The 57,671-nt window shown below is 39.3% G+C and carries 53 protein-coding genes, 3 tRNA genes and 1 other annotated feature (1 of these 57 running past the window's edge); of the genes, 43 read left to right on the forward strand and 13 right to left on the reverse strand.

What is annotated here, in order from left to right:
- Positions 1-2: 2 nt before the first annotated feature.
- Together ACH0AK_RS12835 and ACH0AK_RS12840 are read left to right on the forward strand one after the other, a co-directional pair.
- Positions 3-76 (forward strand) — tRNA-Asn (locus tag ACH0AK_RS12835).
- Between the two features lie 545 nt (positions 77-621).
- Positions 622-1,008 (forward strand): ricin-type beta-trefoil lectin domain protein, encoded by a 387-nt coding sequence (locus ACH0AK_RS12840; protein WP_023519250.1) that lies wholly within the window; start codon positions 622-624, stop codon positions 1,006-1,008.
- 462 nt (positions 1,009-1,470) lie between these two features.
- On the opposite strand, the gene ACH0AK_RS12845 is transcribed toward ACH0AK_RS12840, so the two are convergent.
- A tRNA-Thr gene (locus tag ACH0AK_RS12845) sits at positions 1,471-1,543 on the reverse strand.
- A gap of 199 nt (positions 1,544-1,742) precedes the next feature.
- On the opposite strand from ACH0AK_RS12845, the gene ACH0AK_RS12850 reads away from it, so the two are divergent.
- From ACH0AK_RS12850 to ACH0AK_RS12865, 4 genes are all read left to right on the forward strand, one after another.
- Positions 1,743-1,816, forward strand: a tRNA-Asn gene (locus tag ACH0AK_RS12850).
- Positions 1,817-1,980: 164 nt separating this feature from the next.
- Positions 1,981-3,309, forward strand: coding sequence for a C1 family peptidase (locus ACH0AK_RS12855; protein ID WP_023519252.1), 1,329 nt, complete (start codon positions 1,981-1,983; stop codon positions 3,307-3,309).
- Positions 3,310-3,490: 181 nt separating this feature from the next.
- Positions 3,491-4,324, forward strand: coding sequence for a fructosamine kinase family protein (locus tag ACH0AK_RS12860; protein ID WP_023519253.1), 834 nt, complete (start codon positions 3,491-3,493; stop codon positions 4,322-4,324).
- 14 nt (positions 4,325-4,338) lie between these two features.
- Complete coding sequence (locus tag ACH0AK_RS12865; protein WP_499796949.1) at positions 4,339-5,088, forward strand: acyl-ACP thioesterase domain-containing protein; 750 nt, start codon at positions 4,339-4,341, stop codon at positions 5,086-5,088.
- Between the two features lie 204 nt (positions 5,089-5,292).
- Here the strand turns inward: ACH0AK_RS12865 and ACH0AK_RS12870 are convergent, their stop codons facing one another.
- Positions 5,293-6,261 carry an asparaginase gene (locus ACH0AK_RS12870; RefSeq protein WP_010736088.1) on the reverse strand — a complete coding sequence of 323 codons (969 nt, stop codon included), beginning with the start codon at positions 6,259-6,261 and terminating at the stop codon, positions 5,293-5,295.
- A 143-nt stretch (positions 6,262-6,404) separates the two neighbouring features.
- Between ACH0AK_RS12870 and ACH0AK_RS12875 the strand changes: the two genes are divergently transcribed.
- The 12 genes from ACH0AK_RS12875 (at position 6,405) to ACH0AK_RS12930 (ending at position 20,387) form a co-directional block, all read left to right on the forward strand.
- Positions 6,405-7,238, forward strand: a complete 834-nt coding sequence (locus tag ACH0AK_RS12875; protein ID WP_023519255.1) for a DUF72 domain-containing protein — start codon at positions 6,405-6,407, stop codon at positions 7,236-7,238.
- 120 nt (positions 7,239-7,358) lie between these two features.
- Entirely contained in the window at positions 7,359-8,198 is an 840-nt protein-coding gene (locus tag ACH0AK_RS12880) for a Cof-type HAD-IIB family hydrolase (RefSeq protein ID WP_010736086.1), read from the forward strand.
- 31 nt (positions 8,199-8,229) lie between these two features.
- On the forward strand, positions 8,230-8,784 hold the full coding sequence (locus ACH0AK_RS12885; RefSeq protein ID WP_023519256.1) for a pyrophosphohydrolase domain-containing protein: 555 nt from the start codon (positions 8,230-8,232) through the stop codon (positions 8,782-8,784).
- A 203-nt stretch (positions 8,785-8,987) separates the two neighbouring features.
- Positions 8,988-10,709 carry a septation ring formation regulator EzrA gene (locus ACH0AK_RS12890; protein WP_023519257.1) on the forward strand — a complete coding sequence of 574 codons (1,722 nt, stop codon included), beginning with the start codon at positions 8,988-8,990 and terminating at the stop codon, positions 10,707-10,709.
- 198 nt (positions 10,710-10,907) lie between these two features.
- Positions 10,908-12,050 carry a cysteine desulfurase family protein gene (locus ACH0AK_RS12895; RefSeq protein ID WP_010736083.1) on the forward strand — a complete coding sequence of 381 codons (1,143 nt, stop codon included), beginning with the start codon at positions 10,908-10,910 and terminating at the stop codon, positions 12,048-12,050.
- A 19-nt stretch (positions 12,051-12,069) separates the two neighbouring features.
- Positions 12,070-13,281 (forward strand): tRNA uracil 4-sulfurtransferase ThiI, encoded by a 1,212-nt coding sequence (thiI, locus tag ACH0AK_RS12900; protein WP_010736082.1) that lies wholly within the window; start codon positions 12,070-12,072, stop codon positions 13,279-13,281.
- Positions 13,282-13,540: 259 nt separating this feature from the next.
- Positions 13,541-14,194 carry a redox-sensing transcriptional repressor Rex gene (locus tag ACH0AK_RS12905; protein WP_010736081.1) on the forward strand — a complete coding sequence of 218 codons (654 nt, stop codon included), beginning with the start codon at positions 13,541-13,543 and terminating at the stop codon, positions 14,192-14,194.
- A 103-nt stretch (positions 14,195-14,297) separates the two neighbouring features.
- Positions 14,298-14,510, forward strand: a binding site (T-box leader).
- A gap of 47 nt (positions 14,511-14,557) precedes the next feature.
- Positions 14,558-17,203, forward strand: a complete 2,646-nt coding sequence (locus tag ACH0AK_RS12910) for a valine--tRNA ligase (protein ID WP_499796951.1) — start codon at positions 14,558-14,560, stop codon at positions 17,201-17,203.
- Positions 17,204-17,324: 121 nt separating this feature from the next.
- Complete coding sequence (locus ACH0AK_RS12915; protein ID WP_010736079.1) at positions 17,325-18,638, forward strand: bifunctional folylpolyglutamate synthase/dihydrofolate synthase; 1,314 nt, start codon at positions 17,325-17,327, stop codon at positions 18,636-18,638.
- Positions 18,628-19,281 (forward strand): HAD family hydrolase, encoded by a 654-nt coding sequence (locus ACH0AK_RS12920; protein ID WP_010736078.1) that lies wholly within the window; start codon positions 18,628-18,630, stop codon positions 19,279-19,281. The genes ACH0AK_RS12915 and ACH0AK_RS12920 overlap by 11 nt, the downstream gene beginning before the upstream one ends.
- A 63-nt stretch (positions 19,282-19,344) precedes the next feature.
- Entirely contained in the window at positions 19,345-20,037 is a 693-nt protein-coding gene (gene radC / locus ACH0AK_RS12925) for a RadC family protein (protein ID WP_010736077.1), read from the forward strand.
- Between the two features lie 149 nt (positions 20,038-20,186).
- Entirely contained in the window at positions 20,187-20,387 is a 201-nt protein-coding gene (locus tag ACH0AK_RS12930; RefSeq protein ID WP_010736076.1) for a cold-shock protein, read from the forward strand.
- A gap of 331 nt (positions 20,388-20,718) precedes the next feature.
- On the opposite strand, the gene rnjA is transcribed toward ACH0AK_RS12930, so the two are convergent.
- Positions 20,719-22,398, reverse strand: a complete 1,680-nt coding sequence (gene rnjA, locus ACH0AK_RS12935) for a ribonuclease J1 (protein WP_010736075.1) — start codon at positions 22,396-22,398, stop codon at positions 20,719-20,721.
- Position 22,399: 1 nt separating this feature from the next.
- A complete protein-coding gene (locus tag ACH0AK_RS12940) occupies positions 22,400-22,612 on the reverse strand; it encodes a DNA-directed RNA polymerase subunit epsilon (RefSeq protein ID WP_010736074.1) in 213 nt (70 codons plus the stop codon).
- 384 nt (positions 22,613-22,996) lie between these two features.
- Here ACH0AK_RS12940 and efrA point away from each other — a divergent pair, with 384 nt between their 5' ends.
- The 3 genes from efrA (at position 22,997) to ACH0AK_RS12955 (ending at position 27,045) form a co-directional block, all read left to right on the forward strand.
- Positions 22,997-24,727, forward strand: coding sequence for a multidrug efflux ABC transporter subunit EfrA (efrA, locus tag ACH0AK_RS12945; RefSeq protein WP_010736073.1), 1,731 nt, complete (start codon positions 22,997-22,999; stop codon positions 24,725-24,727).
- Positions 24,724-26,484 (forward strand): multidrug efflux ABC transporter subunit EfrB, encoded by a 1,761-nt coding sequence (efrB, locus tag ACH0AK_RS12950; RefSeq protein WP_062805557.1) that lies wholly within the window; start codon positions 24,724-24,726, stop codon positions 26,482-26,484. The genes efrA and efrB overlap by 4 nt, the downstream gene beginning before the upstream one ends.
- 72 nt (positions 26,485-26,556) lie before the next feature.
- Complete coding sequence (locus tag ACH0AK_RS12955) at positions 26,557-27,045, forward strand: gamma carbonic anhydrase family protein (protein ID WP_010736071.1); 489 nt, start codon at positions 26,557-26,559, stop codon at positions 27,043-27,045.
- A gap of 82 nt (positions 27,046-27,127) precedes the next feature.
- Here ACH0AK_RS12955 and clpP read toward each other — a convergent pair whose 3' ends face one another.
- Complete coding sequence (gene clpP, locus ACH0AK_RS12960; RefSeq protein ID WP_010736070.1) at positions 27,128-27,721, reverse strand: ATP-dependent Clp endopeptidase proteolytic subunit ClpP; 594 nt, start codon at positions 27,719-27,721, stop codon at positions 27,128-27,130.
- Between the two features lie 243 nt (positions 27,722-27,964).
- Between clpP and ACH0AK_RS12965 the strand changes: the two genes are divergently transcribed.
- The 12 genes from ACH0AK_RS12965 (at position 27,965) to ACH0AK_RS13020 (ending at position 42,804) form a co-directional block, all read left to right on the forward strand.
- Positions 27,965-28,429, forward strand: a complete 465-nt coding sequence (locus tag ACH0AK_RS12965) for a hypothetical protein (RefSeq protein WP_371740687.1) — start codon at positions 27,965-27,967, stop codon at positions 28,427-28,429.
- Between the two features lie 134 nt (positions 28,430-28,563).
- Positions 28,564-29,298: a glycerophosphodiester phosphodiesterase gene (locus ACH0AK_RS12970; protein ID WP_010736068.1), complete on the forward strand. Its 735-nt coding sequence runs from the start codon at positions 28,564-28,566 to the stop codon at positions 29,296-29,298.
- Positions 29,299-29,305: 7 nt separating this feature from the next.
- On the forward strand, positions 29,306-30,229 hold the full coding sequence (miaA, locus tag ACH0AK_RS12975) for a tRNA (adenosine(37)-N6)-dimethylallyltransferase MiaA (RefSeq protein WP_010736067.1): 924 nt from the start codon (positions 29,306-29,308) through the stop codon (positions 30,227-30,229).
- Positions 30,226-31,470 (forward strand): GTPase HflX, encoded by a 1,245-nt coding sequence (gene hflX / locus ACH0AK_RS12980; protein ID WP_226077138.1) that lies wholly within the window; start codon positions 30,226-30,228, stop codon positions 31,468-31,470. The genes miaA and hflX overlap by 4 nt, the downstream gene beginning before the upstream one ends.
- A 169-nt stretch (positions 31,471-31,639) precedes the next feature.
- Positions 31,640-32,035 carry a MerR family transcriptional regulator gene (locus tag ACH0AK_RS12985; RefSeq protein ID WP_010736065.1) on the forward strand — a complete coding sequence of 132 codons (396 nt, stop codon included), beginning with the start codon at positions 31,640-31,642 and terminating at the stop codon, positions 32,033-32,035.
- A gap of 29 nt (positions 32,036-32,064) precedes the next feature.
- Positions 32,065-33,405, forward strand: coding sequence for a type I glutamate--ammonia ligase (gene glnA / locus ACH0AK_RS12990; protein WP_010736064.1), 1,341 nt, complete (start codon positions 32,065-32,067; stop codon positions 33,403-33,405).
- Positions 33,406-34,051: 646 nt separating this feature from the next.
- Positions 34,052-35,662: a CTP synthase gene (gene pyrG / locus ACH0AK_RS12995; RefSeq protein WP_226077128.1), complete on the forward strand. Its 1,611-nt coding sequence runs from the start codon at positions 34,052-34,054 to the stop codon at positions 35,660-35,662.
- A gap of 262 nt (positions 35,663-35,924) precedes the next feature.
- The gene (locus tag ACH0AK_RS13000; protein ID WP_010736062.1) at positions 35,925-36,794 is read left to right on the forward strand and encodes a class II fructose-bisphosphate aldolase; all 870 of its coding nucleotides are present in this window, start codon (positions 35,925-35,927) and stop codon (positions 36,792-36,794) included.
- Between the two features lie 173 nt (positions 36,795-36,967).
- Positions 36,968-38,239, forward strand: coding sequence for a UDP-N-acetylglucosamine 1-carboxyvinyltransferase (gene murA, locus ACH0AK_RS13005; RefSeq protein ID WP_137072045.1), 1,272 nt, complete (start codon positions 36,968-36,970; stop codon positions 38,237-38,239).
- Positions 38,236-39,531: a transcription termination factor Rho gene (gene rho / locus ACH0AK_RS13010; RefSeq protein ID WP_010736060.1), complete on the forward strand. Its 1,296-nt coding sequence runs from the start codon at positions 38,236-38,238 to the stop codon at positions 39,529-39,531. Before murA ends, rho begins: the two co-directional genes overlap by 4 nt.
- A 96-nt stretch (positions 39,532-39,627) precedes the next feature.
- A complete protein-coding gene (locus ACH0AK_RS13015; protein ID WP_010736059.1) occupies positions 39,628-39,891 on the forward strand; it encodes a type B 50S ribosomal protein L31 in 264 nt (87 codons plus the stop codon).
- Positions 39,892-40,584: 693 nt separating this feature from the next.
- Positions 40,585-42,804: a M60 family metallopeptidase gene (locus ACH0AK_RS13020; protein WP_023519263.1), complete on the forward strand. Its 2,220-nt coding sequence runs from the start codon at positions 40,585-40,587 to the stop codon at positions 42,802-42,804.
- Between the two features lie 157 nt (positions 42,805-42,961).
- Here ACH0AK_RS13020 and ACH0AK_RS13025 read toward each other — a convergent pair whose 3' ends face one another.
- The 5 genes from ACH0AK_RS13025 to ACH0AK_RS13045 form a co-directional block, all read right to left on the reverse strand.
- Positions 42,962-44,266 carry a PTS sugar transporter subunit IIC gene (locus tag ACH0AK_RS13025; RefSeq protein ID WP_023519264.1) on the reverse strand — a complete coding sequence of 435 codons (1,305 nt, stop codon included), beginning with the start codon at positions 44,264-44,266 and terminating at the stop codon, positions 42,962-42,964.
- Positions 44,267-44,294: 28 nt separating this feature from the next.
- A complete protein-coding gene (locus ACH0AK_RS13030) occupies positions 44,295-44,600 on the reverse strand; it encodes a hypothetical protein (RefSeq protein WP_010736056.1) in 306 nt (101 codons plus the stop codon).
- A gap of 225 nt (positions 44,601-44,825) precedes the next feature.
- The gene (locus ACH0AK_RS13035; protein ID WP_023519265.1) at positions 44,826-45,629 is read right to left on the reverse strand and encodes a TPM domain-containing protein; all 804 of its coding nucleotides are present in this window, start codon (positions 45,627-45,629) and stop codon (positions 44,826-44,828) included.
- A complete protein-coding gene (locus tag ACH0AK_RS13040; protein ID WP_023519266.1) occupies positions 45,626-46,819 on the reverse strand; it encodes a TFIIB-type zinc ribbon-containing protein in 1,194 nt (397 codons plus the stop codon). The genes ACH0AK_RS13035 and ACH0AK_RS13040 overlap by 4 nt, the downstream gene beginning before the upstream one ends.
- 17 nt (positions 46,820-46,836) lie before the next feature.
- A complete protein-coding gene (locus tag ACH0AK_RS13045; RefSeq protein WP_010736053.1) occupies positions 46,837-48,084 on the reverse strand; it encodes an SPFH domain-containing protein in 1,248 nt (415 codons plus the stop codon).
- A gap of 464 nt (positions 48,085-48,548) precedes the next feature.
- On the opposite strand from ACH0AK_RS13045, the gene dnaX reads away from it, so the two are divergent.
- From dnaX to rsmI, 9 genes are all read left to right on the forward strand, one after another.
- A complete protein-coding gene (dnaX, locus tag ACH0AK_RS13050) occupies positions 48,549-50,285 on the forward strand; it encodes a DNA polymerase III subunit gamma/tau (RefSeq protein WP_499796952.1) in 1,737 nt (578 codons plus the stop codon).
- A gap of 18 nt (positions 50,286-50,303) precedes the next feature.
- Positions 50,304-50,615, forward strand: a complete 312-nt coding sequence (locus ACH0AK_RS13055; protein ID WP_499796953.1) for a YbaB/EbfC family nucleoid-associated protein — start codon at positions 50,304-50,306, stop codon at positions 50,613-50,615.
- Between the two features lie 23 nt (positions 50,616-50,638).
- Complete coding sequence (recR, locus tag ACH0AK_RS13060; RefSeq protein ID WP_019722633.1) at positions 50,639-51,235, forward strand: recombination mediator RecR; 597 nt, start codon at positions 50,639-50,641, stop codon at positions 51,233-51,235.
- Between the two features lie 89 nt (positions 51,236-51,324).
- Positions 51,325-51,987 (forward strand): dTMP kinase, encoded by a 663-nt coding sequence (gene tmk, locus ACH0AK_RS13065; protein WP_010736049.1) that lies wholly within the window; start codon positions 51,325-51,327, stop codon positions 51,985-51,987.
- The gene (gene darA / locus ACH0AK_RS13070) at positions 51,984-52,313 is read left to right on the forward strand and encodes a cyclic di-AMP receptor DarA (RefSeq protein WP_010736048.1); all 330 of its coding nucleotides are present in this window, start codon (positions 51,984-51,986) and stop codon (positions 52,311-52,313) included. Before tmk ends, darA begins: the two co-directional genes overlap by 4 nt.
- Positions 52,314-52,321: 8 nt before the next feature.
- Entirely contained in the window at positions 52,322-53,260 is a 939-nt protein-coding gene (holB, locus tag ACH0AK_RS13075) for a DNA polymerase III subunit delta' (protein ID WP_010736047.1), read from the forward strand.
- Positions 53,261-53,299: 39 nt separating this feature from the next.
- Positions 53,300-54,124: a PSP1 domain-containing protein gene (locus ACH0AK_RS13080; protein ID WP_010736046.1), complete on the forward strand. Its 825-nt coding sequence runs from the start codon at positions 53,300-53,302 to the stop codon at positions 54,122-54,124.
- Complete coding sequence (locus tag ACH0AK_RS13085; RefSeq protein WP_010736045.1) at positions 54,117-54,464, forward strand: DNA replication initiation control protein YabA; 348 nt, start codon at positions 54,117-54,119, stop codon at positions 54,462-54,464. Before ACH0AK_RS13080 ends, ACH0AK_RS13085 begins: the two co-directional genes overlap by 8 nt.
- A 139-nt stretch (positions 54,465-54,603) precedes the next feature.
- Positions 54,604-55,473, forward strand: coding sequence for a 16S rRNA (cytidine(1402)-2'-O)-methyltransferase (rsmI, locus tag ACH0AK_RS13090; RefSeq protein WP_010736044.1), 870 nt, complete (start codon positions 54,604-54,606; stop codon positions 55,471-55,473).
- Positions 55,474-55,734: 261 nt separating this feature from the next.
- On the opposite strand, the gene ACH0AK_RS13095 is transcribed toward rsmI, so the two are convergent.
- Genes ACH0AK_RS13095 through ACH0AK_RS13105 form a run of 3 tightly spaced genes read right to left on the reverse strand, consistent with a single transcriptional unit; the run spans position 55,735 to position 56,717 of the window.
- Positions 55,735-56,040: a hypothetical protein gene (locus ACH0AK_RS13095; RefSeq protein WP_438846437.1), complete on the reverse strand. Its 306-nt coding sequence runs from the start codon at positions 56,038-56,040 to the stop codon at positions 55,735-55,737.
- Positions 55,985-56,329: a hypothetical protein gene (locus ACH0AK_RS13100; protein WP_438846438.1), complete on the reverse strand. Its 345-nt coding sequence runs from the start codon at positions 56,327-56,329 to the stop codon at positions 55,985-55,987. Before ACH0AK_RS13100 ends, ACH0AK_RS13095 begins: the two co-directional genes overlap by 56 nt.
- 28 nt (positions 56,330-56,357) lie before the next feature.
- Entirely contained in the window at positions 56,358-56,717 is a 360-nt protein-coding gene (locus ACH0AK_RS13105; protein ID WP_034691329.1) for a hypothetical protein, read from the reverse strand.
- Positions 56,718-57,191: 474 nt separating this feature from the next.
- On the opposite strand from ACH0AK_RS13105, the gene dinB reads away from it, so the two are divergent.
- Positions 57,192-57,671, forward strand: the beginning of a protein-coding gene (dinB, locus tag ACH0AK_RS13110; RefSeq protein ID WP_175401357.1) for a DNA polymerase IV. 657 nt of this gene lie beyond the right edge of the window; only the first 480 of its 1,137 coding nucleotides appear in the window; the start codon lies at positions 57,192-57,194; the stop codon falls past the right edge of the window.

Raw genomic sequence — 57,671 nt, forward strand, 5'->3', positions numbered from 1 at the left:
ATTCCGGCATAGCTCAGTTGGTAGTAGCGCATGACTGTTAATCATGATGTCGTAGGTTCGAGTCCTACTGCCGGAGTACTTGAAACACAACAAAATTTGTTGTGTTTTTTTTGTCGTTTTTACATAAAAAATGGCTCTTTGTCAAGTAGTTTGGTGAATTCAAAATTGAGAGAATTTCATCGTGAATCAATCGAAGCAGTATGAAGCTTAGATTGATTCTTTTTTATTCCGGATTAATCTTGGAAGACTGGTTCTTTGTCAATAAGAACTGATGAGTTCAATAAAGTGAAGGAGGTTGCTTCTGTTCCAGCTGTTTATTCAGTTTTTGATTGTGCGAGATGACTTTTGTCCCGAACTCTTTATTTTGAATGGATTGATTCATCAAAAAGGTCCCACATATCCTCAAATGATTGAAAGCCATAGGAAGCTCGTTTGAGTATGTGGATGGATGTGTTCAGATAAATATGAGTATAAAATTGTTCTTACTTATTTATTAAAATTAAATTAATTTAAAATTTGTTTTCGAAGTATTTTTTTGTTGCAATACTAATTTAAATGTAATTTTAGATAAAAAAAATGAGATACTATATTTAAGCAAATCGGAATAAAGGAGACTAAGTTATGAAAAAAATTACTAAACTGATTTTCGGAATTTTTGTTTGTACGATATTTAGTGCAATAATTAGTGGAAGTACTGTAAGTGCGAATGAAAATACCGCAGAGCCTCAAATTATAAATCGAGCTACTAACGTAGGAAATATCTACCATCACAGAATTGTATCAATTCAGATGTTAGAAAATCCGAGAAATGTTGTAGAGTGGAATATGTTCACTACCAGTCGTGTATTTATGCGCCAAGACCAGGGCCTTCCAAATCAAAGATGGGTCATGTTCTATAACAATGAAGATGATACTTATCAAATTGTAAGAGGTCCTCTTAATGCTGGAGGGGGATATAGGACTGCTAATCTTTCAGCAATAGAGAATCGTGGGTTCTTTAGTAGATAATCGCAGGAATATTAATAGTGACAAATGGCTGATTTATAGAGTCGGGATATATTCTTTAGGAAACACAGTTTCCATTGAAAATACAATTATAATTATGGTTAACCAAACTGTAACGCCATTTAATCCACGAGCTACCATTAAGCTAGGGCAACCTAATAGGATTAATCGAGTTTCAAATCAAAGATTCATTGCACATTATTTTGGAAATGCCTAAAATATTAAAGAAAACGATTTGCTTAAAATCAGTAGATAGTGTCTTTTTAAGGAGATACTATCTCTTTTTTTTAGTGCATGATACAAAAATAAAGTCCATTTTTGATTCTGTCCTTAAAACCGAATAAAAGGTGTTCCAGAAGTAACTCCTTCAGAAATAAGCAGAGAACCCAAAAAATTTAATGGATAATTTTTTTGGGTTCTCTGCTTATTTCTCGGAGTTGGACACTTCTGTCACAACCTCTACAAAGCCACTTGACGGGCTTGAACCGTCGACCTCTTCCTTACCATGGAAGCGCTCTACCAGCTGAGCTAAAGCGGCATTTTTACTACCTAAATAGGATAACTAATTTATAGTCATTTGTCAATAACTTTTCTCTATGAACAGACGACCTTTAAAAGAAATTGAGTTGTTTTTCACAAATATAAAATAACGATGGTTAATTAGTGATTATTTGAAAAATTGAAAAAAAGTATTGCGTTATATGTTGAAAATTGATATTATATTTATGTAATTTGATTCCGGCATAGCTCAGTTGGTAGTAGCGCATGACTGTTAATCATGATGTCGTAGGTTCGAGTCCTACTGCCGGAGTAATACAAAAAGTCTAGGAGAGTTCTCCTAGACTTTTTTTGTTTTTCAATGGAAATACGCAGATTGAATCGCATGATTGTTCTGAATTTTCAGAATAGCACGTTGTAATTCAAAGGGTTAAAGAGTAAAATGGAGATATATTTTCAATCGGGAAGGATGATTAAATGAACGCAATTACACCAGATATGACAAAAAAATTTGCCGATCAATTTCAAACGAATAAAAAGCAACAAGCCTTACAAAATGCTGTTGTAAAGAATGGGATCACAGCTTCAGCAGAAAATATTGCTTCACATACAAAAAACACCCCGGTATTTTCTGTAGATCTAGCGACTGGAAAAGTCTCAAACCAAAAACAATCTGGCCGTTGCTGGATGTTTGCGGCGTTGAATACATTCCGTCACAAATTGTTGAATCAATTCCACTTAAAGGAATTTGAATTATCACAAAATTATACTTTCTTTTGGGATAAATACGAGAAAGCAAACTATTTTTATGAAAATATTCTTGCAACTGGTAATGAAGCATTAGACAGTCGTAAAGTCGCTTTTTTACTGGCTGTTCCCCAACAAGATGGTGGACAATGGGATATGATCGTATCATTATTCCAAAAATATGGTGTCGTACCAAAATCAGTGATGCCAGAAAGCGCGAATAGCTCAAATTCTCGTGATTTGAATAACTACTTAAATAAATTATTGCGTAAAGACGCCGTTAAACTACGTCAATTAGTGGCAGAAGGAAAAACAAATGAAGAGATCCAAGTAGAAAAAGAAAAGATGTTAGCTGGGATCTATCAATTTCTAACAACTTCTTTAGGTACGCCACCAACTGAATTTGATTTTGAGTATCGAGATGAAGAAAAAAATTACCATATCGATCAACAATTGACTCCACAAATGTTTTACGATAAATATATAGGTGTAAATTTGGATGATTATGTAAGTATCATCAATGCACCGACCGCAGACAAACCGTATGATCGCTCTTATACGGTTGAAATGTTAGGGAATGTTGTGGGAGGAAAAGAAGTCAAATATCTTAATGTCGATATGACAACGTTCAAAAATTTAGCGATTGCTCAATTGGAACAAGGAGAATCTGTGTGGTTTGGGTGTGATGTTGGTCAATCTTCTACAAGAGATAGCGGCATCATGGCAACAGACGTTTATGAGATGGATGAATTATTTGATTTAGATTTTTCTATGACGAAAGCGGAGCGTTTGGATCATGGCGAAAGTTTGATGACTCACGCGATGGTCTTGACTGGTGTCGATTTAGTTGATGGAAAATCAACGAAATGGAAAGTCGAAAATAGCTGGGGAGAAAAAGTCGGAGATAAAGGATTCTTTGTGATGAGTGACGAGTGGATGGATGAATATACGTATCAAATCGTTGTCCGCAAAGATTTATTGACGGAAGAACAGCTAGCCGCATTTAATGCTGAACCAATTTTATTAGCTCCTTGGGACCCAATGGGGGCATTAGCTTAATTTCAATATCAATCAAAACAGATACAGAGACTTGATAGTTTTCTGTATCTGTTTTTTGTTGATTTCTTGATTTCAGGATTTTATAAATACCTGTGTTATACTTTAAAATGATATAGGAGTTGTTGCGGGCGTACTTGATCGATTAATCATCGATCTTGTGAAATAGCAAGGAGGAGTGAAAATGGATATCCAAGAAGTGTTAACAGAGATTCGTTTGAGTGGTAAAGTGATACCGATTACTGGGGGAGATGTGAATCAAAACTATCGAATTGATGAACAGCAAAAATCCTATTTTCTAAAAATCCATCCTCATGTGACCAAACGCTTTTTTGAAGCAGAAGTGGATGGTCTGAAAGAGCTTGCACCACATGTACGAGTACCTGAAACTTATATGTTAGGCGAAACAAATGAAGGTGCCTATCTATTGATGGAATGGATCGAACCAGGGAAAGGTGATCCTCGAGAACTGGCAAAAGACTTAGTAAAAATCCATCGTTCAACTGCACCACAGTTTGGTTTTCGCAAGGACAATTATCTAGGGAGTTTATCACAGCTCAATACATTTGAAGAAGATTGGTGGACCTTCTTTTTCAAAAATCGCTTGGAGGCTCAAATCGACATAGCGGAGAAAAACAATCGATGGAATGAAACACGTGAAAAAGAGTATCAACGGTTAAAAAAAGAACTACTAAATCGTGACGATCATCGGAAGATTACGCCTAGCCTCTTGCATGGAGATTTATGGAGTGGTAATGTTTTCTATGATAAGCAAGGAAGACCAGTGTTTATCGATCCAGCAGTTTCTTATGGGAATCGCGAGCAAGATATTGCGATGAGTCAGTTGTTCGGTGGCTTTCGTCCTGAATTCCTGGAAGCTTACCAAGAAAGCTGGCCATTGGAAGAGGGCTGGGAGAGTCGTTTGCCACTCTATCAACTCTATTACTTGTTGGCGCATCTCAATATGTTTGGAGAGAGTTATGGGACACAGGTCGATCATATATTAATGAAGAAGTAATTGGAGGTTTTCTTTTGGCACAAAAATATACAAAAAAACATGAAATATCTTATTATGAATGTGATATCAACAAAACAATGACTTTTCCGTCCATGCTGGGTGTGGTCATCAAGACTTCGGAAGAACAAAGTGATCATTTAGGCCGAGGAACCGACTTTGTCAGTAGCTTTGGCTTGACTTGGGTAATCACGAACTATTCGATGAACATCAATCGCTTGCCTCATGTCGGTGAAAAAATCGATGTTACCACACAAGCGATGCAGTATAATAAATTCTTTTGTTATCGTAATTTTTGGATTCATGATGAGGAAGGAAATGAATTAGTTGAAATCGAATCAGTATTTGTTTTGATGGATCTAGTGAACCGTAAGATGAGTAGTGTGAATGAAGAAATCATTGCACCTTTTGAAAGTGAAAAAATCAAGAAAATCAAACGACAAGAAAAAATCGAGCCAATCGAATCAGGCTTGATGTTGCCATATCGTGTGCGATTTTATGATATTGACAGCAATCAACATGTGAACAATGCGATGTACTTCAACTGGATCATTGATGTTTTAGGTTACGATTTTTTGACAACACATACACCTAAACATGTGTTGATCCGTTTTGATAAAGAAGTTGAATATGGCAATGAGATCGAGAGTCATTATGAACAAACGGTGTCTGGAACAGAGGTAAAAACGAGACATGAGATCAGAATGCAAGAGCAACTTTATTGTGCAGCGAATATCTTATGGGAGAAAAATGAAGAAACAAAATAAATCGAGTGAGATAAGATTGTGAGATATTTTGCTTCGATAAATAAGCGCGAAAAACCGAAAATTGTTCTTCCAATTTTTGGTTTTTTCGCGCTTATTTCCAAAGGAGTTTCATTTGGAACTCCGTTTAACAATGATGTGATTGTAGCGTCTATTGAGTTTTCCATATGAAGAGGCGAGCAAGCCCTGTATTACTCAATTTGATTTCTATTGTGTCATAAATTTGATCAACTGTTCTTCTGACAAGCCACCGTTAATGGCAATCAAAAGTTTTATTCTAGCTTTTTGGCTATTGATACTATTACAAAAAATAACGCCCATACTTGCGAGTTCTTTTCCGCCACCTTCGTAATCATAGACGGGTTCAGCGATTCCGTTGAAACAACGAGAAACCAAGACTACTGGTATTTTTTGTATCAAGAGTTTCTTTAATGCTGTTAATGCCTGCGGAGGCAGGTTCCCAGCGCCTAAAGCTTCAATGACCAGACCGTCGACTTTCGAATGGGCAAGTGCTTCTAATAAATCACCTTGCATACCCGCATAGGCTTTGACGATTGGGATCGTTCCTTTGACTGATGCGATATCTAGTCTTTGCGCTTCAAGTAATTCTTGCATAAACAATATACGATTTTTAGTGATCAAACCGATTGGTCCTAACGTAGGAGTACGAAAAGTAGCAACATTAGTCGTGTGGGTTTTAGTGACATAGCGTGCTGAGTGGATCTCATCGTTCATCACGACCAAAACACCTTTGTCTTTTGCTTCATCACAACTTGCTACCCGAATCGCACTTTCAAAATTATATAGACCATCGCTACCTAACTCATTACTTGAACGCATCGCTCCTGTTAAGACGATCGGTAATTTATCACCAATCGTTGAGTCTAGAAAAAATGCTGTTTCTTCCAACGTATCTGTCCCATGCGTGATCACGACACCTTGGATGTCAGAAAGAACGGCTTGATTGATTCTTTCTTTAAGTTGTAACATATGTTTAGGCATGATGTGCGGGGAAGGAAGATTAAAGATATCTTCCATGATCAAATCAACATTTTCTGGAATCGTTACTTCTGCATCTAATAGTGGGTTAGCCACATCTGGACTCACACCACCTGTTAAAGAATTTTCTTTCATGGCGATTGTGCCGCCTGTGTGTAAGATAAGAATTTTTTTCATTTTCAGAACTTCCTCACGAATAATTTTGCATAGGGTTTCTAGCTTATTGTATACTATATAAAAGAGTTTTGCTATGAATGAATCAAACAGAACAATTTGGGAACAAAGATAAAATGAATTTAAACGAATGGAAGTGATTCGTCGTGATCAAAATTGGCTTGACTTCATTTAAAGAACATGAAAAATTAACAGGAAAAAAGAATAATACTCTTTACGATTATGCGAGTGTCCTTTCATTAGTCGAATTAGATACCGCCTATTATGGTATACCAAGAAAGTCATCTGTGGAGAAGTGGGTGAATGAAGTACCAGCATCTTTTCGCTTCGTGATGAAAGCTTACCAAGGAATCAGTGGTCAAGGCGACTGGCAGAAGTATTATCAATCCGAAGAAGAGATGATTGAACGCTTTTTAGATGTGATGGCACCGATGAGCGAGTCAGGTAAACTCTTTTGTTTTTTAGTTCAATTCCCTGCTTCATTTAAATGCACCAAAGAAAATGTTGCCTATTTAAGAAAACTAAGAAAATGGTTCAATGGCTATCCGGTAGCTATTGAGTTACGTGACTATTCTTGGTACAGCGACCAATTTCTGTCACGCACGAGACAGTTTATGACTCGTGCAATGTTTTCCTTAGCAATCATTGATGAACCACAATTATTGAATACGACGATTCCTTTCGATCCTTATGTGACAAATACGGATTTTACCCTTTTCCGTTTTCATGGAAGAAATGAGCAAGGTTGGCAAGCAAATGATCAGGATTGGCGTAAAAAAAGAACGTTGTATCGCTATTCTGAAGAAGAATTACAGGAATTAGCAGCAGCCATCAAAAAAGTAGACGGTGCAACAAAACATGTTGGGGTGATCTTCAATAATAACTCTGGTGGAGATGCGGCTGAAAATGCTTTGGCATTACAAAAAATCTTAGGGATCGAACCAGATGAGCTTAACCCAAAACAAATCGATTTGTTTTGAAGACCTGGCTTTTGTAACCACTCTATATAAAAAGTAGCAAGCACGCCTTACCAATAAGAAATGAAACTGTTCAACTAGAAATTTTTACTAAATAATAATCGGAAGAGGTGATGGAACGACATGATCAAAGCAGTTTTTTTTGATATCGATGGCACATTAGTCAACAACCAAGCAAAAGCGTTGGCTTCAACTAAATATGCGATTGATCAACTACAAAAAAAGGGCATATTATGCGGTGTTGCCACTGGGCGCAGCCCTGTAAGAATCAAAGAAGTGATCGATGAACTTGAACTAGACATGTTCGTCGTCTATAATGGTCAATTAGTCTTTGACCGTGATCAAACGATCGTCGACCATCCTTTTGATAAAACAGTATTAGCGGATATCGTCCACTTTTCGGATGCCCATCACCGACAAATCATTTTTGGTGGGCGAGATCAACTAGATGGTTCAACGACAATGATGCTAGGACAATCGATCATCATCAAAAAAATCGTCAATCACTTACCCAAAAAATTCCCTGTACGTCTATTGAAAAAAATCTTGCAAGTGTTCAGTCCCCATCGGCAACGAAAACGATATGAAACATTAGCAATCTTAAACGAGCCGATTTATCAATGTATTTTATTGAGCCAAACATCTGAGCAAGAAAAGCTTGACCAACGATTCCCAGAGTGTTCGTTCCAACGTTCCAATCCTTATACGGTCGATATTATTCCTAAAGGAGGGTCCAAATTGTTAGGAATCCAACAATTTGCGACAAATAAAGGAATTGCATTGTCCGAAATCATGGCGTTTGGCGATCATTACAATGATGTTGAAATGCTAAAAGGAGTTGGAATTGGTGTTGCAATGGGCAATGCGCCAACTGGTGTGAAGCAGCAAGCTGATTTTGTCACGGCTTCGAATGAAGCGGATGGTATTTATATAGGTTTGAAGCATTTTGGGATAGTTGATTGAATGTGTGTCAGTTAGGAGGACTAAAATCGTTATGGAGCCAGAAACACCTTATCAAAAAGTAGAACGATTCCATCGGACGTTCGATCCAAGAATACCAGAGCGACCCACTGCATTTACAAAAAAACATGCCGATGACCGAGCGGGTTTTAAAATCGAAGAGTTAGTTGAATTTGTGGCAGCAGCCAGTGACGGTGATGCAAAAAAATTGCATGATTCCGTCCAATATTTGCATGATGCACTTGATCAAGCAGAAAAAAAGATTCTCACAAAACAAAATTGGGGAGAGGAAAGTCTCGTTGAGCAAGTAGATGCGCTGACTGATTTGCTTTATTTTACGTATGGCTCTTTTTCTTTGCTGGGCGTTGATCCTACGAGGATTTTTGATATTGTCCATCAAGCGAATATGGGAAAACTGTTTCCAGATGGAAAACCTCACTACGATCCTGTTACAAACAAAGTATTGAAGCCAAACAATTGGCAAAAGGATTATGCACCTGAAGAAAGGATCGCAAAGGAAATCAATGAACAAATGAAGAAGGCAGAGCGAGTAAAGTTTGCCGAAGAAAATTCTTCAACGAGTCTTTGATAAGGTCTTCTCATTTTAGTTGGTAGAAAGATAGCAAAAAAGATTTTTTATGTAGGTAGTGTATGACTGAACATAGTATGTTATAATATAAAATAGATGTCTTTTTGCACGAAAGACGTATTTACAATGTTATGCAAATCAGATTCGTCTGATCACAAACAAATAGAGACAGTAGATGCATATTGAAAACGGAGGAACCTTAAATGGGAAATAATGTTATCATCGGGATCGTCATTGCAATCATTATAGTCGCCATTCTGGCTTTTTTGGTTAGTTACGTAATGAAGAAAAAAAACCAAGATCGATTGGACGTCTTAGAAAAACGCAAGGAAGAATTATTCGACTTGCCTGTGATTGAAGAAGTTGACGATGTCAAAAAAATGCATCTAGTGGGGCAAAGCCAAAATACCTTTCGTGAATGGAGTCAAAAATGGAATGACATCTCTACCTCATCATTTGCCGAGTTAGAAAGTCAGATCTTTGAAGTTGAAAATCTCAACGAGAGCTTTAGATTCTTAAAAGGGAAAAAAGCAGTAGAAGAAGCCGAAGCAACCATGAACCAAATGGAAAAAGAAGTTGCGGAGATTCGTGACGGCTTAAAAGAATTGCGTGAAACAGAAGAACGTAATTCCTTAGCTGTTCAACAAGCTTTAGACGTTTATGAGGAACTAAAAGCAACGATCCGAGAAGAAGAACAGCAATACGGTCCAGCTTTACCTGAGTTACAAAAGCAAGTGAAAACGATTGAAAATGAGTTTACACAATTTGTTACGTTAAATACTTCAGGTGATCCAGTTGAAGCCCGTGAAGTGCTGGATAAAGCGGAAAAACACACGTATGAAGTGGATGCGTTAATGAAAAAAATCCCGCCATTATTTGAAGATTTGAATACGACTTTCCCGGCGCAAGTGGAAGAGATTCAAGAGACCTATGACCGCTTAATCAAAGAGGAGTATGTTTTTCCAGAAGAAAGCCTGTCTGGCGATATCGAAACGATCAATCGTCGAATCGAACGTTCGTTGATCAATATTGAGAAAACGGAAGTTGAAACTGTTGAATTTGAAAATCGTGAAACGGCTAATCTGATCGATGCATTATACGATATTTTAGAACGTGAGATGGAAGCACAAGTATTTGTGACTAAAAATCAAGCAACGATCGAACAATATATCAAACATGCGACGAAAAACAATCGTCAATTATTGATCGAATTAGATCATACCGCTCAAAGTTATACATTGAACCATAACGAAATCGGGCGTGTACGTGGTTTCCAAACAGAAGTGGAAGAAATCGAACGTCAAAACGAACAAATCAAACCACAGTTACAACAACATGAAGTGCCTTACTCAGAAGTAAGAACGTTCTATAAGAAAGTCTTCAAAGTATTAGAAGATATTGAAAACCAACAGGTTGAAATCAGCGATTCTTTACACGAACTAAGAAAAGGTGAAAAAGAAGCGCAAGAAAAAATCGACACATTCGAATTTAAATTGCGCAGTCTTAAACGGTTTGTTGAAAAACAACGTTTACCAGGTTTGCCAAATGATTATCTAGAGTTTTTCTTTGTGGCAACAGAACGTATCGAAGAATTGAGTACTGTGTTGAATAAAATCAGAGTCAACATGGATGAGGTCGAACGTCTTGTAGCATTATGTGAAGAAGATCTAGAGTTACTCGATAAGAAAACCCACGATCTAGTCGATGCAGCAGCATTAACCGAACAAATGTTGCAATATGCGAACCGTTACCGTCACACACATGAAGAAGTGAAAGAAGCCATTGAAAAGAGTTATTACTTATTCAATAAAGAATATCACTATCAAGAGGCTTTGGATGAGATCGGCACAGCATTAGAGCGCACAGAACCAGGTGCATTCAAACGAATCGAAGATTTTTACTTCAATCATCCTGATTTAGTATAATCCTGCGATCAAAAAAGACAACACAGGCAAGTGCCGAGTGTTGTCTTTTTTTGGAAGTCATTGATGAGTAACTGTTGGGCAGGGAATACATCGATTCGAGCGATTTTTTATAGAGTCCAACTCGGAGAAAACGCCACTTGAAAGCACAAGGGACAACCGTTATAATAGGTAAGAATTTCAAAAAAAGAAGGTTTAAATATGATATATTTCGATAATAGTGCGACAACACCGATCTATCCGCAAAGTTTGGATACGTATGTCAAAACAAGTCAACGGATCATCGGGAATCCATCAAGTCTACACGATTTAGGCAATCAGGCGAACCGTCTGCTACAACAAGCGAGAAAACAAATCGCTGAACTGATTGCTGTGTCTCCGGAAGAAGTGTATTTCACGTCAGGTGGAACAGAAGGAAATAACTGGGTGCTTAAAGGAACGATGCTTGAAAAACTAGGCTACGGTAACCACATGATCATATCAGGCGTTGAACATCCTGCTGTCAGTGAAACAGCTGAGCAGTTAAAAAAACTCGGTATCGAAGTGAGTATTGCTCCTGTCGATAAAAGAGGGATCGTCCGCGTAGATGAGTTGAAAAAATTAGTACGTAAAGAAACGATTTTGGTTTCCGTTATGGCAGTGAATAATGAAGTAGGTGCGATTCAACCAATCAAAGAAATCAGTAGTTTTTTAAATGATTTTCCTAAAATCCATTTCCATGTGGATGCGGTACAAGCGATTGGTAAAGTTCCTTTAGAGGAATGGTTGACAGAACGTGTGGATTTTGCCACTTTTTCTGCCCATAAATTCCATGGGCCTCGTGGTGTTGGTTTTGTTTATTGGAAAAAAGGCCGACGTTTAGCACCGCTGTTCACTGGAGGCGGACAAGAGAAAAATCAACGGAGTGGAACAGAGAATGTGCCGGGGATCGTCGCGATGGCAAAAGCGCTGCGTTTATCTCTAGATATTAAAGCACAAAAACCAAACCAAACTGCCTATCTTAAACAAGCATTGATTGAAGCTTTACATACGTATGATAAAGTAACGATTTTTTCTGAAGGTGAAGATTACGCACCCCATATTTTGTGCTTTTCATTAAAAGGTATTCGTGGTGAGGTATTGGTCCATGCATTAGAAGAAAAACAAATATTTGTCTCTACGACAAGCGCTTGTTCTTCTAGAAAGCACATGGCAAGTAGTACGCTGCATGCGATGCAAGTACCCAATGATTTAGCTACTTCAGCGATTCGCGTCAGCTTAGATGAAAGCAATACGATGGCAGAAGTCGAACAATTCATGATCATCTTTAAACAGTTGTACAAGAAATTTTCAGTCATCAATTAAGAAACAGAGGAGTGTTTTTGTGAAGTACAGTGAAATCATGGTTCGCTATGGTGAACTTTCAACAAAAGGAAAAAATCGTCGAAGTTTTATTATGCAGTTGGCACAAAATGTCAGACAGGCATTGAGCGATTTTCCTGAAATCAAGATCCACGCAGAGCGTGATCGGATGCATCTACTGTTGAATGGTGTAGACGGAGACATAGTTATCCCTAAGTTAGCGAAGATATTTGGGATCCAAAACTTTTCACCTAGCGTACGAGTAGAAAAAGAAGTACAAAGTTTAAAACAAGCGGTTCAGGAAATCATGCAAGAAATCTATACAGGAAAAGAAACATTCAAGATCATTGCAAAACGTAGTGATCATAGCTTTGAATTGGACAGCAATGAACTAAACCAAGCATTAGGAAATGCAGTCATCGATGTTTTTCCGGATATCCAAGTACAAATGAGAAAGCCAGATATTGCGTTGCGTGTGGAAATCCGCCGCGATGGGGCTTATCTTTCCTATGAAACGATCAAAGGAGCTGGCGGTCTGCCTGTCGGTACAAGCGGAAAAGGTATGTTGATGCTTTCTGGAGGGATCGATTCTCCAGTTGCCGGTTATTATGCCATGAAACGTGGGGTAGAAATTGAAGCTGTCCACTTTGCTAGTCCACCTTACACGAGTGAACAAGCCTTGCAAAAAGCGAAAGACTTAACAGTGAAGCTGACACCCTATGTTGGTAAAATCGAATTTATCGAAGTACCGTTTACAGAAGTGCAAGAAGAGATCAAACGAGTGGTGCCCCAAGGCTACTGGATGACGATCACACGTCGGATGATGCTTCGTTTGACAGATGAGATCCGCCGTATTCGTCATGGACTAGTGATTTTAAATGGTGAATCATTAGGACAGGTGGCTTCCCAAACACTCCAAAGTATGGTGGCAATCAATGAGGTCACGAATACACCGATCATTCGTCCTGTAGCGACGATGGATAAATTAGAGATCATCGAAGTGGCTGAACAAATCGATACGTTTGATTTGTCCATTCAACCATTTGAAGACTGCTGCACGATTTTTGCACCGCCACAGCCTAAGACTCGTCCACGACTAGAAAAAGTGCATCAATACGAAGAACGTTTGGATATCGATGGGATGATCGAACGTGCTTTGGCAGGCTTAAAGATCGAAACGATCCACACAGAAACAGCAAAAGAACAAGTAGAAGAATTTTCTGATTTACTTTAAACGAAGGAACTTGTACTTCTTGTACGAGCCGATCATTCGTAATAAAAGATCCAGACTCAAGAAGTAGACACGTGAAAGAGGACGAGACAATTGTTTAGCCTCGAGAAATAAGGCGCCATCCACGAAAATTGTATGTCAAATTTTGTGGATGGTACCTTATTTTTCTTGTTTTTCATGGAGTTAAGTTTCCTCCTATTGCGAGGTTCCTTGTTCCATGCTAAACTAAAATTATGTGAAATGATTAACAAGGAGAAACGATATGCGAGAAAAATCAGAAACGTTACCCAAAGCAACAGCGAAACGGTTGCCTTTATATTTGCGCTATTTAAATATGTTGAATGATTCTGGTGTTCAACGAATCAAATCAAATGAATTTAGTGAGATCACACAAGTACCTTCTGCCACGATCCGCAGAGATTTTTCTCATTTAGGAGAATTAGGACGAAGCGGTTATGGGTACGATGTTCCCTATTTGATTGAAGTATTTGATCGAATTTTGAACACAGAGGAAGAAAAAAGAATCGCTTTAGTTGGTTTTGGGAATTTAGGAAAAGCATTGAAACACAACAATTTCAGAAGAAATGCAAATTTGAATATTGTTTGTGTATTTGACAATGATCCAGCCATCGTCGGAAAAGAAATCGAAGGTGTGATGGTTTATCCTATGGATCGCTTTAGTGAAATCGTTGAAAAAGAAGGAATCAAAGTGGCGATATCAACTGTGCCAAGTAAGTATTCACAAGCAGCCATCGACGAAATCGTCAAAGGAGGCATTACTGCGATCTTGAACTTTGCACCAGATCGTGTCAACGTTCCGCCACATGTCCATATGCAATACATCGATCTGACAACTGAACTACAGACGTTGATCTATTTTGATGAAAATTATTCGCAAGTCTTTCCTTCCAAGTAAAAACTAAGTGGGAAGATCGTGCAAAAGTGGCGTTTTTATGTGAATCGAACAGCGATTCATCAAGAGCTTTTATTGACTTTGGCTACTAACCATTGTAAAATGAGTCAAGATGTTGATCAAGAGGAGTAACTAGTCCGACGTTTAGAGAGAGAGAACGAATGGTGGAACGTTCTTAACGAAAGCTAGTGAAGGTAGCTTGGGAGTTTTTGTCTTGAATCGAGTAGAGATGAACGAGTAGTGATCGTTAACTCACTTTGAGAGGTAATAGGCAACTATTACAAATTAGGTGGTACCGCGTAATTTATACGTCCTAAATACGAAAGTATTTAGGGCGTTTTTTTTATTTCAAAGGAGGAAGACAGTATGACGGAAGAAAAGAATCTATCGACAAAGTATAATCCGCAAGAAGTTGAAGCGGGGCGTTATCAAAACTGGTTAAACGAAGATTTGTTCAAACCTAGTGGCGACAAAAAAGCAAAACCTTATTCAATCGTTATCCCACCTCCCAATGTGACTGGTAAACTCCATTTAGGTCATGCTTGGGATACAACATTGCAAGATATGTTGATTCGTCAAAAAAGAATGCAAGGCTATGATACGTTATGGTTACCAGGGATGGATCATGCAGGGATCGCAACACAAGCAAAAGTAGAAGAAAAATTACGTGAGCAAGGTGTTTCTCGTTATGATCTAGGTCGCGAAAAATTTATTGATCAAGTATGGGAATGGAAAGAAGAATATGCCGGTCATATCCGTGAACAATGGGCAAAAATGGGTTTATCTTTGGATTATAGCCGTGAACGCTTCACCTTAGATGATGGCTTGTCTGAAGCTGTTCGTAAAGTATTCGTTAGCCTATACGAAAAAGAGTTGATCTATCGTGGCGAATACATCATCAATTGGGACCCACAAGCACGCACAGCTCTTTCTGATATCGAAGTGATCCACAAAGAAATCGAAGGTGCCTTTTATCATATGAGCTATGAATTGGCTGATGGTTCAGGTGTGGTGGAAATCGCAACGACCCGTCCAGAAACGATGCTTGGTGATACGGCAATCGCTGTTCACCCAGAAGATGAGCGTTACCAAGCATTGATTGGTAAGAAAGTCATTTTACCACTAGTGAATAAAGAAATACCGATCATAGCAGATGAATATGTCGACATGGAATTTGGAACAGGGGTTGTAAAAATCACGCCCGCACATGACCCAAATGACTTTGAAGTCGGTAACCGTCATGACCTCCCACGAGTGAATGTCATGAATGAAGATGGCACGATGAATGAATTAGCAGGTAAGTATCAAGGAATGGACCGTTTTGCAGCACGTAAAGCGATCGTTGCGGATCTAAAAGAACTTGGTCGTCTGATCAAGATCGAAACGATGATCCACAATGTAGGCCATTCTGAGCGTACAGGGGTAGTTGTTGAACCTCGTTTATCAACACAATGGTTTGTAAAAATGGCACCTTTAGCTGAAAAGGCGATCCAAAATCAAGAAACTGATGATGCAGTTGAGTTTTTCCCACCACGTTTCAACCAAACCTTCTTACGCTGGATGGAAAATGTTCATGACTGGGTAATCTCACGTCAACTATGGTGGGGACATCAGATCCCTGCGTGGTATCATAAGGAAACTGGTGAAATGTACGTGGGCATGGAAGCACCAGCAGACAGTGAAAACTGGTTACAAGATCCCGATGTGTTGGATACTTGGTTCAGTTCAGCGCTATGGCCTTTTTCAACAATGGGCTGGCCTGACGAAGACAATGAAGATTACCAACGTTACTTCCCAACAAGTACATTAGTAACAGGCTATGATATCATCTTTTTCTGGGTAAGCCGAATGATTTTCCAAAGCTTGGAATTTACAGAACGTCGTCCATTTGAGAATGTACTGATCCATGGATTGATTCGTGATGAACAAGGACGCAAGATGAGTAAATCTCTTGGAAATGGGATCGACCCAATGGAAGTCATTGAAAAATATGGTGCTGATGCGTTACGCTGGTTCTTATCTAATGGTTCAGCACCAGGACAAGACGTACGTTTTAGTTACGAAAAAATGGATGCTTCTTGGAACTTCATCAATAAAATCTGGAACGCATCTCGTTTCGTTATCATGAATGTTGAAGGGATGACCGTAGAAGATATTGATCTTTCAGGTGAGAAGACTGTAGCCGATCGTTGGATTTTGACACGTTTGAATGAAACAATCGCTAAAGTGACTGACTTATTTGAACAATTTGAATTTGGTGAGGCTGGTCGCCAATTGTATAACTTTATCTGGGATGATTTCTGTGACTGGTACATCGAGATGAGTAAAGAAACACTTTACGGTGAGGACGAAGTAGCGAAACAAACGAACCGTAGTATTCTTGTCCATACGTTGGATCAGATCTTACGCTTATTGCATCCGATCATGCCATTTGTTACAGAAGAAATCTGGCAACACATCCCTCATAAAGGAACATCTTTAGTAGTGGCTGATTATCCAGTCGTGCAACCGGAATACGATGATGAAGCTGCTTCAAAAGGGATGGAAGTACTGAAAGAATTGATTCGTTCTGTACGTAATATCCGTTCTGAAGTGAATACACCATTATCAAAACCAATCACGTTACTGATCAAAACAAATGATCCGAAGATCGATCAATTCTTAAATGAAAACACTAGCTATATCGAGCGCTTCTGTAATCCAGAAGAGTTGACGATCTCAAGTGACGTAACTGCACCGGATCTAGCAATGTCAGCGGTCTTGACTGGCGCGGAAATCTTCTTACCTTTAGAAGGGCTGATCAACATTGAAGAAGAAATCCAACGTTTAGAAAAAGAACTAGCAAAATGGACAGGCGAAGTGAAACGTGTACAAGGAAAATTAAGTAATGAGCGTTTTGTATCGAATGCACCGGATGATGTAGTTGAAGCAGAGCGTGCAAAAGAAAAAGATTATTCAGAAAAACAAGCAGCTGTCAATGAACGTATTGCGCAATTAAAATCAATCAAATAAAACGAAAGGGAGAGGTGACGGAAGTTGCCTCTCTTTTTTAAGTAAAAAGAGCTCTTCTGGATTTCATTGTTTCCTACGTAAGCTTTTTTGTTATAATGAAGAGGAATGGGGGGATAGTAACGTGAAAATCGAAGAAGCAATCAATTGGATCCATAGCCGATTACCATTTGGCTCACGTCCTGGATTAGACAGAGTAGAGGCCTTATTAGAGGTAGTCGGACACCCAGAAGAAAAAGTCAAAACGATCCATATTGCAGGGACGAATGGCAAAGGTTCAACAGTGACTTATTTAAGATATTTATTAGAAGAAGCCGGCTTGACAGTCGGAACATTTACTTCCCCATATATCGAATCCTTCAATGAGCGCATTTCGATCAATGGACAAGGCATTCCTGATGAATCATTGATTCGACTAGTAAAGAAATATCAACCGCTAGTTGAGCAGATGGATCAATTTGAAGCAGTAGCTGGTATTACCGAATTTGAAACGTTGACTGCTATGGCATTTGATTATTTCTTGGAAGAACAAGTGGACGTCGCGATCATTGAAGTGGGATTAGGTGGTTTACTCGACTCAACAAACGTAGCGAAACCTTTGTTGACGGGTATCACAACGATTGGTATGGATCATACAGATATTTTGGGCGACACGATCGAAGAAATCGCTGCTCAAAAAGCAGGGATCATCAAGCAAAATGTGCCACTGGTCACTGGAAATATCGTACCTGAAGCCTTGGCAGTGATCGAAAAACAAGCAAAATTAAAAAATGCTACACAACACGCATGGGGAGAGGCTTACACAGTCAGTTACAAACATCCGGCAGAAGAGTGGGGCGAAATTTTTTCATTCCAAAATGAATTTGGCAAAATCCCTAAGTTGACGATCCATATGATCGGGAAACATCAAGTTGAAAATGCTGGTATGGCGATTGAAATGTATCAAATCTATTGTGGAATGATGAATCTTCCATTCCGTGAAAAAGACGTGATCAATGGCTTGAAAAAGGCGCAATGGCCAGGACGTATGGAACGATTAAGTGAAGAACCCTTAGTGATTTTAGATGGGGCGCATAATACCCATGCGATGGCACGTTTAGTCCAAAATCTTAAACAAGAATTCAAAGGCTATCATATCCATCTTTTGTTCTCTGCTTTACGAACAAAAGAGGTTGATAAAATGTTACACCAATTACAAGAAGTACCAGATGCAACAATCTACGTCACTACTTTTGATTATCCTAAAGCCATTGAGCTGTCGGATATCCAAGCAACGAGTGATGAGAAAGTTACGATTGTTTCAATGTGGCAATTTGGGCTTGCAGAGATCTTGGAGAAGATGACGGCTGAGGATGTTCTTGTAGTGACAGGTTCACTCTATTTTATTTCGGAAGTGCGACGTTTGCTTGTACAGTTGGGAGGAAAAAATGAAAGTTAATGCAGTGATTTTTGATATGGATGGCTTATTATTTGATACAGAGATCGTTTATTATGAGGCATCCCAAACAGTAGCCGATCGGATGGGGTTTCCCTATGACAAAGATCTTTACTTGCGATTTTTAGGCGTTTCTGATGAAGAAGTTTGGGCGAACTACCATACTATTTTTGCAAACTTTGGTCGAGAAACTGTCCAAAAATTTATCGACGATTCCTATCAAGAAACGCTTGATCGTTTTGCTTTAGGTCAAGTTAAATTAAAATCAGGTGTTTTAGAATTCTTGAACTTTTTGGAAGAAAAAGATATCCCAAAAGTAGTCGCATCAAGTAATCAGCGACATGTCATTGAACTGTTGCTAGAAAAAAATAATCTACGTCATCGTTTTGATATGATCGTCTCAGCTGAAAATGTCAAACGTGCAAAACCAGATCCAGAAATCTTTTTACATGCCCAGGCGTTATTAGGTACTGAAAAAGCGGAGACATTGATATTAGAAGATTCACAAAATGGGGTACTAGCGGCGTATGGTGCAGGAATCCCAGTAATCATGGTGCCAGATTTACTAGCGCCTTCTGATGAATTAGCCGCTAAGACAACAGCGATTGTTTCTTCACTTCATGAAGTTCCGGCATTGATCAAATAAAAATAAAATAAATATCCTCCTTTTTCGTATCTTATTTTGAGCGCACGGGAAAGGAGGTTTTTTATGGAAAAAAATTTGCTTCAAACAGTACCCGCCACGTCTCTACCAAGGGAGAGGATGGAGACTTATGGAGAGGATGCGTTATCAGATCAAGAGCTTTTAGCCATTTTGCTTCGGACTGGTCAGCATCCATATAACGTATTAGAAGTTGCGGGTACGTTATTGAAGAAATTTGGTGGTTTAGCGCTCTTGAGACAAGCAACACTAGCAGAATTAGAAGCGGTTCGTGGGATTGGTCGGGTCAAAGCCTTAGAGATCAAAGCATTGATCGAGCTGGGGCGACGGATACAAGTCGATCAGTTGCGTCAAACAACGACTGTCCATGCGAGTTATGAATTGGCAAAAGAATTGATCCTAGAACTAAAAGATCAAAAACAAGAACATTTAGTTTGCATCTATCTCGATACCAAAAATCAAATCTTACTAAAGAAAACCTTATTCATCGGGTCATTGGATCAGACGATCGCGCATCCACGTGAAGTGTTCCATTACGCAGTCCGTTATTCAGCAGCACGGCTTGTCCTTGCTCATAATCATCCTAGCGGCAACGTTCTTCCATCCAAGCAAGACATGCGATTGACACGACGCATCCAGGAATGTGGAGAGATGATGGGGATCGAAGTTCTTGACCATCTGATTATTGGCAGCAAACAATACTTTAGTTTACGTGAAGAAGGATTAATGGAAAAAGAATGATGTAGCTTTCTTGCAAAAAAAAACAACCAAGTGTACAATTATAATGTAATTTTGTTTGGGAATAGAAGTTGAAACATCTGTTGCACCTCTATCGTACACGAGCAATGTTACAATCAAATAAGTGCTTTGGCACGAGGAGGGTATTATTAATGGAAAACGGAACAGTTAAATGGTTCAACGCTGAAAAAGGATTTGGTTTTATCTCACGTGAAGATGGAAGCGACGTATTCGTACATTTTTCAGCAATCCAAGGTGACGGATTCAAAACATTAGAAGAAGGTCAAGCAGTTACTTTTGACGTAGAAGATTCAGATCGTGGCCCACAAGCTACAAACGTTGAAAAAGCGTAATCTATACGAAAATATACTGTTATGAGGCTTGCTTTGTCATGGAGCGAACCAAATAATTGATGACAGAGGTCGAAACCAACGTGTTTCCCTCGAAAAATAAGACGAGACCCACAAAAATTGTTCTTTCATATTTTTGTGGGTCTCACTTTTTTTTTATAAAAAAACCGCGAGTAGGACATTAGTTCTCACCACCTAAAACCGAATAAACGGCGGTAACAGAAGAACCTCTTCGATAAACAAGGCGCCATCCACAAAAAATTGAAGAACAATTTTCGTGGATGGCGCCTTGTTTATCGAGGTTGAACACTTATGTCGCAACCTCGGTTTTAAGTTAGTTTTGATCCGGTGTCATCACCATAGGGATGATCATTGGATGTCTTTCTGTACGATCGAACAAGTAAGGTTGTAATGCACCGACCATCGCTTCTTTTAATTTATGCTCCGAACAGTCGGGGGCATTTAGCACATCACGCAATGCGTGGAACAAAATACGTTGTGCTTCATTGATCATATCCCCTGATTCACGCATATAGACGAAGCCACGAGAAAGGATATCTGGTCCAGCTAGAATCTCTTTTTTCTTGATATCGACAGTTGTCACTGCAAGAACGAGTCCTTCTTCTGAAAGTAAATGACGATCTCGTAAAACAACATTACCGATATCACCGATTCCACTGCCATCGATATAGACATCGCCAGCGACGAATTTTCCAGCTAAACGAGCAGAATCACTTGTTAATGCTAATACATCACCGTTTTCCATGATAAAACAATTCTCAGCTGGTACACCTGTGTCTTGTGCAAGAGAGGCATGGATCTTCAACATCCGAAACTCACCATGCACCGGTACAAAATATTTTGGCTTCATCAAGCGAAGCATCAATTTTTGTTCTTCTTGACCACCGTGGCCAGATGTATGGATATTATTGATTTTTCCATGGATCACTTCAGCGCCAGCTTCAGACAACAAGTTGATCAAATGGTTCACACTTGTTGTATTCCCTGGGATCGGTGAGCTAGAAAAAATCACTGTATCATCTGGTTGGATTTGGATTTGACGGTGGGTACCATTCGCAATGCGGCTCAATGCAGCCATTGGTTCACCTTGCGAACCTGTACATAGGATCATTGTTTCATTTGCAGGCAAACGATTGATTTCATGCGCATCGACAAAGGTACCGTCAGGCACTTTGATGTAGCCGAGACGTTGTCCGTTGACGATCGCATTTTCCATACTACGCCCGAAAACAGCAATTTTTCTACCCGTTGCTACAGCGGCTTCCGCTGCTTGTTGTAGACGGAAGATATTAGAAGCAAAGCTGGCAAAAATGATCCGACCTTCGATTTTCTCAAATATTTTCAAAATAGAAAGGCCAATCGTTTTTTCTGATTTCGTAAACGTTGGAATCTCTGCATTGGTACTATCTGAAAGGAGGCAAAGAACGCCTTCTTCTCCGATACGAGCCATTTTATGCAAATTTGCTGGTTCTCCTACAGGTGTAAAATCGAACTTGAAATCTCCAGTAGCCACGATGTTACCAGAAGGTGTTTTGACAACCACACCTAAAGCATCCGGAATACTATGGGTCGTTCGGAAAAAGCTGACGGATGTTTTTCTGAAACGGATCACAGTGTCTTCATTGATTTCATTTAGCACAGCGTCACGAAGTAAGCCATGTTCGTCCAGTTTATTTGTGATCAAAGCTAAAGCTAGAGGGCCAGCGTAGATCGGGATATTTGCTTGCTTTAATAAGTAAGGTATCCCACCAATATGGTCTTCGTGTCCATGAGTGATCACTAAAGCTTTGATTTTGTGTATGTTTTGTACGATATAGTTGTAATCAGGAATGACGTAGTCAATGCCAAGCAGTTCATCTTCTGGAAACTTGATTCCAGCGTCGATGATAATGATTTCATCTTGGAATTGTACCCCATACGTATTTTTCCCGATTTCACCTAATCCACCAATCGCAAAGACGCCTGTCTCATTATTTTTGATGGAAAGTTTCATCTTAAAACTCCACTAATGTGAATGCTGGGTTTTCTTTTTCGTATTCTAGATGATTACCTTCTAGAAGTTGTACGAATTCGATATTGTATGGGGTATTTTCTTCCACTCGTTGGCGTGCTTCAACATCGCTGTTTGCTTCGATGTATAGCGATTGTGTTTCTTCACGTTTTGGGTTACGGATTTTTGACTCTTGATAATAAACTTTGTAAATCATGGTTTATGTCTCCTTTATCTGCTTAAAGCAGTAATTTAGCGTATTTTTTGGACAACACAAAACGAGGGGACAAGCCACCTGTGTTTTTTTATACTTTAAGAAAAATACTTGATTCTCCTTAAAGAGACAAGCCTCGCATTTGCTTATCCAATTGGAATATTTTTTACTCGGATCCTCTGTATGAAACATACAATAGTTAATTGCTATTCTAGCATAAATCAAGAGATAAGTATAGAAAACGGTCACTGTAAAATGAAAAAACGTACGAAGAGAAAATATTTTTCAGAAAAATTTCTTTTTAAAAAATGTAGTGTTCTATAAAGTAGTAGATTGTGCTACTATTGAAAGTAATGGCAAGATAGAATATTTAAAGGAGATGATAAAGTGAAGTTAATGTGGCATTACACCATGCGCTACAAAAAATATTTGGTGTTGAATTTTATTTGTGTGTTCGGCTTTATTCTGATCGAACTAGGTCTACCAACTATTTTAGCACGCATGATCGATGTTGGAATCCTCAACGATGATTTTGACTATGTGAAACAACAAGGACTATTGATGATCGTGATCACTGTGATCGGGATCATAATGAATATATTTTTAGGTTATTTTGGGTCAAGGATCACGACGAATATCGTTGCAGACATTCGTGATGATCTGTTCAAACATATCCAAACGTATTCACATCAAGAGTATGAAACACTAGGCGTATCATCATTGATCACTCGTACGACCAATGATGCGTATCAAATCATGTTGTTTCTACAAAATATTTTAAGAATCGGTTTTATGGCACCGATGATGTTTGTTGTTAGTTTGTATATGGTTATGCGAACAAGTCCATCTCTTGGTTTATACGTGATTGGTGCATTACCATTCTTATTATTAGCTGTTGTTGGGATTGCTAAATTTTCTGAACCTTTATCAAAAATCCAACAAAAGAATTTAGACAGAATCAATAGTATCTTACGTGAAAACCTATCAGGTCTACGCGTTATCCGCGCGTTTGTAAATGAAAAATTCGAAGAAAAAAGATTTGAAAAAGTCAACGAGAACTATGCTTCAAGTTCTAAAAGTCTCTTTCGCTTAATGGCAGTTGCCCAACCTGGCTTTTTCTTTTTATTCAATATCGTGATGATTTTGATTATTTGGAGTGGCACGCTACAAATTGCAGATGGACAGTTGCAAGTAGGGAATCTAATTGCTTTTATTGAATATATTTTCCACGCGTTGTTTTCATTTATGTTGTTTGCGAGTGTGTTTATGATGTATCCGCGAGCAGCAGTCTCTGCTAGTCGTATCCAAGAAGCTTTAAATGCTACGCCTGCTATTGTTGAAGATCCAAATGGCATAGCGGAAACAAAAACGAAAGGCTACATTGAATTTAAAAATGTGACCTTCGCTTACCCTGGACATTCGCAAGAACCAGTGATCCGTAACGTCAGCTTTACTGCTTCACCTGGCGAAACAGTGGCATTTATTGGTAGTACAGGTAGTGGGAAGTCTACATTGATCCAATTGATTCCACGTTTTTATGATGTTACTCATGGTGAGATCCTGATTGACGGTGTAGATGTGCGTAAGTACAAGTTGAGTAAACTAAGACAAAAAATCGGGTTTATTCCACAGAAAGCACTATTGTTTACTGGGACGATCGCTGAAAACTTGAGATACGGAAAAGAAGATGCAACGCAAGAGGAAATGGAACGTGCGGCTGATATTGCGCAGGCGACTGATTTTATTTCTAAAAAAGCGGACGGTTATGATGAACATCTTTCTGAAGGTGGCGCAAACTTCTCAGGTGGGCAGAAACAAAGGTTAGCCATTGCTCGGGCAATCATCCGCCGACCAGAAATCTATATTTTCGATGATAGTTTTTCAGCACTTGATTATCAAACGGATGCAAAACTTCGTGCAAGATTGAAAAAAGAAACAACTGAATCAACCGTATTGATTGTTGCCCAACGTGTGGGTACTATCATGCACGCCGATAAGATCATCGTATTAAATGAAGGAGAAGTAGTAGGTATGGGCACGCATCGTGAACTACTAGAAAATTGTCCGATTTATTACGACATTGCCGCTTCTCAATTATCGAAGGAGGAACTAGCATGAAAAAAACCTTCGCTTCTTTTAAACGTTTAGCTCGCTATATCCGTCCTTACCGATTGACGTTTATCTTAGTGCTACTATTTACATTTTTAACGGTGGCTTTCAATGCGGCATTGCCTTATGTCGTCGGGCTTCCAACAACAGAAATCAGCAAAAATCTAGTGAATAATGAGGCAATCAATTTTTCTTATATCATCAACTGTTTGATTTGGATCGCGGTGGTTGGTACCGGTTATAGTATTTCTCAATTGCTTTCTGGGGTATTGATGACAAATGTTGTTCAGAGTGCCATGAAAGACTTGCGTAGAGATATTGAAGAAAAAATCAATCGTTTGCCGGTTTCTTATTTCGATAAAAATCAACAAGGAAATATTTTATCTCGTGTAACGAATGATGTAGATGCAGTTAGTGGCGCCTTGCAACAAGCCTTTATCGGTATTGTCAATGCTATTTTGGGCATCACGATGGCAGCAGCGATGATGTTTTATATCCAACCGGTCATGGCGTTGATTTCAATGATCATGATTCCAGCGTCAATTTGGATATCTAAACGAGTGATCAATGCTTCTCAAAAATATTTCCAAGAAATGCAAAATTCTTTAGGTGAATTAAATGGCTATGTTCAGGAAAACATGACTGGATTCAGTGTGTTAAAAGTATACGGTCGTGAGAAAGAAACATTTGAAGGATTTCATAAGGTCAACCATAGCTTGAAACATTTTGGGTTTCGAGCAGCCTTTATTTCTGGATTGATGATGCCGTTAGTACAATTAACTGCCTACGCTACGTATATCGGTATGGCAGTTTTAGGAAGCTTTTATGTAATTTCTGGAGTCATTGTGGTTGGGCAATTACAAGCCTTTATCCAATATATTTGGCAAATCAGCCAACCAATGGGTAATGTGACGCAATTATCCTCCGTATTGCAAAGTGCATCCGCAGCCACGAAACGGGTATTTGAGATTTTAGATGAACCTGAGGAAAAAGAAAACAAGACCGATGTTCCTTTGCCAGAAACGATCCATGGAAATGTTTCGTTTGAACATGTCGATTTTGCTTATGATCCGAAGAAACCTTTGATCCAAGACTTGAACTTTGAGGTGAAAGCTGGACAAATGGTGGCAGTTGTCGGACCGACGGGCGCTGGGAAAACAACATTGATCAACTTATTGATGCGTTTTTATGATGTGACGCATGGCGCGATCAAAATTGATGGTATTGATACGAAAGCGATGAGCCGAAGTGATGTTCGTTCCATGTTTGGGATGGTACTGCAAGATGCTTGGTTGTACGAGGGAACGATTGCCGACAACATTCGTTTTGGTAAATTAGATGCAACGGATTATGAGATCGTTGATGCAGCGAAAACAGCGAATGTCGATCATTTTATCCGAACGATGCCTGATGGTTATGAAATGGAGATCAATTCAGAAGGAGATAATGTCTCGTTGGGACAAAAACAATTGCTGACGATTGCTCGTGCGGTTGTTTCCGATCCGAAGATATTGATTCTGGATGAGGCGACTAGTTCCGTTGATACGAGACTTGAAGCGTTGATCCAAAAAGCAATGGATAAAGTGATGGAAGGACGAACGAGTTTTGTGATCGCTCACCGTCTATCAACGATCCGTGAAGCCGATCTGATCTTAGTGATGGATCAAGGTCAAATCATTGAAAAAGGAACACATGAAAGTTTATTAGCAAAAGGCGGTTTCTATGAGAAACTTTATAACAGCCAATTTGCTGAAGCAGCGGAATAATGACAAGAGGTTTCTAGGGGCGAACAGCCTTCTAGGACCTTTTTTCTTCAATAAATGAAAAGAGGGAAAAAGATGGCAAGGTTTATAGCAGATAATGCGACGGTTATCGGTGATGTAGAATTAGGAGAAGATGTCACAGTTTGGTACCAAGCAGTGGTTCGTGGCGACAGCAATTGGATCAAGATCGGCAAAGGAACCAATATACAAGACGGAACAGTCATACACGTTGATCATGATGCACCAGTTGAGATCGCTGAAAATGTCACAGTCGGACACCAATGTATGCTGCATGGTTGTAAAATCGAAAAGGGTGCGTTGATCGGTATGGGAGCGACTGTTTTGAACCATGCAGTCATCGGTGAGAATAGTTTGATCGGAGCAGGCTCACTTGTGACAGAAGGAAAAATCATCCCACCGAATGTTTTAGCTTTTGGTCGACCAGCCAAGGTAATCCGTCCGTTAACAGAAGAAGAAATCCAAAAAAATAAACAGAATATCACACATTATATCGAAATGGGACAAAAACATGCAGATGGATTCTTCAAAGAATGGCAACAATAGTTTTAACACATGTTTTTACAGCAAAAAAAGAAGGTCTGTCATCCAAGGATGAAGGCCTTCTTTTTTGATCTTGATAGGTTGATTAGCTTAATGAAGCACTGTTTTCCATGACTTCATCGATCAAGCCATATGCTTTGGCTTGTTCAGCAGTCATATAGTTGTCACGATCTGTGTCTTTTTCAATCACTTCGATTGGTTGACCAGTACGTTCCGCTAAGATTTTATTCAAACGTTCGCGGGTTTGTAAGATATGACGTGCAGCGATTTCGATTTCTGTTGCTTGTCCTTGTGCGCCACCAAGTGGTTGGTGGATCATGATTTCAGCATTTGGTAAAGCAAATCGTTTTCCTTTTGTTCCGGCAGTCAATAAGAAACTTCCCATTGAAGCAGCCATCCCCATAACGATTGTTTGGACATCTGCTTTGACAAAATTCATTGTGTCATAGATGGCCATTCCAGCAGTCACAGAACCACCAGGTGAGTTGATATAGATGTAAATGTCTTTTTCAGAATCTTGTGCATCTAGAAATAGCAATTGTGCGATGATTGAGTTTGCTAAATCATCTGTTACTTGTCCACTCAACATGATGATGCGGTCTTTCAATAAACGTGAGTAAATATCGTAGGCTCTTTCCCCACGTGAGGATTGTTCAATAACTGTAGGAATTAAATTCATAATAAGGTTCCTCCTTGATTTGTTTAGAAATAGTGTAACATAAATTGATTTTGATTACCTACAAAGTAGTATACATTTTTGGTCAATAAAGGTCAAATGAAAAAACTTTCCGAGAGCTAGTCTCATAAAGTGAGTTTATGTTATGATAAAAAAGAAATCAATAAGAAGGAGGAACCGTAATTGGTAATTGCTATCACAGGTTTTATCGGTGTATTAGTAGGAGCAATCTTAGTCTACTTAGGGATGGCGATCCAAATGCGTCATCTTGAGAATAAAGAGCAACGTAGACGCGAATTGGAACTGAAAGTCAAAGAAATCGAAACATTGAATCAATTAAATAAAAAAATCAATGAGATTCTCCAAAAGCGTGCGAGCTTGTTGGAAGAATATGTCAGCTTTGATGCTTTTGACGATTGTTATATCACAATCGATGACTTTGCGTATTTGCAATCATTTTCTGCACAAAATAATTTTTATTTACCAAATTACATTTTAGATGAATTATTCCAAAATATCGCTCATCGCAAAGTGATTCTTTCACCGGATGAAACGATGAAGATCGGCGGCTATGCTTACAAAGGTGGGCGTGTCATTTTGGAAAATTTCACAGATAATTTGACCGCAATGATCAATGAGAAAAAATCCCAGTTGAAAAATACAACGAGACAACCAATCGGCTTTTTCTCAAAAGATGATGTGTGGAGCTAAACAAAACATATTGTTTACTCAAGGATAAGAGAAACTAAACATTTTGATAAAGTAAAAGTTTGGGCACTTACAATGAGTCCAAGCTTTTTCTTTTTTGTTCCTGTGGTAAAATAGGGATGATCGGAGTGAGGACTATGGTACAGATTTATGCACATCGAGGAAGTAAAGGAACCCATCCGGAAAATACATTGCCCGCCTTTTCTGAAGCAGTAAGAGTGGGGGTGGATGGGATCGAGCTAGATGTCCATCTTAGTAAGGACGGTCAACTGATTGTTATCCATGATGAAACCGTTGATCGAACAACCAATGGAAAAGGCCTTGTTCGAGAAAAGACTCTCGAAGAGCTGAAAAAATTGAATGCAGGCAGTTGGTTTAGTAAAGATTTCCCAGCAGCGAAAATCCCTGCGCTAAAAGAAGTACTCTCGCTACTTCTCCAAAAAAATTATCGAGGAACATTGATGATCGAAATCAAAACGGACAAGTATGAGTATGAAGGGATCGAAGCACAAGTATCTGAACTTATGACAAAAAATGAGTGGCCGTTTCGTCATGCTTATTGTAGTTTCAACCTTCGTTCCTTAGAACGTTTATCCGTCATCGAACCAGACGCACAACTGGATCTTTTAATGAGTGATTCAATGAAAAAATTAGATCTAGCTAAGACCTTACCTTTTATTGAAGGTCTTCACCCTAAAGCAACTTGGGCATTTGCGCATCCTCAGGAAATACAGGAGTTTCCAAAGCGTATTCGTCTTTGGACAGTCAATACGACAGAAGAGCTTGAAAGAGGATTAAAGGAACCTGTGGATGCACTCATCACAGACTTTCCTGAACGTGCTTGGTATGTTAAACAATTAATGAAAAAGTAGGAGCCATATGGAAAAAGTATTAGTGATCGTAGGACCCACAGCAGTTGGTAAAACAGCGTTAAGTGTGACACTTGCCCAAAAATTCAACGGCGAGATCATCAGTGGAGATTCCTTACAAATTTATAAACATCTGGATATCGGTACGGCAAAAATCAAGCCAACTGAAATGATGGGGATTCCTCATCATTTGATTGATGTGATTGAGCCAGACCAGCAGTATTCGGCAGCGGATTTTCAACAGGCAGGTCGCAAGTTGATCAAGGAAATCACCGAAAGAGGACATTTGCCGATCATCGTTGGTGGCACCGGTTTATATATTCAATCGTTATTGTACGATTTTCAATTAGGAGCAAATGAAGAAACGGATGCTACTGTTCGAGAGAAATATGAAAAAATGGCTGAAGAACTAGGAAAAGAAAAACTTTGGGCTTATTTGAATGAACGCGATCCGCTTGCAGCGGGGAAAATCCATTGGAATAATCAGCGAAAAGTGATTCGCGCATTAGAAGTATTTGAGACAACAGGCTATAGTATCATGGCACCGAAAGATAGACCTGAGTGCTTGTATGATTATTATATGATCGGTCTGGATACGGAGCGTGAGTTCCTTTATAGTAGAATCAACCAACGAGTGGATCAAATGCTCACAGAGGGATTGATTGCAGAAGCAAGAAAGGTCTATGAATTAGGGGCGGTTCAAGCCAGTCAAGGGATCGGCTATAAAGAATTCTTTCCTTATTTTGAAGAAAACATCACTCTAGATGAGGCAGTCGAACAAATCAAATTGAACTCTCGGCGCTATGCCAAACGACAACTGACTTGGTTTCGTAATCGTTTGACGGCGCATTGGTTCGATCTCTTGAAAAAACCGACAGATCTAGCAGAGATCGAAAATGCCATCGAAGGTTGGCTGAAAGAGGTGGGAACATGAGAGAAGCAAAAGAAAAAGTAATCATTGTTGGTGTAGAAACGGAAGAAAATCAGCGATATTTTGCTGAATCAATGAAAGAATTGGAACAATTGATCGATACAGCAGCTGGTGAAGTCGTATATAGACTCACGCAAAAACGACCGCAAGTGGATCGTCAAACGTTGATCGGTAAAGGAAAGCTTCAAGAATTGACCCAATTAGCAGATGCTTATGAGGCAGATCTTGTCATATTCAACCACGAATTGACTCCGCGTCAAAGTCAGCTGATTACCGATGCGGTAGGGGCGCCGGTCATTGATCGAGTCCAATTGATCTTGGATATCTTTGCGATGCGTGCGCGATCTAAAGAAGGGAAACTGCAAGTCGAATTGGCGCAATTGCAATACCTACTACCTCGTCTCGTTGGACAAGGTGAGTCGCTTTCTCGTCTTGGTGGTGGGATCGGTACAAGGGGACCAGGAGAAACGAAACTGGAAACGGATCGTCGGCATATCCGCAACAAGATCTTAGGCGTAAAAAGAGAGCTAAAAGCAGTGGAGGCCCATCGAGAACGTAATCGGCAAAAAAGACAAAGTAGCGAAGTGTTTCAAATTGGTTTGATCGGTTACACAAATGCGGGTAAATCAACAATCCTTAATTTATTGACGCAAGCTGAATCATATGCGAAAGATCAACTATTTGCCACCCTTGATCCGCTGACGAAAAAATGGCGTTTTGCGGAAGGATTCGAATTGACTGTAACGGATACCGTTGGTTTTATCCAAGATCTGCCCACCCAGTTGATTGATGCGTTCCATTCAACCCTTGAAGAAAGTCAAGGGATGGATCTCTTGCTTCATGTTGTCGATGCAAGTTCTTCTGATCGAATCTTGCAAGAACAAACAGTTTTAAAGTTGATGGACGAGTTAGATATGAAAGAAATGCCTGTATTGACTGTCTATAATAAATCAGACCAGATCGACACAGCAGGATTTACACCGACTTTATTTCCGAATGTCTTGATTTCTGCTCAGACACAAGAGGGGAAAGAACGCTTGATCGAGGCCGTCAAACGGCAATTGATGGAGTTGATGCTTCCTTATACGAAAATTGTGCCGAGTGATCAAGGACAAACATTAAGTGAGTTGAGACGGCAGACACTTGTATTAGATGAACACTTCATTGAAGAACAAAATAGCTATGAAGTACGTGGGTTTGCGAATAAAAATTCAAAATGGCTAAAAAAAGATGAGTTATTTTAAAAATGAAATAATAAGAAAAAACGAGCTTGATCGACTTCATATAGAAGTGGATCAAGTTTCTTTATAAAAAAAACTGCTCCTTATGTAAGAAAACCTAACATGGGAGGTTGACAGTCTTTTTTGTGATTGGTATACTTTATTCAATTGATAGGACGAAAGGAGACGTCAGATGGGAGAAAAGGAATTACGTCGTTCAATGTCAGTATTTCCAATTGGTACAGTTATGAAACTAACAGACTTGACTGCTCGACAAATCAGGTATTATGAAGAACAGGAATTTGTTCATCCCGAGCGAAGTGAAGGAAATCGACGCATGTATTCATTGAATGATATCGATATTCTATTAGAAATCAAGGATTATCTTTCAGAAGGATTGAATATGGCTGGAATCAAACGGGTCTATGAAATGGCACAGGCGAAAAAACAAGAAGAAAAAAGTAAAAAACCGCTGACCGATCACGACGTTCGTCAAATTTTCCGTGATGAGATATTAGCTCAAGGTGGGTTAGCCAAAACAGGACATTATCAGTCACAAGGCTTGCAACAACGTCAATACTTTGACTGAATGAAATAAAAAAAAGAAAGAGGGATACCATGGTAAAGAAACAAATCACAGGCGAAGAAATTAAACGAATTATTGAGGATGAGAACGTACGCTTTTTACGTTTGATGTTTACAGATATATTAGGAACAATCAAAAATGTTGAAGTTCCAGTGAGTCAAATCGACAAAGTACTTGAGAATAAAATGATGTTTGATGGTTCTTCGATTGAAGGATTTGTCAGAATCGAAGAAAGTGATATGTACTTGTATCCTGATCTTTCTACTTGGATGATTTTCCCATGGGAAAGCGACCACGGCAAAGTGGCGCGCCTGATTTGTGACATTTATAATCCAGATGGTACTCCATTTGCTGGTGACCCTCGTGGCAATCTGAAACGTTCATTAAATGATATGAAAAAACTTGGCTTTACCTCATTCAATTTAGGGCCTGAACCAGAATTCTTCTTGTTCAAATTAGATGAAGATGGTGGCATCACTACGACGTTGAATGACAAAGGTGGTTACTTTGATTTTGCACCAACGGATCTAGGCGAAAATTGCCGTCGAGATATCGTATTGGAATTAGAAAGCTTAGGTTTTGAAGTGGAGGCTTCTCACCATGAAGTGGCTCCTGGACAACACGAGATCGACTTCAAATATGCAGATGTCGTGGATGCTTGTGACAATATCCAAACGTTTAAATTAGTCGTGAAAACCATTGCTCGTAAACATGGCTTGCATGCGACTTTCATGCCAAAACCATTATTCGGGATCAACGGTTCTGGAATGCACTGCAATATGTCTTTATTCAATGAAGATGGAAATGCCTTTTACGATAAAGACGGAGATTTAGAATTAAGTCAAACTGCGTATCATTTCTTAGGTGGCTTACTGAAACATGCGCGCGCGTATACAGCGGTCTGCAATCCAACGGTCAACTCTTATAAACGTTTAGTTCCAGGCTACGAAGCACCTGTTTACGTGGCATGGAGTGGACGTAATCGTTCGCCATTGGTACGTGTACCGGAATCTCGTGGTTTATCCACTCGTTTAGAATTACGTTCTGTCGATCCAGCAGCGAACCCATACCTAGCAATGGCTGTTTTACTACAAGCAGGTTTAGATGGTATCCGTAATGAATTGACACCACCACCGGCTGTTGATCGTAACATCTACGTGATGAACGAAGAAGAACGTGAAGAAGCGCAAATCCAAGATCTTCCATCAACGATCCACAATGCCATCAAAGAATTGCGCAAAGACAAAGTGATGATCGATGCGTTAGGCAATCATATCTTTGCAAACTTTGTGGAAGCAAAACGTCTGGAATGGGCTGCCTTTAGACAAACCGTTTCTGAATGGGAAAGAGAACAATATTTAGAGCTTTACTAATAAAATCCCGTTAAATCAAAGAAAAGTATAGAAGAGGTCGTGACAGAAGTGTTCAGCCTCGAGAAATAAGGCGCTATCCACGAAAATTGTTCTTCAAATTTTTGTGGATGGCGCCTTATTTCCAAAGAGGTTACTTCTGTTTCTGCCGTTTATTCGGTTTTAGGTGGTACAAGAGGACTAATGTCTCAGACGCTTTCACTGGAGTGTGAATTTTTGGCCTTGTGGCTCGCTTGCAGTGGATCCTGAGAAAACTTTCCTATTACCTGCTTTGATAGAGTATGGAAAGGAGTAAAAAGGGTGACATCCAAATAAAATTTTCCTATAAAGCGATTATTTGATCGTTTATGAGATTTTTTGTTCCAACTATTTCGATATATATAGTAATATTTTTTTCACTATTTTTATTCCGTTTCATAGGACTTAATGTATTGACGTCAGTGAAAGTGCTTTTATCCATCAAGTAGGTATAAACGTAATTGAATACTTGACTTTCGTTTAGATAGCTTGTAATATACACCTTGGGCACCCTTTTAGAGGGTCAGAAGTTTACAGAAATCAACGCTCCCTATTCTTTAGAAGGATAGGGAGCCTTATTTATTTTCTTAGACTTTTCCTGCAGATAAAACAAGAAGGAGTTTTTGAACATATGACAAAATACATTTTTGTGACAGGCGGCGTGGTTTCATCGATTGGTAAAGGGATCGTAGCAGCATCTTTAGGCCGTTTGTTGAAAAATCGTGGATTGAAAGTAACGATCCAAAAATTTGATCCATACATCAACGTGGACCCAGGAACAATGAGTCCATACCAACACGGAGAAGTTTTCGTTACAGATGATGGAGCAGAAACGGATTTGGACTTAGGCCACTACGAACGTTTTATTGACATCAACTTGAACAAATACTCCAATGTGACGACAGGAAAAATTTATTCAGAAGTCTTGCGTAAAGAACGTAAAGGGGAGTACTTAGGCGCAACTGTCCAAGTGATTCCGCATATTACGAATGAAATCAAAGAAAAAATCATGCGTGCAGCTAAAATGACTGACTCAGATATCATTATTACAGAGGTCGGCGGCACAGTTGGGGATATTGAATCACTGCCATTCTTAGAAGCATTGCGTCAAATGAAAGCTGATGTTGGCTCTGATAACGTGATGTATATCCATACAACGTTGATTCCTTATTTAAAAGCGGCTGGTGAAATGAAAACTAAACCAACACAACATAGCGTGAAAGAGTTACGTGGATTAGGTATCCAACCAAACATCTTAGTCGTGCGCACAGAGCAACCAGTATCTCAAGATGTCAAAAATAAATTGGCACAATTTTGTGACGTTGAACCAGAAGCAGTAATCGAATCACCAGACGTAGATACACTATATTCAATCCCGTTATTATTGCAATCACAAGGAATGGATCGGATCGTTTGTGATCATTTGAAGCTTTCAACACCAGAAGCAGATATGACCGAATGGAAAGCATTAGAAAATCGTGTCTTGAACTTGAAGAAAAAAGTTCGCATTGCTTTAGTAGGGAAATATGTTGAATTACCTGATGCGTATATCTCAGTTGTTGAAGCATTGAAACACTCAGGTTTTGCGTTTGATGCGGATATCGAATTGGATTGGGTAAAAGCCCATGAGTTAACGAGTGAAAATGTGGATGAACGATTGAAAGAGGCCGATGGGATCTTAGTACCAGGTGGTTTTGGTGATCGAGGAATCGAAGGGAAAATCGAAGCCATTCGTTATGCTCGTGAAAATGATGTCCCATTCTTAGGAATTTGTTTAGGGATGCAAATGGCGTGTGTTGAATTTGCACGTAACGTTGTAGGTCTAGAAGACGCTGCTTCAGCAGAAACGATTCCAGAAACTGCAAACAACATCATCGACTTGATGGCAGATCAAGAAAACATTGAAAATCTTGGTGGAACATTACGTTTAGGGCTTTACCCATGTAAAGTCAAAAAAGGCACGACTACTGCTACAGCTTATGATGGGGCAGAAGTGGTTCAAGAACGTCATCGTCATCGCTATGAATTCAACAATAAATACCGTCAACAATTTGAAGAACATGGCTTAGTCTTCTCAGGTGTATCTCCAGACAATCGTTTAGTTGAGATCGTTGAGATCACAGATAAGAAATTCTTTATTGGTTGTCAATTCCATCCAGAATTGATTTCACGTCCAAACCGTCCGCAAAAATTGATCAAAGCATTTGTTGGTGCTTCGTTAACGGAACGCGAATCAAAATAAAAAATACTAGGAATTGATCCGTCAAAATCAGCGAGTGTCAAATTATTAGAATTGTTATTAATAAATATTTTAAATGTTTATAGAGAACCTTTTACCTACGATATTTCGGTGGATTTTATTTATTTAATGAAAAAAGCGTCTTGAAAATTTTCATTTTTATTGATTTTAGTAGAAAACTAGTGAAATGTTTGGTAAAATAGGTTCGTTGGTTAAGGATCATCTTAACAAATTTAGTTTTCACAAAATTTAGGAGGAATTTATTATGCCAGTAGTATCAGGAGCTGAATTTTTACAAGCTGCTCGTAAAGGCGGTTATGCTGTCGGCGGGTTCAACACAAACAACTTAGAATGGACTCAAGCGATCTTAGAAGCAGCTGAAGCTAAAAAAGCACCAGTACTTATCCAAACTTCAATGGGTGCAGCTAAATACATGGGTGGTTACAAAGTATGTAAAGACATGATCACTAATTTAGTTGAATCAATGAACATCACTGTTCCAGTGGCAATCCATTTAGACCACGGTGACTACGATGCTGCATTAGAATGTATCGAAGTTGGCTATACTTCAGTTATGTTCGATGGTTCTCATTTACCATTCGAAGAAAACTTGAAATTAGCTAGAGACGTTGTTGAAAAAGCTCACGCTAAAGGAATCTCAGTTGAGTGTGAAGTTGGTTCAATCGGTGGAGAAGAAGATGGAATCATCGGAACAGGTGAATTAGCAGACATCGAAGAATGTAAACAAATGGTAGCAACAGGTATTGACTACTTAGCATGTGGTATTGGTAACATCCACGGTCAATATCCAGAAAACTGGAGCGGATTAGCATTTGATCACTTACAAGCAATTGCTGATGCTGTAGGTTCAGATGTACCTTTAGTATTACACGGCGGATCTGGTATTCCTCAAGATCAAATCGAAAAAGCTATCTCAATGGGTATTTCTAAAGTAAATGTGAACACTGAATTCCAATTATCATTTGCTGCAGCAACTCGTGAATATATCGAAGCTGGTAAAGACCGCGAAGGTAAAGGATTTGACCCTCGTAAATTATTAGCACCAGGTAAAGCAGCAATCGTTAAAGATGCTGAATCTCATATCGACTGGTTCGGTTCTGCTAACAAAGCATAATCGATAAAAGTTAGATCGAACGAGATAACTGATAGAAGAGAACAATGTGCCGATCCGGCGATTGTTCTCTTTTTTTATTTAAATAAAAGGAACGATACTCGTTTCTTCGTTTCATCTATGATAAAATACAAGCATATGTATAAAATTTGAGGAATAAACAAGGTGGGGAACAAATGAAAAAAATAATCATCGAAGGAAATCGTCCATTGACTGGTGAAGTAACGATCAGTGGTGCTAAAAATAGTGCAGTTGCCTTGATACCAGCAGCGATTTTAGCAGATTCTCCTGTGATCTTGGAAGGTGTACCTGACATTCAAGATGTTCATTCATTGATAGAAATTTTAGAAATCATGGGCGCAACTGTCCGTTTTGAAAACAATGTATTAGAAATCGATCCACGTGGTGTCGTTTCAGTACCGATGCCAAGTGGGAAGATCAATAGCTTGCGTGCTTCTTACTATTTTATGGGCACCTTATTAGCTAAATTTGGCGAAGCAGTTGTTGGTCTACCAGGCGGCTGTTACCTTGGTCCGCGTCCAATCGACCTTCATATCAAAGGGTTTGAAGCGTTAGGAGCAAAAGTCACAAATGAACATGGTGCGATGTACTTACGAACAGAAAACAAAACGCTTAATGGAAATCGTGTGTTTATGGATGTGATTTCTGTTGGTGCAACGATCAATATCATGTTAGCAGCAGTGAAAGCAAATGGACAGACGACAATCGAAAATGCGGCGCGTGAACCTGAAATCATTGATGTTGCGACATTATTGAACAATATGGGTGCCAAGATACGTGGAGCAGGTACTGACGTGATTCGTATTGAAGGAGTAGAAGAACTGCATGGCTGCCGCCATTTCATGATTCCTGACCGTATCGAAGCAGGGACTTATTTGGCTGTAGCTGCTGCCGCAGGAAATGGCGTAAAAATCAAGAATGTGATCTATGAGCATCTTGAAAGTTTTATTGCTAAACTTCAAGAAATCGGTGTGAGCATGAAAATCAGTGAAGACGAGATCGAAGTTTATCCTTCAAAGAATTTAAAAGCCGCGAATGTGATGACTTATCCGTATCCAGGTTTTGCCACAGACTTACAACAACCGTTGACACCGTTATTATTGATGACTACTGGAACTGCTGAGATCGTGGATACGATCTATTCGAAGCGAGTGAATCATGTTCCTGAATTAGCACGAATGGGTGCTGATATCTCAGTAGAAGGTAATATGATCATCCTGAATGGGCCGAATAAACTCCATGGCGCTGAAGTTGTTGCTTCAGATCTACGCGCAGGGGCTTGTTTAGTGATTGCAGGATTGATGGCAGAAGGCACGACAACGATTTATAATGTCGAATATATTTTGCGTGGTTATGATCATATCATCGAGAAATTAACAGCAATCGGAGCAAGTATCAAAATGGTGGAGGAAGTGGAAGCCGAATGAGCGATTATTTGACAATGGCCGAACTGGAAAACAAAACACTAAAAGATGTTTACAGTTATGCAAAAGAATTCAAGATTCCTTATTACAGTAAGATGAACAAAAAGGAATTATCCCTAGCTGTTATTCGAGCTCAGGCTGAAAAACAAGGCTTTTACTATATGGAGGGGATTTTAGATATCGTTGGACAAGACGGCTATGGTTTTTTGCGTCCGATCAACTATGGTCCAAGTGTCGAAGATATTTATATCTCTGCCTCCCAAATTCGTCGCTTCAGTTTAAGAAACGGTGACAAAGTAGCTGGTAAAGCAAGACCGCCTAAAGAATCAGAACGATATTACGGATTGATGCACGTTGAAAGTGTCAATGGGAGAGATCCTGAAGATGCGAAAGAGCGCCCGCATTTCCCAGCATTGACGCCGCTTTATCCGGAGAAGCAACTTCGTTTAGAAACGACACCGCAACAAATTGCAACACGCATGATCGATATTTTCTCGCCGATTGGCTTTGGACAACGTGGGTTGATCGTTGCACCGCCGAAAGCAGGAAAAACATCCATCTTAAAAGAAATCGCTAATGGGATCACTGAAAATCATCCAGAAGTGGAGTTGATCGTTCTATTGATCGACGAAAGACCTGAAGAAGTAACCGATCTTGAGCGTAGTGTCAAAGGCGATGTGGTTTCTTCCACATTTGATCTGCAACCACAAAACCACACGCGGGTTTCTGAATTGGTTTTAGAGCGTGCCATGCGTTTAGTTGAAGATAAACGGGATGTCGTCATCTTGATGGACAGTATCACTCGCTTAGCTCGTGCTTATAATCTAGTGGTACCACCAAGTGGTCGTACATTGAGCGGAGGAATCGATCCTGCAGCATTGTACAAACCGAAAAAATTCTTTGGCGCTGCCAGAAATATTGAAGAAGGCGGTAGCTTAACGATTTTGGCTACGGCATTAGTTGATACTGGGAGTCGGATGGATGATGTCATCTACGAAGAATTCAAAGGAACAGGGAACTTAGAATTACAACTATCTCGTGAATTATCAGAACGCCGTATTTTCCCTGCCATCGACATCAAAAAATCAGGTACTCGTAAAGAAGAGTTATTGATGGATAGTGATCAGCTAGAAGAAATCTGGAAACTCCGTAAGCATATGATTGGCGACTCATTAGAATATACGGAACAATTGATCCGTTTCTTGCGAAAAACTAAAAATAACCAACAATTTTTTAAAGATTTCCAAGATGTTTCTTTTGGCAAAAAAAATCCCACAAGAAATTTAAAAAGATAATTGCAAGCTTATAGGAAACATGGTAAGATGTAAATGTTGTAAATCGACAAATCAACTCTGGTTCAGCAAATGAAGCAGGGCAAAGGAGCGAATAGCATGAAAGAAAATATCCATCCAGATTACCATCCAGTCGTATTTTTGGATTCTACAACTGGTTTCAAATTCTTGTCAGGTTCAACAAAAACTTCACAAGAAACAGTTGAATGGGAAGACGGTAATACATACCCAGTCATCCGTGTCGAAGTAACTTCTGACTCACATCCATTCTACACTGGACGTCAAAAATTCACACAAGCAGACGGACGTGTGGACCGTTTCAACAAAAAATACGGTCTCAAAGACGAAAACGCTGCAGAATAATCAAACCATTGTTAAGTCAAGGTTTAACAGACTATCCTATCAGGATAGTCTGTTTTTTGCTTTTGATCTTTTGTAAATACCAATGTACCACTCATGAAAACAGCAAAACGATTTACTGTTTCTTCTGATCACTGGTTGGCTGTTAACGAAGAATTCTAAACATTAGGTTTATTCGCTTGGTATACAGAAGTACGTGTTAATTTCCTACGTTTTCAAAAATAATAATAGGTTTATGAATTAAGTTTTTTAATGTGTAGATGTATGCTCAGAATCTTTTTCCAAATAAAGAATATTCTGCAAGTAACGATGATTCAGCATTCGACATCAGAAGAAAAGATACTTGCTGTCGAATGCATATCAGACGCGGACATTCCAGAGATAAGAAAAATCTATTTGCTTAAACATTCTAAAACTGTTTCTATCAGAGGCTAGGTCATTCAAGTAGTCTGTTTTTTTATTATATAGGCAAAATATACAAAACATGTTTATTCTTTCCTTATTTTTTTAAATCATTGTTTGATAAGGATAGTGATATAAACAGCAATTTTATAGGTAATTATCAGTTGAAGCATAAATAAAATAAATTTTTTTTCATTTTTTTTAGATGTGATGAAAAATTGGTAAATAACATATTCTTTCAGATGTTATAGTTATTTTGTAATAAAAATTAATTTTAGGGGAGTTATTTTAAAAATGAAGAAAAGTTTATTATTTAGCGCTGCACTGTTAGGGATAGTTATGTTTTCTGATATAACTACTGCAGATGAAGTTATTCATTCGAGGGATAATGAAAAAGCTACCATATCTGCAATCGTACAAACAAATCAAAATATTTCTACTAAACTGGAACTCAAACAGAGTGAGAATCTAAATACATATAGATCAACTATTTTAGATAATCCATTTGGTCCGAGTACTAATCAATCGACCGGAATATATAAGCGTGGGAATGATGTGATCGAGATATACGTAGATGAATCAACTGATCAAACACAACTGCCGACATATACAGTTACTACACCTGCTTTAACGAGTTTTTCGGAAGGGTCGGCAAATGGAACACAACTGGTTAAGGGACGTAATGTGATTTCTGGTTCGCAAGTCGGTCTGATCCACATTCGAAATGAATCTGGTCAAACAGCGCAAGGAAAACTAAGTATTGAAATCAAAGGTGGGATAAAGATTCCTCGGTTTATTCTTGGTAAAACAACCCAGCAGGAATGGACAAAAATGATTGCCGATAATCCGACAGCAGTAGGCTATGAACTAGTCAGTGACCGTGTGTTAGTGACAGGATCGAATCGAACACTCCAGGATGCAAAGGATCCTGAGACGATTCTTAATGCACATGAGAAAGTCATTACATTCCATAATCAAACGTCTGGTTTAGATGGTAGTTCTGCTGTCCATCGAAAGCCAGTTGGTTTGTTCCAGCATTTGCGAGAAACCATTCAGTCTGGCTATTATATGTATGCTTTTTATCAACATACAGCTTATAACAGCACCTCAGATGCAATGAGAGCAGTACTGAATCCTACGACTATCGGACAATGGGGAATTTGGCATGAACTTGGTCATACGTATCAATTATCACGAATGAATTGGAAAGACTTGACGGAGGTCACAGTAAATATTTATTCTCTGCGCGCAGAAAAAGGACTGAGCGAGCGTAGTCGTCTAGAAAGAGATAATCGTTATCCAACTATTTTCAACTATTTGAATGGAACAGGACAGAAACAATTTGATGACCAGGATATCTGGACAAAATTAGGAATGTTCTGGCAATTGGAATTAGCATTTGGTGAAGATTTCTATCCTAATTTACATAAAATGTATCGAAATGAACAACGCGCCCTTCCTACGGAACAAGATAAACGTCAGTATTTTGTCGTTGCGGCTTCAAAAATCAGTGGTCAGAACTTACAACCTTTCTTTGAAAAATGGGGTATTCAAGTAACTGCTGAAAGTCGACTTGAAATGGAAAAACTACCAAGCTTGACTAAAAAAATCTGGGAGTATCGAGATGAGATGACAGGTGAAGTAGGAGATATCGATGGTGGTACGAACAATAATGACAAAGAAGCACCGACGATTCCATCAGATCTTGCGGCGAATGAGGTAACAAGTCATTCTGTCAAATTAACATGGAATCCATCATCAGACAACACAAAAGTCAAAGGGTATAATGTTTATCGGAACAACGTAAAAGTGGGAACAACGGATAAGCCAGAGTATTTAGATGAAAATTTAAAGAGTAACGAAGTATATGTGTATCAGGTGAGTGCTTATGATGAAGCAGGTAATGAATCAGCAAAAACGGGCTTCTTGACGGTTGTTACACGACAAGAAGAAAAAGATGACGAAGCACCAAGCATCCCTACAGGTTTGACACAAGGCACTGTTACTACAAATACCGCACAGATCACTTGGACTGCTGCGACAGATAATTTACGTGTGGCTGGCTACAATATCTATCGTGATGGGGTGAAAATCAATTCAGTAACAGGCTTGAATTTCACCGATACAAATCTAGCAAGCAATACTAGCTATACTTATCAAGTCAGTGCTTATGATGGAGCAGGTAATGAGTCAGGAAAAAGTCCGGCAGTGATAATCAAGACCAATGAGCAAAATGTTATTCAAGATACTTGGCGCAGTGACCAAATTTACACAGCAGGAGATTTAGTGATTTATAACGGCATCCAATACCGTGCTAAATGGTGGGTCAGAGGTGAACGTCCTGATACATCTCAGGCATGGGAGAAAGTAGATAAAACACAAACAGAAGAATGGAGAACAATCAAAGCATATTCTGGTGGTGACCGAGTCGTCTACAAAGGAAAGACCTATGAAGCAAAATGGTGGAATACCAATAGCAATCCCGAAACAAGCAGTGTCTGGGTATTGAAATAATAAGTTACAACAAATCAGTTTCGCTAGAATGAAAAAACAGTAATGAAAAATAGCACCTACTTCTTTCTTTAAGGAAAGTAGGTGCTGTTTTTATGAAATAAAAGAAGTTGACTCAAACTTACTTTAAGTATTTCTCAAATTAGTTAGATAGTGGTGTCTATCTTGGTGTTCCAGTTTCTAAAGCCTGTTCTTTTGCTAATTCATTTTTATCATAAATCTTAACAAATGGATAATACATGAAAATGGAAAGAATGATCAATAAAATGTTCAATACGGCTGCCCGCCAGTCACCACCTGTAGCTAAGTAAGCACCAATAGGACCAGGGAGCGTCCATGGTGCGGTGATGGTAACAGCACTGACTAAACCTAGTTTAGTCGCAAACCAAGCGATGGTTGCGCAAACCATTGGAGCAAAGATAAACGGAATGATCAGTGTTGGATTCAATACGATCGGTACGCCAAAGATAACTGGCTCATTGATATTGAAAATAGAAGGAGTGATGATTGCTTTACCTAATTTTGAAGCATATTTTGATTTGGCTGTGAAGGCAAGCAGAATCGCTAAACCGATCGTACAACCTGCGCCACCGATCCAAACAAACCATTGATAAAAAGGTTCAGCTGCAATATTGGGTAAAGCCTCACCAGCTGCTGCTGCAGTTGTATTGGATTCTAAGATCTGCAACCATAAGGGGCGAGCAAGTGAACCAATGATGGATACGCCATGGATACCGAATGCCCAGAAAAAAGTGATTAGAAAAATCAGCAACAAGACACTCGGCAACGTATCGGTTGCGCTGATCAAAGGGCTGACAATTTTTGAAACGGCAGTGTGCCAATCAAAGCCGATGTAATAGCTGATCGATGCCATGACTAAAATCACGATCAAGGTTGGCGTTAATGCTTCGAAAGAACGAGCGACCGCAGGAGGTACTTGCTCAGGCATTGTGATTTTAAATTTCGATTTATCCGTCAAACGATACACTTCGACTGCAAAAATTGAAGTAATGATTCCGACAAACATCCCACCACCGCCAAGATTGGCCATAGGCAAAACAAAACCAGAAGTACCAGCAGCTTCCGCAGCCTCAAGAGGAATATTGACAGGGATAAAGGTCAACAAAAAAGCAATCGTAGCGAGTAACCCACCAGAAACAACATCTAGTTTATAGGTTTTGGCTAAACTGGCACCGATGCCAAATGTCGCATATAGAGACATGATATACATGGTCATGCGATAAGGTAATAAAATAGTTGCTGCATTTTCGGACAAGAACTGATAGATCCCCCAACTGGGCGGTAAGGGCGGAAAAGCAATGATCAAGAAAAACGAACCAACGATAATTAGTGGCAATGTAGCTATGATCCCATCACGTATGGCACGTAAATGTCTTTGGTTGGCAATTGTAGCCATTGGACCTGCCAAATAACGCTCAATGATTTCTGTAAACTTTGTTAACATATTGACACTCCTTTTTTATCGATAGAATTTAGAAGATGATGCCTTGATACAACCATAGATAAGCGACGAACATCAGACAGACTGTAGCGATAAGAAATGTTCGGATACATCCTTTAGTAAAACCTGTATTAGTTGAAATAAAATAATAATTGCCAGTGATGACAGCAGCTAAAGAGGGAGGAAGAAAGAGAAAGACACCCAGTCGAACTTCCCAGTGCAATAAATAGAATAAATAGGGAATGAAGATACCACTGACGATACAAGCAAGAAGCAAGTAACAAGCCGATTTCATCCCAAAATGAATGATTGATGGAACTGTTTCTTTATTATTCATGGTGAGACCTCCTTTTGTTCGTTTGAAACGCTTTCATAAATCAAGTATACATTTATGAAATTAAAAATCAATATATTTATCTATCTAACGTAATTTTATTTCTATACCTATGAAGTATGGACAAGTGTGTAAGTATTTGATGAAAGAATCAAAAAATATGGATCAGATAGAGGGAGTCCCTCATAATCTGATCCATGTTTTGGTTTGTGTTCTGTTTTCGTTTAATTAAAAACTTCGGCCGCCGCCGCCAAAGGTACCGCCACCACTCGAATGAGTCGTGCTGCCACCACCACCGCTTCCTGGGGGTGGCGCTTTAGGGATACGACGAGTCGTGACAAAGGAGTTCGTTAAACGATCTGTTTTGTCCGTCAATTTGATACTTGCCTTTTCACGAAATGGGTATTTATATGTCCCGGATTTCAATTGGTATCGTGAGGCGGTGATCATATAAAAAGCGATGCTTAAGATAGCTGCCAAAGCCACCGCAATCACTATTTCGACGGTAGTCAAAACTTTATACCGAGTGATTTTACCTGTGGCTTCATCTATACGATAATGACCGCCAGGCACTCCTTCATCTACATAAGTAGAAGCTTTGGTCAAATAGGCTTGGGCTGCTGCATAATAGTTTGCATTCGTCATCTGATCATAGACATCATCTAAAATCGAATCGATCCGGCGATCCGTCAAATAGTCAATCATATTTCCAGAAGTGGAGATATAGATTTCTCGTTGCCCCATATCTAAAAGTAAAACAGAACCATTTTGATCATTTCCTATTGCGGTTTTTAAATAGTTGTCAGCGAAGTCTCTAGGTTCTGCAGTATTTGAGGTAGTCGTGACAATAAATACTTGTCCTTTGATCTTGTCATTGATTTCTTTCGCTTGTTGGCTCAGTGTGTTGACTTGTTCGCTTGTAAATAAATTCGCCTCGTCATTGATTGTTGGGGTAGCGGCTCCTACGATCGGTGTCCACAGTAAACTAATGGCTAATAAAAAGAAAATGGAGAGACTTTTTTTACTCATCATATCAAATAGCCTCCAATCATAAAGAGGATCGCTAAAACAGTGAATATCCCGAAAGAGGTCAAAGCGAGTTTTTTATGACTGATCGGTAATACACCGCTAACTTTACCCGTTTGGCCATTCATTGCATAATAATAGACTTTCTTGTTAGAATCGTTGCTACGGTAAGTAACAAGCCAGACCGGTAACAAGACATATTCATTTTTTTCGCCAGTGATTTCTGCAGAAGCACGTACTCCGGTCAAAGTAGTATAGCCATTGGCTGTATCTCGCAACAATTTTTCGGAATAGTCACGTAACTCATTTTGGATATCTGCTTTGATTGCTTGGTACTCAATGTCACGTTTCTCTGCTTGAAATCCAGCGAGATATTGACTTTTGAATCCGATAGCTTTAGCTAAAGGAAATGGTTGGACAGCTTCCACCATTTTTTGTTGAGTATTTTTTGACAAAGCATTTTTTACTAATTCTTTGAAGAAAAGCTTTCCTTCACGGTGTACGGCATATTGTTTTGTTTCGGTATACTCGATATCACCGACACGCCAGATTCTGACAACTGTCCCGTTGGCTTGTAAAGAACCATCTAGTTCAGCGTCGGTTGCCCAATATGGGAAATAAACGCCAGTTAATTTGTCGATTTGCTCCTGATTGAAAAATGCTTTTGGTACAAACCATTTTTTCTTCGTCCATGCGAGAAACTGTTTAATTGCTTCTTCTTTTTCTACAGAAAAAGGCAGAACTTTATTTGGTAAGAAGTCACCACTTAGTCGTCCGGATAGCACGACTGGATTATGACAGTAGTAACAATAGGTAGCAGCTGTAGTGGCTTCTGTGACGATTTCTGCACCGCAGTTTGGACATAAAAATAGTTCCATGTTGCTTTGTTCGTCAGTAGCCGTCTGTTCAGCTGTTGCCTCTGTATCAGTCATTCCACCAGCATCGGCAAATGCTTGACGTTCTGTTTCATCCATTTGATCGAGCTGTTCTTCTGCTGTAAAGGTGAACTCATCCGTTGCAACTGGTTGATCTTGAGTCCCATTGATGTCGCGGGCCGCTTTTTGTTCCTCTTCATATTGACTGACTTCTGCTTCTGTATAAATATTTAGGCAATAGTCGCAATGAAATTTTTGATCTTTTGGATCGAAGGTCAATGGTCCGCCACAATTGGGGCATTTATGTGTTAAAGCATCCATTCAGGCACCCCTTTCAACTAGTCGAGTGGGATACCTTTGAATGGTTTTCCACAATTTGGACAAAACTTAGGAATTCCATTTGAAAGATCCACTACTTCATGACATTCGCTACATTTCATTTCAAGCTTTGGTTGGCTATTTGCCACTGGTTTTGCAGCACCACAGTTTGAACAGAATTTCCCGGTGTTTTCGGTACCACAGACAGGGCAAGTCCATGTATCGTTAGTACCTTGAGCTGTTTGTTGGTTTTGTTTTTCTTGTTGTTGCTTGATTTGTTCTTGATTATTTTGTGCGGACTGAGCTAAGTAGGAGCCATTGGCATTCATGCCCATTCCCATACCCATAAAGCCAGTCATCGCACCGGCATCATTTTTACCTGCAGCTTCCATCCCACGAGCAATCGAACCTTGCACATAGCCCTCACGGACACTAGGATCACCTAACATGGCACCTTCATTGCGCATGTTGATGAGTTTGACCGAATCATCTGTGTAAGAGATGCTAGCAACTGCGACAGAAACAATCTCCATCCCACGAAGCTCACGCCAGGAATCGTCTAACGCTGTGCCCATATATTTGCTTAGTTCTAAACTTTTTGATGGGACATAGGAAATACGTTGCCCATCAGCAGACATTTGGTTGATCGCTGATTGAAGAGCAGTCAAGAATTCTGCTAAATATTGTTCATTGATATCTGCAATTTCAACTTGCGTCTTATTTTTAGGAATTGCATTTGTATAGAATAAGATTGGATCGGTGATATGGATAGAGTACGTTCCATGCGCACGTAAGAATAATTCTGCATTATAGAAATTATCAAAGTAATTTAATGGCGCGCTTGTGCCAAATTTGATTCCTTTGATCTCTTGTAGATTGATATAGAATACTTGTTGTTTTTGTGGAGTTACGCCACCAAATTTAAAGCGGTCAAAGGTTTCAGCGATTGCACCTTTCAATGAACCATTGAACATGGAAGGGGCAGCATCGTTTTTGATCGTATAATAGCCTTCTTCAGCTGTGTAATCGATGATTTTTCCACCATCTACCAAAAGCATCATCATGTTCGGATAGACATGAACGACTGTGCCATCTGTCAATACATCTTCTGTACCTTTTCGATTGGATCCTCTTTTATCGTCTTTACGTACCTTGACACCTTTTGTCATGACTGTGGTGTCGCTCATATTGTCTGGTTCAATGACTTCGATCCATTGATCTGCTAATCCGCCGCCGATCATGCTAGTTGCTGCTTTAATAAGTCCCATAAAAAGTCCTCCCTGTGAGCAAGTATTTTTTTACTACGTATATGTTTGTATTATACCATAGGAGACTGAAAATGCTCTCAGTCGAAAGATGTAGAAAACCAGAGCACCTATTTCCCACATTCAGCCATACGTTTTAGAACTGAACTTTTTTTCAGAATCTGGATAAATACTGTTCAAGGCGCAACTCTTTGGACACAGCTCAAAAAATCAACGATGAAATAGCTATTTTTGCTGTTTCTGTCTAATAGTCTAGAGTTTAAGGTTTCTTTCACAACCTAGACAAACGATGTTCGAAATTGGTATTTAGCCTAAACATCCCAAAATACGAGCAGCTTTTTTGAATGTTAAGGCTTATTTCTAAGTGTTGCTCACTTCTGTTACAACCGAATAAAGTATAGTAGTTTTTTTTGGCTAAATCACGTATAATAAAAGTTAGTGAATTTTTCAAAAGAAGGGGGATCCTTATGGCATATCAAGCACTTTATCGTGTGTGGCGTTCACAGCGATTTGAGGATATCGTTGGACAAAAAGCTGTGACACAAACATTGAAAAATGCGATTGTTTCCCATAAAACCTCACATGCCTATTTGTTTACAGGACCAAGAGGGACAGGGAAAACAAGTGCGGCAAAAATATTTGCCAAGGCGATCAATTGCCCAAACAGCAAAGATGGTGAACCTTGTAATCATTGTGAGATGTGTCAGTCGATCACGACTGGGACACAAGAAGATGTCATTGAAATCGATGCGGCAAGTAACAATGGTGTCGAGGAGATCCGTTTCATCAGAGATCGAGCAAATTATGCACCAACAAAAGCCGCTTACAAAATTTATATCATTGATGAAGTCCACATGCTTTCGACTGGAGCGTTCAATGCTTTACTGAAAACACTGGAAGAACCAAAAGAAAGTGTTATTTTTATTTTAGCAACCACTGAACCGCACAAAATCCCTGCAACGATCATCTCTCGAACACAACGTTTTGATTTCAAACGGATCAATGCAGCAGATATTACCGAACATTTAGAATATATCTTGGATCAAACAGAGATTGCTTACGAAGCGCCTGCGTTGACAGTCATCGCACGAGCAGCAGAAGGTGGGATGCGAGATGCGTTAAGTATTCTTGACCAAGCGATTTCTTTCAGTGATGGCACGATCACGTTGGATGATGCAATGCAAGTCACGGGGAGTTTGACGAATGAGATGATGGATGCGTATCTATCCGCTTGTTTTAGCAAAGAGATCCCACAAGCCTTACAAGAATTGAATCAAATTTTAGCGGCAGGAAAAGAATCACGGCGCTTTTTAGAAGATCTGTTGTCTTATTGCCGTGATCTATTGATGTTTCAGCAAGCACCAAATCTATTAGAGGAAACCTCACATGTCAAAACAGAAACATTCACGACATTGGCGAAAGAAATCCCGGCACAACGCTTGTTTCAAATGATCCAAATTTTGAGCGATACACAAAATGAGGTGCGTTTTACAAATAGTGCGACTATTTATTTAGAGGTTGCGACAGTGAAACTAGCTCAATCTTCAGCAAATGAAAGTCAGCAAGTGCCTACTGAAATCGATCAGCAACAAGTAAAACAATTGCAACAAGAGATCCAAGAGCTGAAAAAGGAAATCAAAGAAATCAAAAATGGCACGGTGAAAGTCACTGCGAATCAGCAAACGCCGCAATCACCTGTTCAGAAAAAACAGCCAAGTACATACCGTATTCCTACGGAACGGGTGTATAATGTACTAAAAGAGGCGACAAGGAAACACTTGAATGAAGTAAAAGAAGTCTGGGATGATCTTTTGATGAGTTTGTCAGTGACCCAGCGAGCGATGCTCAAAGCAAGTGAACCAGTTGCGGCAGGACCTAATGGACTAGTGATTGCTTTTGATTATGAAATCGTCTGTCAGCGCGCAGCTAATGACGAAGAGCTTCAATTAGCGATCCACAACCAACTTAGTCGCATGATCAAAGATTATGCGCCAGAGCCTGTCTATATCACACGGGAAAGTTGGCCTGGTCTAAGAAAAAATTATCTCGTCCAAGCAAAGGATGGAGAAGCCGAAGAATCGTTTGCGTCTGATGATGAATCAGACGAGATCGAATTGCTTCCTCAAGAACAAACAAACCAAGAAAATGTAGTGACGAAAGCTGAAGAACTTTTCGGTTCAGCAGTCACAGTAATCGATGATTAGAAAAGGAGAGCGATATTAATGATGCGCGGAATGGGAAATATGCAAGGGATGATGAAGCAAGTCCAAAAAATGCAAAAAGAAATGGGCGAAGCCCAAGAAAAACTAAATGAAACAGAATTTACTGGTAGTTCTACGAATGATCTAGTCAAAGTCGTCTTTACTGGTAATCGTCGAATGAAAGATATCCAGATCAATGATGAAGTAGTTGACCCAGAAGATACAGAAATGCTACAAGATTTGATTGTGATGGCTGTAAATGACGTATTAGAAAAAATCGATACAGAATCAGAAAAAACAATGGGAAAATACACTAAGGGCTTCCCCTTTTAAATTTTCCTGAAGGGGAAATGAACATGCAATATCCAGAACCAATTGCCAAACTGATCGACAGTTATATGAGACTTCCAGGTATTGGTCAAAAAACAGCGACAAGACTGGCTTTTTATACGATCGATATGAAAGATGAAGTGGTCAATGAATTTGCCAAAGCTTTATTGAGCGTCAAACGCGATCTACATTTTTGTAGTATTTGCGGAAATATCACAGAAGAAGATCCTTGTGAGATCTGTAAAGATCCATCGAGAGATCGTGGCATCATTTTAGTCGTTGAAGAACCAAAAGATGTCATGGCGATGGAGAAGATGCGTGAGTATCGTGGCTTGTACCATGTGCTACATGGTGTATTGTCACCAATGGAAGGTACGGGTCCAGAAGATATCAATATTCCTCCTCTCTTACAACGTTTGCATGATGCAGAGGTCCAAGAAGTGATCATCGCAACGAATGCGACCACTGAAGGAGAAGCAACAGCAATCTACCTTTCACGATTGATCAAGCCTGCTGGTATCAAAGTCACACGGTTAGCTCATGGCTTATCTGTTGGTTCCGATATCGAATATGCAGACGAAGTGACTTTAATGAAAGCGGTCGAAGGCAGACGTGAACTATGATTTTTTTCTACGAGTCAGATCGCGGTAGTTTGATCAACAAAGATTTTCAGATACAATAGAAAAGCAAGAGAAGAGATGGAGGAACAAGTGTGAACGGCTTATTTATTACGATCGAGGGACCTGATGGTGCAGGTAAAACGAGTATCATCAAAGAACTATATCCTCTTTTACAACAAGTAGCAAAAACAGAGATCATTCAAACTCGGGAACCAGGTGGGATACCAATTGCTGAACAGATTCGTGCAGTGATTCTTGATCCCAAAAATGATCGCATGGACGAGCGAACAGAAAGTTTATTATACGCAGCTGCTCGAAGACAGCACTTGGTCGAAAAAGTTTTACCTGCACTTTCGAGTGGGAAAATCGTTTTGTGTGATCGTTTTGTCGATAGTTCGTTGGCCTACCAAGGTGCGGGTCGTCGGATCGGCGTAAACGAGATTGCTGAACTGAATGAATTTGCTACAGAAGGAACGACTCCTGATTTTACTCTTTATCTTGATGTGGATTCTGACACAGGATTACGTCGCATCGCTAAAAATCGCCAGAATCAAATCGATCGCTTAGATTCAGAGGGATTAGAGTTCCACCAGCGTGTCCGTCATGCCTATTTGAAATTGGTAGAGGAGCATCCAGACCGCATCCATAAGATCGATGCAAGAAATAGTTTTGAAGAAGTGTTACAATTGAGTTACCACGCAATTATCAACCAATTTCCACAATATTTTGAAAGTCAGGAAGGTGAACGTAAATGAAAATCATTTTAGCAATCATTCAAGATAAAGATAGCAACCGTTTGTCCAATGAATTGATCGATGCAAACATTCGTGCGACTAAATTATCTTCTACTGGTGGTTTCCTTAAAGCGGGAAACAGCACATTTATCGTTGGTATTGAGGACGATCGTGTCGAAGAAGCATTAGAGATCATCAAAAAAACATGTGAGTCAAGAAAACAATTTGTTTCTACTCCAGTAACGTTAGATATTTCAATGGACGGTGGCGTTCCTTATCCTGTAGAAGTAGAAGTGGGCGGAGCAACAGTCTTTGTCTTACCAGTTGAAGGATTCCACCATTTCTAGGAGGAACTATGGCTCAAGAAAACATACTTGCGCAAATGCAACCTCTCGTGTATCAACAACTTCAACGAAGTTTTGAGCATGGGCGTCTCGCTCATGCTTATCTTTTTGAAGGTGAAAAAGGTACAGGAAAGCATGAGGTAGGCATTTGGTTAGCACAACATTTATATTGTACGAATATGAACAACCAACAACCTTGTGGCAGATGCAATAATTGTCAACGGATCAAAAATCAAGAACATCCGGATGTACTCGTTCTTGCACCCGATGGTCAGTCGATCAAGGTCGATCAGATCCGGCGCTTACAGACAGAGTTTAGTCGTAGTGGATATGAATCAAGGAAAAAAGTATTCTTGATCCAGGAAGCAGAAAAAATGAACGCGAGTGCGGCCAATAGTCTATTGAAATTTTTAGAAGAACCACCTGGTGATTTTCTAGCGATTTTAGAAACGGAAGCCATTGGTCGGATCTTACCTACGATCCAATCTCGTTGTCAAACCTTGCATTTCCAAGAATTGTCAAAGGATTCATTGATTCAAAAATTACAAGATCAGCAAATTTCTGCGGAAAAAGCAAAACTTTTGTCATTCTTGACAAACAGTTTAGGAAAAGCAGTTGAAATCTCAGAAGATGAATGGTTTAATGAGGCTAAGGACTTGATTTATCAATGGTTTGTCTACTTAGATAAAAGAGATACACAAGCCTTTATCTATGTCCAAAAACGATTGGTGAAAGTATTTAAAGAAAAAAAACAACAATTTACTGGTTTTTCAATTTTAATGTATTATTATCAGGAAGCTCAAAAACAGGCGATAACATCTGGGGAGTATGGTAAAGTCAAACGGCTGAATCAAACGATTGAACGTATTTTGTTAGCAGAACAAAAACTGCGTAGCAATGTGAGTTTTCAAGCCGTTGCTGAGCAATTTGTATTACAAACGATTTTTTGATTTGTCAATTTATATTTTGCGTAATCAAGGAGGCCACAAATGGTAGAAGTAGTAGGTGTCCGTTATAGAGATGCTGGTCATGTCTATTATTTTACACCCGGAGATTCAGAATATGCATACAATGATAAAGTGTTAGTCGAGTCTCAGCAAACTTTACATATCGCAACGGTTGCTATTCCCAAAAGAGATATTGATCTGGAAGATTTACCTGAAACCATCAATCCCATTTTGCATAAAGCAACAACTGCTGAGCTTAAAAAATGCAACAAAAATGAAGAAGATGCAAAAAAAGCTTTTTTGATTGCGAAAGAAAAAATTAGAGAGAGAAAACTAGAAATGAAGATCGTCCAAGTTGAATATACTTTTGATCGAAGCAAATTGACTTTTTATTTTGCGGCAGATGGACGTATTGATTTTCGTGAATTAGTGAAAGATTTGGCGGCCGTTTTTCGTACAAGGATCGAATTGAAACAAATCGGTGTTCGGGATGAGGCGAAGATGATCGGAAGTATCGGGCCTTGTGGGCGACCACTCTGCTGTTCTTCTTTCTTAGGAGATTTTGTCCCTGTTTCGATCAAAATGGCAAAAGAACAAGGATTATCACTGAACCCAACTAAAATTTCTGGCTTGTGCGGTCGCTTGATGTGCTGTCTACAGTATGAAAGTGAAGCATATGAAGCCGCAAAAAAAGAACTCCCTGACTTTGGGAAAACACTTGAAACTCCTGATGGTAAAGGGAAAGTCGTAGGATTGAACCTGCTTAGTTGCTTAGTTAGTGTGCGACTGAACGGACGGGAGAATCCTGTTGAATATGAATGGGATGAACTAAAAAATTTCATCCAAGTAGGTGAGATGAATGGATAAGAGATCATTATATGATGGGTTGAACCAATTGGAGTCAGAGTTACGAAATACATTGACTGAATTAGTAGAGATGAAACATGCACTGCATGAGATCGTTGAGAAAAATACCACCTTAGAGATGGAAAATCAACGATTACGTGAACATCTTCGTGAATTGAACCAAGTGGCGCAAGCTCCAGCTGAAAATGCCAAACAAGAACTATCAAAATCCCGAATGAATCTTGAAAAGATTTACGAAGAAGGATTTCATGTTTGTTATGATTTGTATGGTTCAAGACGTGAAAATGATGAACCTTGTGCGTTCTGTTTAGAAGTGATCTATCGTGAAAGTGGACGCTAAATCAAAGGATCTAGTGGCTTCTATCACAGTCAATGAATACCGCAAAGCATTCTTGTTTTGCGGTATTCGTCGTTGAACTACCAGGATAAATTTTTTAATTAGAGTAGCTTCCTTTACTCTGTTTGATAAGGAGAATCATATGTATAACCAAAAGAGCTTTAAAGGAAATCACGTGTTTGGCACACTTTACCTCGTTCCAACACCGATCGGAAACTTGGAGGATATGACTGTTCGCAGTGTGCGGACATTACAAGAAGCGGATTTGATCGCGAGTGAGGATACACGCAATACACAAAAGCTATTGAATCATTTCGAGATCCAAACTCCCCAAAAAAGTTTGCACGAACATAATTATAAAGAACGTATTCCTCAATTGATCGACTGGCTAAAAGAAGGAAAAACGATAGCACAAGTAAGCGATGCGGGCATGCCATCTATCAGTGATCCTGGACATGAGCTTGTTGTTGCTTGTATCAAAGAAGATATCCCAGTTGTAGCATTGCCAGGTCCTACAGCGGGTATAACCGCATTGATTGCCTCTGGGCTTGTTCCGCAACCATTTTTATTCTATGGTTTCTTACCTAGAAAGAAAAAGGAACAACAGGACATACTAGCATCTCTTGTCGCACAGAAAGCAACATTGATTTTTTACGAATCACCTTATCGCGTAGCCGCAACGTTGACTAACATGTTGGAAGTGTTCGGCAATCGTCAAGTGGTGCTTTGTCGAGAATTGACGAAGATCCATGAAGAATACCTACGCGGAGACATCGAAGAATTACTTGGTTATTTAGAAAAACAGCCGATCAAGGGAGAATGCTGTTTACTTGTTGAGGGAAGCAACGAGGAAATAGTTCCAACTGAACAGCTTCAAGGTAGCTTGAAAGAACAAGTACAACAATTGATCGATCAAGGAGAAAAACCGAATGCGGCAATCAAAACGATTGCAGTCAAAAACGGAATCAAGAAACAAGAAGTTTATCGTCAGTTCCATGAATTGGATAATTAAACGAAATAAGAAGAACAAGCTACATCAACTATTCTAGATAAATGAAGCGGAGAGACGGAAATCAGGTTTAGATTTTCGTCTCTCCGCTTATTATTGATGAATCATTTCTTAAATTATAGTTTTCGTATTTTGAAAAGAGTAGAAGGGAACAATACAGCTATTTAGTTTACTGCGATGATTCCACTCTTTTTTGATGCAGAAATTATTTCGACAGCTTGTTCGTTTGACTGCATCTAAGTGATATAAGAAGGGTTAACCGGATTAATCTACAGGATCACGATAAGGTAAAATAGAGATATTCTCGCTTTGCCCGGCTTGCCCAGCGCTACCACTTTTTCCAGCACTGCCACTTGTTCCCGGTGAGCCCGGCTTGCCATCACTTTTCTTAGACCCGCCTTTTCCAGCAGCACCGCCATTTCCACCTTGTCCAGGGGAAACGTCATGTGTACCTGTAAGAATATATTCCACTCCTTCCTCTATATAGATAACTATATTTGCTCCGTTTCCACTTTTACCACCATTTTCCGCCATTTCCACCTTTTGCTCCGTTTCCACCGTTTCCGCCATCCGTGCAGCTCTTTGAGGCTTCGCCGTCTCCGCCACTGTCACCATTTCCACCATTCCCACCATAGCTGCCAAAAGGAGTATCTCCTGTAAGTTTTTTGATATAAAACTTACATTCAGATGAGTTGCCACCCTCTGTTCCGGGAGAGCCATCTGCACCCTCAGTCCCATTTCCACCCAATTTTTTATTAATATCGGAACCACCGTTTCCGCCGTTTGCTCCAGCTGCTCCATTCCCGCCATTCCCGCTATTTCCTCCATGTATCCCAATGACGACAATTCCATTATTCAAGGAAGTATGCTCCAATTGAGTCATCTGTTCAGTTTGAAAGTGGACATGTGTGTGCACAAACGAGACTAGCGTTCTTTTCTAATGTCACCGACTTAAAAGAAAGGGAGACCGTATCGCCAGAATCAATCACAAAACTAGTGTTTTCTTTGATTGTGAGATTTTGCTCCTTGCTGCCATAATGCTGGAGAGTCATAGGGAAGATAAAGCGATTCAACATTTCCTCGTACACCTGAGCATCATTAGAATTACCATATACATAAGCTTTTAGAACAGTACATAGATTTTGACTTGTACGGTTTTCTTTTAAATTGATATCTGGTAGTACTTTGAAGCGTTCATCTTCGGTTGTTAACTCATTTTCAAATAGAAAATCTGGCGTTCCAGTCAATAGTTTGAGAGTCTGAACATCAGGACATTTGATTTGCTGACAATTTTTTTTGCACTATCAGGAGTCAAAGTAAAAATATCAGAAGTACTCACAATATGATTGGATGGTAGAGTATTATCGGGAGTAGTTCTTGTCAAATTTTTTTTTAAGAATTTAGTTCTGAACTGATCGATTTTTTAAAACTCTTTTTCTAAAACGGGGCTAACGTTATTTTTTAAGTTATTTAACATGGATACTCTCCATTAATTTTAATTAAGACTGGCCAGTCTTTTACAAACAGATAATAGCATAATATAATGATGTTTTAAAATCATAAGAATTGTTATTTAATATTGAGCATGTCCAAACGAATAAGTAGACTTGCACAAATAGAGACGTGTGCCAAAGAAAAGACAGCGCGTATTCACAGGATTTAAGGAAAGATCTTTTCTTGAAAGGGAACAAAAGTTCGTGTATAATGATAGTGGGGTGAGTCTGATGGAATTACAGTTTCCTTTACATAATGATACGTCTAGAAAAATCATTCATATCGATATGGATGCTTTTTTCGCGTCCGTTGAAGAACGAGATCACCCTGAACTTCGTGGAAAACCCTTAGTGATCGCCAGACATCCCAGTGATACTGGCGGGCGTGGGGTAGTGACGACGGCTAACTATGAAGCACGTAAGTTCGGCATCCATTCAGCAATGAGTGCCCAAAAAGCCTATGAACTTTGTCCAGAAGCGATTTTCAAACCGGGAGACCACCAAAAATATAGTGAGATATCAAAAGAAGTCAGGGAGATTTTTTATCGCTATACAGACTTAGTCGAACCAGTTAGTATTGATGAAGCTTATTTAGATGTCACGAATAATAAAATCAATTGTAAATCAGCGATTAAGATCGCCCGAATGATTCAACTTGATATTTGGCAAACGGTGCATCTGACTTGTTCGGCTGGTGTCAGCTATAAT

This window comes from Enterococcus pernyi, from assembly GCF_045371165.1.
Lineage (GTDB): Bacteria > Bacillota > Bacilli > Lactobacillales > Enterococcaceae > Enterococcus_B > Enterococcus_B pernyi.

Coding starts and splice junctions, on each gene's coding strand:
- clpP (WP_010736070.1), bottom strand. CDS start 27,721: ATGAATTTAATTCCTACAGTTATTGAACAATCCTCACGTGGGGAAAGA.
- ACH0AK_RS13035 (WP_023519265.1), bottom strand. CDS start 45,629: ATGATGAGTAAAAAAAGTCTCTCCATTTTCTTTTTATTAGCCATTAGT.
- darA (WP_010736048.1), top strand. CDS start 51,984: ATGAAAATCATTTTAGCAATCATTCAAGATAAAGATAGCAACCGTTTG.
- efrB (WP_062805557.1), top strand. CDS start 24,724: ATGAAAAAAACCTTCGCTTCTTTTAAACGTTTAGCTCGCTATATCCGT.
- ACH0AK_RS12955 (WP_010736071.1), top strand. CDS start 26,557: ATGGCAAGGTTTATAGCAGATAATGCGACGGTTATCGGTGATGTAGAA.
- ACH0AK_RS12870 (WP_010736088.1), bottom strand. CDS start 6,261: ATGAAAAAAATTCTTATCTTACACACAGGCGGCACAATCGCCATGAAA.
- miaA (WP_010736067.1), top strand. CDS start 29,306: ATGGAAAAAGTATTAGTGATCGTAGGACCCACAGCAGTTGGTAAAACA.
- dnaX (WP_499796952.1), top strand. CDS start 48,549: ATGGCATATCAAGCACTTTATCGTGTGTGGCGTTCACAGCGATTTGAG.
- ACH0AK_RS12965 (WP_371740687.1), top strand. CDS start 27,965: ATGGCGATCCAAATGCGTCATCTTGAGAATAAAGAGCAACGTAGACGC.
- ACH0AK_RS12860 (WP_023519253.1), top strand. CDS start 3,491: ATGGATATCCAAGAAGTGTTAACAGAGATTCGTTTGAGTGGTAAAGTG.
- radC (WP_010736077.1), top strand. CDS start 19,345: ATGGAAAAAAATTTGCTTCAAACAGTACCCGCCACGTCTCTACCAAGG.
- rsmI (WP_010736044.1), top strand. CDS start 54,604: ATGTATAACCAAAAGAGCTTTAAAGGAAATCACGTGTTTGGCACACTT.
- ACH0AK_RS12920 (WP_010736078.1), top strand. CDS start 18,628: ATGAAAGTTAATGCAGTGATTTTTGATATGGATGGCTTATTATTTGAT.
- ACH0AK_RS13020 (WP_023519263.1), top strand. CDS start 40,585: ATGAAGAAAAGTTTATTATTTAGCGCTGCACTGTTAGGGATAGTTATG.
- glnA (WP_010736064.1), top strand. CDS start 32,065: ATGGTAAAGAAACAAATCACAGGCGAAGAAATTAAACGAATTATTGAG.
- rnjA (WP_010736075.1), bottom strand. CDS start 22,398: ATGAAACTTTCCATCAAAAATAATGAGACAGGCGTCTTTGCGATTGGT.
- ACH0AK_RS13055 (WP_499796953.1), top strand. CDS start 50,304: ATGATGCGCGGAATGGGAAATATGCAAGGGATGATGAAGCAAGTCCAA.
- ACH0AK_RS12895 (WP_010736083.1), top strand. CDS start 10,908: ATGATATATTTCGATAATAGTGCGACAACACCGATCTATCCGCAAAGT.
- holB (WP_010736047.1), top strand. CDS start 52,322: ATGGCTCAAGAAAACATACTTGCGCAAATGCAACCTCTCGTGTATCAA.
- ACH0AK_RS13015 (WP_010736059.1), top strand. CDS start 39,628: ATGAAAGAAAATATCCATCCAGATTACCATCCAGTCGTATTTTTGGAT.
- ACH0AK_RS12905 (WP_010736081.1), top strand. CDS start 13,541: ATGCGAGAAAAATCAGAAACGTTACCCAAAGCAACAGCGAAACGGTTG.
- ACH0AK_RS12940 (WP_010736074.1), bottom strand. CDS start 22,612: ATGATTTACAAAGTTTATTATCAAGAGTCAAAAATCCGTAACCCAAAA.
- ACH0AK_RS13025 (WP_023519264.1), bottom strand. CDS start 44,266: ATGTTAACAAAGTTTACAGAAATCATTGAGCGTTATTTGGCAGGTCCA.
- ACH0AK_RS13085 (WP_010736045.1), top strand. CDS start 54,117: ATGGATAAGAGATCATTATATGATGGGTTGAACCAATTGGAGTCAGAG.
- ACH0AK_RS12880 (WP_010736086.1), top strand. CDS start 7,359: ATGATCAAAGCAGTTTTTTTTGATATCGATGGCACATTAGTCAACAAC.
- ACH0AK_RS13095 (WP_438846437.1), bottom strand. CDS start 56,040: ATGGCGGAAACGGTGGAAACGGAGCAAAAGGTGGAAATGGCGGAAAAT.
- ACH0AK_RS12970 (WP_010736068.1), top strand. CDS start 28,564: ATGGTACAGATTTATGCACATCGAGGAAGTAAAGGAACCCATCCGGAA.
- rho (WP_010736060.1), top strand. CDS start 38,236: ATGAGCGATTATTTGACAATGGCCGAACTGGAAAACAAAACACTAAAA.
- ACH0AK_RS13040 (WP_023519266.1), bottom strand. CDS start 46,819: ATGGATGCTTTAACACATAAATGCCCCAATTGTGGCGGACCATTGACC.
- ACH0AK_RS13030 (WP_010736056.1), bottom strand. CDS start 44,600: ATGAATAATAAAGAAACAGTTCCATCAATCATTCATTTTGGGATGAAA.
- murA (WP_137072045.1), top strand. CDS start 36,968: ATGAAAAAAATAATCATCGAAGGAAATCGTCCATTGACTGGTGAAGTA.
- ACH0AK_RS13045 (WP_010736053.1), bottom strand. CDS start 48,084: ATGGGACTTATTAAAGCAGCAACTAGCATGATCGGCGGCGGATTAGCA.
- ACH0AK_RS13000 (WP_010736062.1), top strand. CDS start 35,925: ATGCCAGTAGTATCAGGAGCTGAATTTTTACAAGCTGCTCGTAAAGGC.
- ACH0AK_RS12840 (WP_023519250.1), top strand. CDS start 622: ATGAAAAAAATTACTAAACTGATTTTCGGAATTTTTGTTTGTACGATA.
- pyrG (WP_226077128.1), top strand. CDS start 34,052: ATGACAAAATACATTTTTGTGACAGGCGGCGTGGTTTCATCGATTGGT.
- ACH0AK_RS12985 (WP_010736065.1), top strand. CDS start 31,640: ATGGGAGAAAAGGAATTACGTCGTTCAATGTCAGTATTTCCAATTGGT.
- hflX (WP_226077138.1), top strand. CDS start 30,226: ATGAGAGAAGCAAAAGAAAAAGTAATCATTGTTGGTGTAGAAACGGAA.
- ACH0AK_RS13080 (WP_010736046.1), top strand. CDS start 53,300: ATGGTAGAAGTAGTAGGTGTCCGTTATAGAGATGCTGGTCATGTCTAT.
- ACH0AK_RS12890 (WP_023519257.1), top strand. CDS start 8,988: ATGGGAAATAATGTTATCATCGGGATCGTCATTGCAATCATTATAGTC.
- ACH0AK_RS12885 (WP_023519256.1), top strand. CDS start 8,230: ATGGAGCCAGAAACACCTTATCAAAAAGTAGAACGATTCCATCGGACG.
- ACH0AK_RS12930 (WP_010736076.1), top strand. CDS start 20,187: ATGGAAAACGGAACAGTTAAATGGTTCAACGCTGAAAAAGGATTTGGT.
- ACH0AK_RS12910 (WP_499796951.1), top strand. CDS start 14,558: ATGACGGAAGAAAAGAATCTATCGACAAAGTATAATCCGCAAGAAGTT.
- ACH0AK_RS12855 (WP_023519252.1), top strand. CDS start 1,981: ATGAACGCAATTACACCAGATATGACAAAAAAATTTGCCGATCAATTT.
- recR (WP_019722633.1), top strand. CDS start 50,639: ATGCAATATCCAGAACCAATTGCCAAACTGATCGACAGTTATATGAGA.